The organism is Pseudomonas sp. IT-P253 (assembly GCF_949768125.1).
Classification (GTDB): Bacteria; Pseudomonadota; Gammaproteobacteria; order Pseudomonadales; family Pseudomonadaceae; genus Aquipseudomonas.
On the sequence record NZ_CATKPT010000083.1, the window covers coordinates 111,948 to 168,348 of the forward strand.

A 56,401-nucleotide genomic window follows, 5' to 3' on the forward strand; every position below is an offset into this window, starting at 1 on the left:
ATTACAAGGACGACGGCAAACTCACCGGATTCGAAGTCGAACTGGGCCAACTGCTGGCCGACGAACTGGATGTGCGGGCTGACTTTGTCGTCACCGACGCCAGCGATTTGTTGCCCGGCGTTGAAACCGGCAAGTACGACATCGCGATCAACCACATAACAATGACCTCGGCGCTCAAGGATCGTTTCGACTTCAGCGAACCTTACAGTTACACCCATGCGCAATTGATCGCGCAGAAAGAAGAGCCGCAATCGATACTGCTGGTGCAGTCGCTGACGCAAGAGAAGCCGAAGGCGAACCCGATGGTGAGCCTGGCGATTCCGTTCCAGAAGGGGAACCCGGCATTTCACGCCAGCCTGGAAAACGCGCTGCAGCGGATCAAGGCGGATGGCCGGTTGGAGGCGTTGTCGCAGAAGTGGTTGGGTGCGGACACGAGCGTGGCGCCCAAACCCTGATTTCAGGTTGGTGAATACCCCTGTGGGAGCGAGCCTGCTCGCGAATGCGGGATGACAGTCGACAGAGATGTTGAATGTGACTCCCCTTCGCGAGCAGGCTCGCTCCCACTGGTGCTCGGTGTCAGGCGAGATGGACTAGTGCTGCCGCGGCTTCAGCTAACTCCAGCTCACTGAAGACGTGCACGCCATGGCGTTTGAGCAACGCAGCAGTGACACCTTCGCCGCTGATCTTCACACCGCTGAACGTCCCGTCATACGTCAGCAAATTCCCGCAGGACGGGCTGTTAGCCTTCAGTACCGCGATCCGGATGCCGTGTTGTTGCACCAGCTCCAGCGCCTGGCAAGCGCCCGACAAAAACTGCGCACTGACATCCTCACCCTCGGTGGTGATCACCGAGGCATGGCCGTCCAGCACGTCACCACCCTGCCCGCCCGGGATTTCCGCTGCGGCCCTGGGCGTCGGCAACCCGCCAGCCACCTCAGGACACAGCGGCACGACCCGACCTTCGTCGACCCACAGTTGCAGCTGATCGAATGGCCCACTGGCCCCGCCGTCGTAACGTACGCGATGCCCCAGCAGGCAGCGGCTTACCAGAATTTTTTGCATGATCAGAACGGCTCGTTGCCGCGACGCCGGAACCAACCGGTCAACGACAGGCGATCTCGGGTCGCGGGCAGGACTTCGTGGGGGACTTCGCCCGACAGGAACACCACCAGACATCCGCCGGTAGGCACCACATCGTGCTCAACGCCCTCTTTCAGGTACATGCGCAGTTGGCCCCCGTGCTCAGGCAGCCAGCCGTCATTGAGGTAGACCACCGCCGATACCATGCGCCGGTCATCGTCACGGAACCGGTCGAGATGCTTGAGGTAAAAAGCGCCAGGCGGGTACATCGCGAAATGGCTTTCGAAGTCTTCCAGGCCCAGGTACAAACCGCGATTCATTGCTTCGCGCAGGCTGTCCATCAACTGCAGATAGCTGTCGCAAGCCAACGCCTGACCGGGCTCGATCCACTGGATGTGGTCGCCACGAATCCCCTCGCGAATCTCCGATAACGGCCCGCGCCCTACGGCGGCCGGGGCCAACTCGCCCTCGGTGGCACGTTTACGGCACTCGGCCGCCAGCTCCTCGGTCAGAGCCTGGGGCAGGAAAATATTCTGCTGCGACCAGCCGTGTGCAGCGAGGTCGTCGACGATACGTAACAGCAGCGGGTGATCAGAGGATATTTGCATAGGCCGCATAGTATTCCTGTGCCTGAAAATCCGACAGAGCCACGCGGCGGCTTGATACGAATTCTCGACAAGTCCGTATGCCGCACGGAGAATAGTCGGCTGCCGACAGGAGTCCCTATGCGCCGTTTGCTTTTTTCACTGTTGATGCTCTGTGCTTTGCCCGCCTGGGCAGACAGCCACGACCAGTTGTACAAGGTCGCCGGTTGGCCAGATCAACGCGCGCATTTCAACGATGCCCTTTCGGCCGCCCAGCAGCGTTATCAGAGCAGCCTGCCACCGGCGGTGTTCCAGGCCTTGGTCGACAACAGTAATCAGCGTTTCGCCCCTCAGGCTGTAGACCAGCGCGCCGAAGCGCAGCTGCGCAAGAACCTCGCCGATCCAAAACCGGCCCTGGCGTTTTTTCAGTCACCGCTGGGCAAAAAAGTCGTTGCCGCCGAACTGCTGGCAACCCGTCGCGACCAACTGGCGAAAAATGCCCAGGGCTTGCCCAAGATGCAGGCCAGCGACAGCCGCTTGCTGATCATCGGCCACTTGGCCCAGTCCCTGCCCGCTCGCGAGGCCGGCGCTGAAGTCAGTCTGGCGATTGCCGGCGTCGCAGCCGACAGCCTGAGTTCGATGATCCCCGGCCTGCTCGGGGGCGGTCAGGCGCAAGGCCTGTTGAATAGTCAGCGTCAGCGCTTGATGGACCAGATCGGCAGTGACCTGAACAACACGCTGCTGTATGTCTACCGCGACCTGTCGGACAACGAACTGGAAGAATTCGCCACCTTTGCCGAGTCGGCTGAGGGCCAGGCTTACTATCAGGCGGCGCTGGCGGCGATTCGGGCAGGGTTGGCGGTGGGGCAAAACACTGCGAACCTTAGCCAGTGATCTTCGGTGCCTTAAAGGCCCCCTTCGCGAGCAGGCTCGCTCCCACATTGAACTGTGCCTGCCTGGAAAATTCGGGCCACTGTGGGAGCGAGCCTGCTCGCGAAGAGGCCCTGACAGTCACTAAAAGTTTCGGCCCTTGATTCGCTTGGTCAAAAACCCGAAATACTCCCGCCGCAACGCCAGCGTCTCATTCGCCAGATGATGCCGCGCCTCTGGCAACATCAACACCTGCGGCCGATCAAACTTGGTCTTCAACACCTCAAGGTTGTACTCCCAGTCGACCGTCATGTCTGCCTGCCCCTGCACAATCAATGGTCGCCGGATGCTATACGGTGCGGCTTCGATGTGTTTGATCCAGCGCGCCAGTGCACCGACCCAGGCCGTCGGCAACCGTAGCGGCTGCAACGGATCGGCTTGCAGGAACGGCAAAAAATCGGGGTCGTTGGAGTTCTCGCTGAAGCGTCGGGCAATGGCGTTGACGAAAGGCTTGAGCAGGTAATAACTGAGTTGCGACCAGCCCCAGGCCCGCGGCCTTATGAGCGGCGCCAGCAGAATCACCTGGCCCTGGGCCGGACTGCCGATGCCCGCGTTGAGCACGTGATCGATCACAATCGCGCCGCCGGTACTCTGCCCGCACAGGTGCCACGGCTGTGGCAGATCCAGGGACGCGGCCTCAACGAACAAGCCTTGCAGCGTGTCCTGATACTCGGCGAAATCCTTGATGCTGGCCCGCTCGCCGCTAGACAGTCCATGCCCCGGTAAATCGCAGGCAATCACCGCAAAACCTTGATCCAGCGCCCACTCAATCACATGCCGATAAAGTCCGGTGTGATCGTAAAAGCCGTGAAACAACAACAACGTCGCCTTCGCCTTCTCGGGCCACCAGACCTGGCTGACCACGTCATAACCATCGACCTCAAACCGCCCAAGGCCCCTGCGAAAGTGATGCCCCGGAAAATCCAGCCCGTAGAACCGCTGATAAGCCAGCGCCTCGACCGACAGTGGTTGCCCATCAGCCAATGGCCGCAGGCTCGCACGCAGATGATCGGGGTCGAAAGTGGCAGACATGAGCAATTCCAGAACGCGAAACGGACTTTATAGGTCTGCGATATTCATCTGTCGCGGCAAGCATGGCAAGCTGGGCGACCTTCGAGGATCGAAACCCATGCGTGCGTCCTACCGCGCCACCCTGCTTGCCAGCCTGCTCGCCCTCGTGTGTGCCGGCGTGTTGTGGGCGGCTTACGATTGGTTCCAGAGTCGCTACCTGCGGGCGTTCAGCTCACACGCCGCCGTATTCTCCGGTGACCCATTGCGCCTGCCCGATGACCTCGCCGGACCTGGCGCCATCCGTTTGGTGCATTTCTGGGACCCGGCGTGCCCGTGCAACGTCGGCAATCAACAACACCTGACCGAACTGGTAGAGCGTTATGCGCCGCAGGGCGTGGAATTTTATGCCTTGCAGAAGCCCGGCAGCCACGGCCAATTGCCAAGCACCTTGAGCAGCCTGAAAGCCATCACCGTGTTGCCAGGGTCGGAGCAGATCCCCGCCAGCCCTGCCGTGGCGATCTGGGATCGCAGCGGCAAACTGGCGTATTTCGGCCCGTACAGCGAAGGCCTGACCTGCAATTCGAGCAACAGCTTCATCGAACCGATCTTGCAAGCGCTGAACGAGGGCCGTGCGGTGAATGCCACGCACACACTGGCGGTTGGGTGTTACTGCCCGTGGCCCATCGACATAAAGAAGTAAGGCCCACAGGAAACGCGAATCCCTCCTAAGTGCGATGGGCCAATTCGCCGTGCCGTGTTAAACAATGGCGCCAGGGACCGTTGTCACTTATTACAACAAGGAATCTCCATGAAACGTAGCCTGACCGTTCTCGTCCTGCTGATTCTCGCGCTCACCGCAGGCGCCGGCTGGTACGTCTACAGCAAACAGCCGACACGCCAGGGCATGGTTGAGCTGCAGCACCTGCAAGGGTCCGTTACCGTGCGCTACGACGAGCGCGGTGTCCCGCATATCCGCGCCGAAAACGAAACCGACCTGTACCGCGCCCTTGGGTACGTCCACGCCCAGGATCGACTGTTTCAGATGGAAGTGCTGCGCCGTCTCGCCCGCGGCGAGCTGGCCGAGGTGCTAGGCCCGAAACTGCTCGACACCGACAAACTGATGCGCAGCCTGCGTATTCGCGAACGCGCCGAATCCTACTTCGCGTCTATGGACAAACAGTCGCCCGCCTGGACCGCGATGCAAGCCTATCTGGACGGCATCAATCAGTATCAGGACAGCCATCCAAAACCCGCCGAGTTTGATGTACTGGGCATTCCAAAACGCCCTTTCACTGCTCAGGACACCATCAGCATTGCCGGTTACATGGCCTACAGCTTTGCGGCGGCGTTTCGTACCGAGCCGTTGCTGACCTTCGTGCGCGATCAGTTGGGCGCCGAGTATCTGAACGTCTTCGATCTCGACTGGCAGTCCAAAGGCATGCTGGCGAAACATCGCCGCAACGCCACAGCGCCCCTCGCCAGCGCCGACTGGAAAGACCTCAACGCCCTGGCCCGCCTGAGCGAACAGGCACTGGCGGACAATGGCTTGCCGCAGTTCGAAGGCAGCAACGCCTGGGTGATCTCCGGCAGTCGCACCAAAAGTGGCAAGCCGCTGTTGGCCGGAGATCCGCATATCCGCTTTTCGACGCCGTCGGTGTGGTACGAAGCGCAGCTCTCGGCGCCGGGCTTCGAACTCTACGGCCACTACCAGGCATTGATGCCGTTCGCTTCCTTGGGCATGAACAGCGATTTCGGCTGGAGCATCACCATGTTCCAGAACGACGACCTCGACCTGATCGCCGAGAAGGTCAACCCGGACAACCCCAATCAGGTCTGGTACCACGGCAAATGGGTCGACATGGTGACCAGCGAACAGCACATTGCGGTCAAGGGCCAGGCGCCGGTCACACTGGTGCTGCGCCAGTCACCCCACGGCCCGATCGTCAACGACGCGCTGGGCAACGGCGTCGGCAAAACGCCGATCGCCATGTGGTGGGGCTTCCTCGAAAGCCAGAACCCGATCCTTGAAGGCTTCTACCAGCTCAACCGCGCCGACACCCTGGCCAAGGCCCGCAATGCCGCGGCCAAGATCCAGGCGCCAGGCCTGAACATCGTTTGGGCCAATGCCAAGGGCGACATCGGCTGGTGGGCCGCGGCGCAATTGCCAAAACGCCCGGCAGGCGTACGCCCGTGGTTCATCCTCGACGGCAGCACGGCCGAGGCGGACAAGGACGGCTTCTACCCATTCAGCGCCAACCCGCAGGAGGAGAACCCGGAGCGGGGTTACATCGTCTCCGCCAACTTCCAGCCGGTTTCGCCAACCGGCATGGAGATACCCGGCTACTACAACCTGGCTGATAGGGGCCAGCAGCTCGACCGCCAGCTGAGCGACAAAAACATCAAGTGGGACCTGGATGCCAGCCAGCAACTGCAATTGGGCACAACCACTGCCTACGGCCCACGAGTGCTGGCGCCACTGTTGCCGGTACTGCGTGAAGTGGTGAGTGATCCCGCCGAACTCAAACTGGTGGAGCAACTGGCGCAGTGGAAAGGTGATTACCCGCTGGACTCCACCAGCGCCACGGTGTTCAACCAGTTCCTGTTCAACCTGGCCGACGTGACAATGCACGACGAACTGGGGAATGACTTCTTCGAAACGTTGCTCTCGACCCGTGTCATCGACGCTGCGCTGCCACGCCTGGCCGCTAATCCCGATTCGCCGTGGTGGGACAACCGCAACACGCCCGGTAAGGAAACCCGCGCCGATACGGTGAAGGTGGCGTGGCAGGCGAGCATCGCTCATCTCAAGACCACACTGGGTGCGGACTTCTCGCAATGGCAGTGGGGCAAGGCGCACACGCTGACCCATGGCCATCCACTGGGGCAGCAGAAGCCCTTGGACCACATCTTCAATGTGGGGCCGTTCCCGGCGCCCGGCAGCCATGAAGTACCAAACAACCTCTCGGCCAAGATGGGTCCGGCGCCATGGCCAGTGACTTACGGCCCGTCGACCCGGCGCCTGATCGATTTCGCCGACCCGACTCACAGCCTGACCGTCAACCCGGTCGGCCAGAGCGGCGTGCCCTTCGACGACCACTATGACGACCAGGCCGAGGCGTACCTCGAAGGAATTTATTTCCAGGCGCATCTCAACGATGAAGAAGTGACGGCCAATACGCGGAGCACGTTGAAGCTGTTGCCGGCGCGGGTTGCGCAGTAGATTTTTGTTGGCCGGGCTGATGCCTTCGCGGGCAAGCCTCGCTCCTACAGGGATATGCGTATCCATTGTAGGAGCGAGGCTTGCCCGCGAAGGGGCCCTCAAATGTATCGCTCAAATCATCGCCGAAAAGTTCAGCCTGAACTGCTGCGGCGTCACGCCCAGCCGGCGGTTGAATACGCTACGCATGTGCTGGGCATCACGAAATCCGCACTGGTACGCCACCGTCTTGAGCGGCGCGCTGGTGCTTTCCAGCAGCACTCTGGCCGCGTCCACCCGCGCCCGCTCGACGAACTCCGCCGGGGTGATTTTCGCTTCTTTGGCAAACACCCGGGAAAAGTTGCGGGCACTCATGTTGGCGGCGTTGGCCAGGTCAGCGATCGTCAGGTCGCCGGTGAGGTTGGCCAGCACGTAGAGCTGGACCAACGCCACGGCAGAATCGGGCTCGGCGTGTGGCGTGAGGAACGGACTGAACTGTGATTGCCCACCCGATCGCTGAGTGAACACCACCAGCCGCTTGGCCACGCTGAGCGCCACGTCCGGACCGTAATCGCGCGCGAGCAGGTACAACGACAAATCAATCCCCGCCGTGACCCCCGCCGAGGTGTAGAGCTCGCCGTCCTGCACATACAAGCGATCGGCCTCGACCTGAGTCGACGGGCACAACCGAGCCAGCGCCGCAGCGTCATCCCAATGGGTCGTCACCGTTCTCCCGTCGAGCAATCCGGCCCGGGCCAGCATGAAGGCGCCATTGCAGATTGAGCCAAACCGTTGAGCCCGCACGCAGGCATCGCGCAGCCACGCATCGAATGCGGCGCCGAAATCCATGAATGGTAACTGCGGCCCTCCGGCCACCAGCAGCAAGTCATACGCCTCCAGCGCTTCACTGAAATGCTTGTGGGCGTTGAGTGACAACCCGTTGGAACACGGCATCACCCCACGCCCCACGCCAATGACCTCCAGCCGATAGTGATCTTCCGGCTCAAGGAAACGATTGGCTTCGCAAAACACATCCATGGGACCGGTAACGTCCAGTGACTGAACGCCGGCGAACACCACGATGGCAACGGTTTTACTCATGGCAGGATTGGCCTTTTATGGCATTGAATTGCAATGCTGACCTGTAGGAGCGAGCTTGCTCGCGATGAACGTGAGGGCGCCGCGTTCATACAGGCAGATCCCGTCATCGTTGACGTCCATCGCGAGCAAGCTCGCTCCTACAAGGTCTATGCAACCCTAGTCAATCTGTGCGCAACAAGCGAGGTTGGCGCGATATGCATGCTCATTGGCAAGGATCGCAGCCATGCATCGATTGTCCGGTTTTGGCTGCGGGAACAGACTTGCTCCATCAGCGCCGCCACGGCGTTCCCCATAAGGAAAGCACCATGAGCAGCACCATCGCCGGCATTAAAATCCCCGACAGCGTGTTGGCCAGGGCCACCACCGAATACATCCGCGACGTCGAATCCGACCTGCTTTACCACCACTCGCGCCGGGTCTTTCTATTCGGTGCGTTGAGTGGTGAACGCAAGCAGCTGGCCTACAATCCCGAGCTTCTTTACGTCGGCGCCATGTTCCATGATCTGGGCCTGGTGGAGGGTCATCGCACGGACGATCAGCGCTTCGAAGTCGACAGCGCCAATGCCGCCAAAGCGTTCCTCAAGCCTTACGGACTGAGCGACGACGATCTCGAGCAAGTGTGGTTGTCGATTGCCTTGCACACCACACCGGGCGTGCCGCAACACCTGCGTCCTGACGTGGCGCTGGTCACCGCCGGGGTTGAGATGGATGTGCTGGGGATCGATTACGCCGCGTTTCCCACCGCACAGCGTGAGGCGGTGGTGCATGCGCATCCACGGGGTGAAGGGTTCAAGGAGTGCATCTTGTGTGCGTTCGCCAACGGCTTCAAACACAAGCCGGATACCACGTTTGGCACGGTGAATGCGGACGTGCTGGTGGACAGCGAGCCAGGCTTCAAGCCGATGAACTTCGTCGAGATCATCCGTAATTCGCCTTGGATTGCCTAAAGCAACTGTGGGAGCGAGCCTGCTCGCGAAAGCGGTCTATCAATCAACAATCATCGTTGAATGTTAAACCGCCTTCGCGAGCAGGCTCGCTCCCACATTGGAACTGGGTTGGCCACCTATTGGTGGCCAACCTTCAAGCCGCTTCCGGTGCTTGTGCGCGACGCACGTCCGGTTGCTTCCACGAATCAGCGGCACCTTCCTCAATCGCCTGCTGAATCGCACGTTTGCGACTTTCTTCCGCACGGCGGCTGAAGAACCAGACCATGAACGTCACAATCGACACGGCCAGCAGAATCAGGCTGGCCACGGCGTTGATCTCAGGCTTCACGCCCAGACGCACGGCCGAGAACACTTCCATCGGCAGGGTCGTCGAACCCGGCCCGGAAACGAAGCTCGCCAACACCAGGTCGTCCAGCGACAAGGCGAAGGACATCATGCCGCCAGCCGCCAACGACGGCGCGATCATCGGGATAGTGATCAGGAAGAACACCTTCCACGGCCGGGCACCGAGGTCCATGGCCGCTTCTTCGATGGACAGGTCCAGCTCACGCAAGCGCGCCGACACCACCACCGCCACATACGCCGCACAGAACGTGGTGTGGGCGATCCAGATGGTGACGATGCCCCGCTCCTGTGGCCAACCGATCATCTGCGCCATCGCCACGAACAGCAGCAACAGCGACAGACCGGTGATCACTTCCGGCATGACCAACGGCGCGGTGACCAGGCCACCAAACAGCGTGCGGCCTTTGAAGTGGGTAATACGGGTCAGGACGAACGCGGCCAATGTACCCAGCGCCACAGCTGCCACCGCCGTGTAGCAGGCGATTTCCAGCGAGCGCACCACCGAGCCCATCAGCTGGGTGTTGTCCATCAAACCGACGTACCACTTGATCGACCAGCCGCCCCATACCGTCACCAGTTTGGAGGCGTTGAACGAATAGATCACCAGGATCAGCATCGGTGCGTAGATAAACAGCAGACCCGCTACCAGCATGAAACTTGAAAAACGGAAGCGCTTCATTCTTTGCCCTCCATTTCTTTGGCCTGGCTACGGTTGAACAAGATGATCGGCACAATCAGGATCGCCAGCATGACGACTGCAAGCGCGGACGCCACTGGCCAGTCACGGTTGTTGAAGAACTCTTGCCACAGCACCTTACCGATCATCAGGGTTTCCGGACCGCCCAGCAGTTCCGGGATCACGAACTCACCCACCACTGGAATGAACACCAGCATGCAACCGGCGATGATGCCGTTTTTCGACAGCGGAATGGTGATCTTCCAGAAGCTGTTGAACGTGCTCGACCCCAGGTCGGAGGCGGCTTCCAGCAGGCTGTGGTCGTGTTTTACCAGGTTGGCGTAAAGCGGCAGGATCATGAACGGCAGGTACGAATAGACCACGCCGATATACACCGCCATGTTGGTGTTGAGGATCTGCAGCGGTTCGTTGATCCAGCCCATGCTCATCAGAAACCCGTTGAGCAGGCCGTTGTTGCTCAGGATGCCCATCCACGCGTAAACGCGGATCAGGATCGCGGTCCAGGTCGGCATCATGATCAACAGCACCAGCACCGTTTGCACTTCCTTGCGGGCGCTGGCGATGCCGTAGGCCATCGGGTACCCGATCAGCAGGCAGAGAATGGTGCTGAACAGCGCCATCTTCAACGAGCCGAGGTAAGCGGCGATGTACAACTCGTCGTCGCCGAGCATCGCGTAGTTGCCGAGGTTGAGCAGCACCTGCAGCTTCTGGTCGACGAAGCTGTAGATTTCGGTGTACGGCGGAATGGCCACGTCGGCTTCGGCGAAGCTGATCTTCAATACGATGAAGAACGGCAACATGAAGAACATGAACAGCCAAATGAATGGAACCCCGATGACCATCTGACGGCCACCGGGAATTATTCGGTTGAAGCTGCGTTTGAGTTTGCGCATGTTCATGAGCGAAGTACCACGCCGCTGTCGTCTTCCCAGTACACGTAAACCTGATCACCCCAGGTTGGGCGCTGGCCACGGCGCTCGGCGTTGGCGACGAAAGACTGGACGATCTTGCCGCTCGGCAGTTCAACGTAGAACACCGAGTGACCACCGAGGTAGGCGATGTCGTGGACCTTGCCGCTGGACCAGTTGTATTCGCAGGTCGGCATGGTCGGCGTCACCAGCAGTTTTTCCGGACGGATCGCGTAGGTGACGGATTTGTCCTGCACCGACGTGCTGATGCCGTGGCCCACGTAGATCTGGCGATCCAGGTCCTTGCAGGTGATGGTCGCGTGGCCTTCGGCATCGTCGATCACTTCACCGTCGAAGATGTTGACGTTGCCGATGAACTCGCAGACCAGGCGGCTGGTCGGGGTTTCGTAGATGTCGATCGGGCTGCCGATCTGGGCGATCCAGCCCAGGTGCATGATCGCAATACGCTCGGCCATGGTCATGGCCTCTTCCTGGTCGTGGGTCACCATGACGCAGGTTACGCCAACGCGCTCGATGATCTCGACCAGTTCAAGCTGCATTTGCGAGCGCAGCTTCTTGTCCAGAGCGCCCATCGGTTCGTCGAGCAGCAACAGCTTCGGTCGCTTGGCCAACGAACGCGCCAGGGCCACACGCTGACGCTGGCCACCGGACAACTGATGCGGTTTGCGCTTGGCATATTGGCTCATCTGCACCAGCTTGAGCATGTCGGCCACGCGCGCATCGACTTCAGCGGAGGGCAGCTTGTCCTGCTTGAGGCCGAAGGCAATGTTCTGCGCCACGGTCATGTGCGGGAACAAGGCATAGGACTGGAACATCATGTTGATCGGCCGCTCGTACGGCGGCATGTCAGTGATGTCTACGCCATCGAGGAAAATGCGCCCCTCCGTAGGCCGCTCGAAACCTGCGAGCATGCGTAGCAAGGTGGATTTGCCCGATCCCGAACCGCCGAGGAGGGCGAAAATTTCGCCTTTCCTGATTTCCAGGGACACATCGTCCACGGCAATCGTCTCGTCGAACTTCTTCGTGACCCGGTCGATTTTGACCAACACCTGTTTAGGTAATTGGTCGCCCTCGAGGGCTTTCTTATAGGCGCCGGAGGCAACTGCCATTTACGAAACTCCCAACAAAATTTTCAGTTCGCCCGAGGCGAGCGAACCTTGGATAGTTTGAGCCTTGAAGCTATTTACCCGACTTGACCTTGGTCCAGCTGCGGGTCATCAAACGTTGAATATTCGGTGGTAACTCGATGGACACGTAGGTCTTGTCGAGGACTGCTTGCGGTGGATAAACCGCTTTGTCGGTGCGAATGGACTGTTCCATCAGTGTGTCCGACCCCGGGTTAGGGTTGGCGTAGCCGACGTAATCACTGACCTGGGCTATCACCTCAGGTTTCAGCAAATAGTTGATGAAGGCGTGGGCGTCCCTGGCATTGGCCGCATCCTTGGGGATAGCCAGCATGTCGAACCAGAGCGCACCGCCCTCTTTCGGAATCGCGTAGGCGATGTTCATGCCTTTCCCGGCTTCAGCGGCTCGAGCCTTGGCCTGGAAGATGTCGCCAGAGAAACCGATCGCCACGCAGATGTCGCCGTTGGCCAGGTCTGCGATGTACTTGGACGAGTGGAAGTACGTCACGTACGGCCGCACCGCGAGCAACTTGGCTTGCGCCTTCTTGTAGTCTTCGGGGTTGGTGCTGTTGGCGTTCAGGCCCATGTAATTGAGGACCGTCGGCATCATTTCGTCGGCGGAGTCGAGGAACGCTACCCCACAACTGTGCAGTTTCTTGATGTTTTCCGGCTCGAACACCACATCCCAGGAATCGATCTTGTCGAGTCCGAGCACAGCCTTGACCTTGTCGACGTTGTAACCAATGCCGTTGGTGCCCCACAGATAGGGCACGGCATATTGATTACCCGGATCGTTCTGCTCCAGGCGCTTGAGCAGCACCGGGTCGAGGTTCGAATAATTCGGCAGCTTCGATTTATCGAGCTTCTGGAAAGCGCCTGCCTTGATTTGCTTGCCCAGGAAGTGGTTGGACGGCACCACGACGTCGTAGCCGGTACGCCCGGCCAGCAACTTGCCTTCCAGGGTTTCGTTGGAATCGAAGACGTCATACACCGGTTTGATACCGGTCTCTTTCTGGAAATCTGCCAGGGTGGTCTGACCGATGTAGTCCGACCAATTATAAATATGCACAGTCCCGGCGGCCTGGACACTGACGGCAAGCGTCAGCCCGGCACCGACCAGCAGCGCATTGCGTAACAAAGAAAAAACAGGCAAGTGGAGGTCCTCTAAAATTAGTTGGGCCCAAGTTGCCCCGCGCTACATGACAGTCATGGCTGCCCGGCAACAAATCCGGCGCGCAACTTACCCTCGAAAAACCGTTCCAGCAAACTTTGTGAAGATCTGTAGCAGCTGCCGCAGGCTGCGTTCAACGGCGGAGCCGTTGTGCTGTCGAAAAAGCGGAGGTCCTTCGGACCTCAACGCAGCCTTCGGCAGCTGCTACAGGTTTACTGCTTATTTACCCGATTTGATCTTGGTCCAGCTGCGGGTCAGGTCACGCTGAGTAGCGGCTGGCAAATCAGCGATCGCATACAGCTTGGCCTGCACGTCGGCTGACGGGTAGATGCCCGGGTCCGAGGTGATTTCCTTGTTCACGTACTGAGTTGCTTCGGCGTTGCCGTTAGGGAAACGCACAGCGTTGGTGATGTCGGCCATCACTTTCGGCTGCAACAAGAAGTTCATGAACTTGTAGGCACCCTCGACGTTTTCCGCATCCTTAGGGATCGCGACCATGTCGTAGAAGCTGCCAGCGCCTTCTTTTGGAATGGCGTAGCTGACTTTTACCTTGTCACCGGCTTCGGCGGCACGGGACTTGGCTTGCTGAACGTCACCCGAATAGCCGACCGCTACGCAGATGTTGCCGTTGGCCAGGTCCGAGATGTACTTGGAGGAGTGGAAGTACGTGACCGACGGACGAATCTTCAGGAACAGGTCTTCGGCTTTCTTGATGTCTTCTTTCTTCTGGCTGTCGGTTGGCAGTCCCAGGTAATGCAGGGCGACCGGTAGCATTTCGGTAGGCGAATCGAGGAAGCTCACGCCGCAGCCCTTGAGCTTGGCAATGTTCTCAGGCTTGAACACGATGTCCCAGGAGTCGATGGTATCGACGCCCAGCGCAGCCTTGACCTTCTCCGGGTTGTAACCGATACCGATCGAGCCCCACATGTAAGGGAAGGCGTGTTTGTTGTCCGGGTCGCTGATGGAAACTGCCTTGAGCAGCGACTTGTTCAGGTTGCCGTAGTTGGACAACTTGGACTTGTCCAGCTCCTGGTAAACGCCCGCCTTGATTTGCTTGGCCAGGAAGTTGTTCGACGGTACGACGATGTCGTAGCCGGACTTGCCCGCCAGCAACTTGGCTTCCAGGGTTTCGTTGCTGTCAAAAACGTCGTACACCACCTTGATCCCGGACTCTTTCTCGAAGTTCGCGATGGTGTCCGGTGCGATGTAATCGGACCAGTTATAGACGTGCAACACCTTATCGTCCGCCTGAACAGCACCCGCCATCACGCCCAGCAGGGACATGGCGAGAAGGGTTTTACCAGCTACTTTCATACCTAATGCCTTCATGGGTAATGCTCCAATTTTTCTTTTTAACCACCTGCTCAGCGGCCTTTTACTGGGCATCCGAACAACCGGTAGTCTGGCAACTTCCGAGGCGGGCTTTCAAGGAAAGACCCATCCTTTATTTACTCTGGGCGAAATGCAAACCGCGCACCCCGCCCAGAGCCTAGCACTTAGCCCTGCAACGCACTCAGGGTCAGGTCCAGACACTTGCGTGCCTTGGTCACCAGCTCATCGATTTCAGCCTTGGTAATCACCAGCGGCGGAGCGATGATCATGGTGTCGCCGACGGCGCGCATGATCAGGCCGTTGTCGAAGCAGAACTGACGGCAGATCATGCCGACGCCCTTGCCTACGTAACGTTTGCGAGTAGCCTTGTCCTGAACCAGTTCGATGGCCCCCAACAGACCCACCCCGCGCACCTCCCCCACCAACGGGTGATCGCTCAGCTCCCTTAGACGCTTTTGCAAATAGGGTGCCGTTTCTGCATGAACGCGCTCGATAATTTTTTCTTCGCGCAGGATACGGATGTTTTCCAGTGCCACCGCCGCAGCCACCGGGTGCCCGGAATAGGTGAAGCCGTGGTTGAAATCGCCACCTTCATTGAGCACCTCGACCACGGTGTCACGAACGATCAGGCCACCCATCGGGATGTAACCGGAGGTCAGGCCTTTGGCGATGGTCATCATGTCGGGCTTGAGGTCGTAGTAATCGGAACCAAACCACTCACCGGTGCGGCCGAAACCACAAATCACTTCGTCCGCCACGAACAGGATGTCGTATTTGGCGAGGATTTCCTTGATGCGCGGCCAGTAGGTGTCTGGCGGAATGATCACGCCGCCGGCGCCCTGGATCGGCTCGGCAATAAAGGCACCGACGTTGTCCACGCCGACTTCCAGAATCTTCTCTTCCAGCTGATTGGCCGCCCACACACCGAACTCTTGCGGTGTCATGTCGCCGCCTTCGGCGAACCAGTACGGCTGGGCGATGTGGACGATGCCCGGAATCGGCAAGTCGCCTTGTTCATGCATGTACGTCATACCACCCAGGCTCGCGCCGGCCACGGTGGAACCGTGATAACCGTTTTTGCGGCTGATGATGACCTTCTTCTTCGGCTGGCCCTTGATTGCCCAGTAGTGACGAACCATACGCAGCATGGTGTCGTTACCTTCCGAGCCGGAACCGGTGAAGAACACGTGGTTCATACCCTCTGGCGCGATGTCGGCGATGGCCTTGGCCAGTTCCAGCACCGGTGGGTGAGCGGTCTGGAAGAACAGATTGTAGTAAGGCAGTTCGCGCATTTGTTTGCTGGCGGCATCGGCCAGTTCATCGCGACCGTAGCCGATTGCTACGCACCACAGACCGGCCATGCCGTCGAGGATCTTGTTGCCTTCACTGTCCCAGAGGTAAACACCCTTGGCGCTGGTGATGATGCGCGGGCCTTTCTCTTTCAGCTGCTTGAAGTCACTGAACGGGGCCAAGTGATGATCGTTGCTCAGGGCCTGCCATTCACGGGTTTGCGGATTGTTGCTGGTCATGCGAATTCTCCTAAGGTTGCAGTGAAAGGCGCGGAAATTTCCACCCGCGCCCGGCGCATCAGACGGCAAAGAGCAGGAATTCCCGCTCCCATGAACTGATCACGCGCTTGAAGTTTTCATGCTCGGCCCGCTTGACCGCGACGTAGCCTGTGATGAATTTCTTGCCCAGGTATTTCTCGATAGTCGCGCTGTGTTCCATACGATCCAGCGCGTCTTCGATGGTCAGTGGCAGGCGCAGGTTGCGGCGTTCATAGCCACGACCCACCACCGGCGCACTCGGGTTAATGCCTTCAACCATGCCGATGTAACCGCAGAGCAAGCTCGCGGCAATCGCCAGGTAAGGGTTGGCGTCGGCCCCCGGCAGGCGGTTTTCCACCCGACGGTTTTGCGGCCCGGCATCCGGAACCCGCAGGCCCACGGTGCGGTTCTCTTCGCCCCATTCCACGTTAACCGGTGCCGATGTGTCCGGCAGGAAGCGACGGAACGAGTTGACGTTGGGGGCGAACAGCGGCAGCAATTCCGGAATGAATTTCTGCAAGCCGCCAATGTGGTTCAGGAACAGTTGGCTCATGGTCCCGTCTTCATTGGAGAAGACGTTCTTGCCGGTTTCGATGTCGATGATGCTCTGGTGCAAGTGCATCGCGCTGCCCGGCTCGCCGGTCATGGGCTTGGCCATGAACGTGGCCGCCACGTCGTGCTTGAGCGCGGCCTCGCGCATGGTGCGTTTGAACACCAGAATCTGGTCAGCAAGAGACAGGGCATCGCCGTGACGGAAGTTGATTTCCATCTGCGCCGTGCCGTCTTCGTGGATCAGCGTATCGAGGTCCAGCTCCTGCAGTTCGCACCAGTCGTAGACGTCTTCGAACAGCGGATCGAATTCGTTCGCCGCTTCAATGGAGAACGATTGACGGCCCGTTTCCGGGCGGCCGGAGCGGCCGACAGGCGGTTGCAGCGGGTAGTCCGGATCGTCACTGCGCTTGGTCAGGTAGAACTCCATTTCCGGCGCCACGATGGGCTGCCAGCCCCTGTCGGAGTAGAGTTTCAGTACCTTTTTGAGCACGTTGCGCGGCGACAGCTCGATCGGGTTGCCTTGCTTATCGTAAGTGTCGTGAATCACCTGGGCGGTTGGCTCTATGGCCCAAGGCACCAGGAACACTGCGTTGTGGTCGGGACGACAGATCATGTCGATGTCGGCCGGGTCGAGCAGTTCGTAATAGATGTCGTCTTCGACATAGTCGCCGGTCACGGTCTGCAACAGAACACTCTCTGGCAGGCGCATGCCTTTTTCGGCGATGAACTTGTTGGTCGGCGAAATCTTGCCCCGGGTGATCCCGGTCAAGTCGGCGATCATGCATTCGACTTCTGTGATCTTGTGGTCTTTCAACCAATCGGTGAGCTGGTCGAGGTTGTTACTCATAAATGCCTCTAGGCTTTGAGTTTCCTGATGCTTGCAAGCGTCAGGCGACAGTTGACGCATCCGCGTCGCGTTGAAATGCGTGTCTGCGGCAGGCTATTGTGTTTTTTCCGGACCGAGCGGCAACTGCCGGGTGTGCAGAATCGCGAGCAAAGCCCTGCGAGATAGCTGAGCCGCTATAGTGAATCGGTTCTATATTGAATGGAGTAACCCTAATGGGGGTGCCCTCGCGACCGTCCAGAATATCGGACGGAGACGGTCGATCCGCCAGGGACGCAAGAATGACTGACAGGCCCGGAGCCGCTGAGGCCACGGCGCGGACAGAAATGTCGCCACTGATGTGATGAGCATGCAGACCGATCTGCCTGGAGCAGATGGTGACGCCGATTAACGGCAGGCGATACATGAAGCACCCCGGTATTATTGCTGTTATGGGTTTGAATCGAGCTTAGCCTTGTTCATTTTTTTACACAACACCCCCGTAAAAAATACAACACGGCCCGCTCAAACCCGCGGACGCCAAAGCTTCCAAAGGCATAAAAACGCCCCAAAGTGCCTCAAAAAAGCCCCACAGGTGCTTTTTTAGGGCAAAAAAGGCCTCGCTTGACTTCGGCATGCCGTTCGGGTTGACTGGAATCCGAAGAGATCAATGATTGATATTTTTAACAACAAAGGTGTTGCATCATGTCGGTACCCCCGCGTGCCGTTCAGCTTAACGAAGCGAACGCGTTCCTTAAGGAACATCCTGAGGTTCTGTACGTTGACCTTCTGATTGCGGATATGAATGGTGTGGTGCGCGGCAAGCGCATTGAACGCACCAGCCTCCACAAGGTTTACGAGAAAGGCATCAACCTGCCGGCCTCTCTATTTGCTCTGGATATCAATGGCTCGACGGTGGAAAGCACCGGCCTGGGTCTGGACATCGGCGATGCTGACCGAATCTGTTATCCAATCCCTGACACCCTGTGCAATGAGCCTTGGCAGAAGCGCCCTACCGCGCAACTGTTGATGACCATGCACGAACTCGAAGGTGCCCCGTTCTTCGCCGACCCTCGCGAAGTCCTGCGTCAAGTTGTCACCAAGTTCGACGAGATGGGTTTGACCATCTGCGCCGCGTTCGAACTGGAGTTCTACCTGATCGACCAGGAGAACGTGAACGGTCGCCCACAACCTCCGCGCTCGCCGATCTCCGGCAAACGCCCGCATTCGACTCAGGTTTACCTGATCGACGACCTCGACGAATACGTCGACTGCCTCCAGGACATTCTGGAAGGTGCGAAAGAGCAAGGCATCCCTGCCGATGCAATCGTCAAGGAAAGTGCCCCGGCGCAGTTCGAAGTGAACCTGCACCACGTGGCAGACCCGATCAAGGCCTGCGACTATGCGGTCCTGCTCAAGCGTCTGATCAAAAACATCGCCTACGACCATGAAATGGACACCACCTTCATGGCCAAGCCTTATCCAGGCCAGGCGGGCAACGGTTTACACGTCCACATTTCGATTCTCGACAAAGAAGGCAAAAACATTTTTGCCAGTGAGGATCCCGAGCAGAACGCCGCACTGCGTCACGCGATCGGCGGTGTGCTCGAGACCCTACCGGCGCAGATGGCCTTCCTCTGCCCGAACGTCAACTCCTACCGTCGTTTCGGCGCACAGTTCTACGTGCCGAACTCGCCGTGCTGGGGCCTGGACAACCGCACCGTAGCGATCCGCGTACCGACCGGTTCCTCCGATGCCGTGCGTATCGAGCATCGTGTAGCCGGCGCCGACGCCAACCCGTATCTGTTGATGGCTTCGGTTCTGGCCGGTATTCACCACGGCCTGACTAACCAGATCGAGCCGGGCGCACCCGTAGAAGGCAACTCCTACGAGCAGAACGAGCAAAGCTTGCCGAACAACCTGCGCGATGCACTGCGCGAGCTGGACGACAGCGAAGTCATGGCCAAGTACATCGATCCGAAATACATCGATATCTTCGTGGCCTGTAAGGAAAGTGAGCTGGAGGAGTTTGAACACTCCATCTCTGACCTTGAATACAACTGGTACCTGCATACCGTGTAAGCGGTTGCAGTAAAAAACAAACGCCGTTGGCTGATGAAGCTGACGGCGTTTTTTTATGGCCGCCTGCGGCGGTTCGCGGGCAAGCCTCGCTCCTACAAGTCACATGTATCACCCTGTAGGAGCGAGGCTTGCCCGCGAAGGCGTCCGGCAAGACAACACACAACCCGCCTCGTACAATGCCCGCTGCCCCGCAGGAGACTCCAATGACCCGACTCGCCACCCCACGCAAACCCCGCGCCCGCAGCCAGGCCCGGATCGATTCGATACTCGACGCTGCCCGCACGCTGCTGGCCGCCGAGGGCGTGGCCAGTCTGTCGATCTACAGCGTCGCCGAGCGCGCGGAGATTCCGCCCTCCTCGGTCTACCACTTTTTCGCCAGCGTCCCGGCCCTGCTCGAAGCCCTGACCGCCGACGTCCACGCCGCGTTCCGTGCCTGCCTGCAAGCGCCCATCGACCACGGCGCCCTGCGCGACTGGCGCGACCTCTCGCGACTGGTTGAACAACGCATGCTGGAAATCTACGACGAGGACGCCGCCGCCCGCCAACTGATCCTCGCCCAGCACGGCCTGACCGAAGTCACCCAGGCCGACCGCCAACACGACATCGAACTGGGCGACCTGATGCACAAGCTTTTCGACCACCACTTCGAGTTACCGAAGCTGCCGAATGATGTCGATGTGTTTGCGTTGGCGATGGAGTTGGGCGACCGCGTCTATGCGCGCTCGGTGCAACAACACGGCCAGATTACGCCGCGCATGGCTGAGGAAGGGATGCGGGTGTTTGATGCGTATCTGGGGCTGTATCTGCCGCCGTATTTACCCAAGCGAACTATGGCGGTCTGATTTCCTGGTTGGCCGTGCGGGCCTCTTCGCGAGCAGGCTCGCTCCCACATTGGATCTCCAACACACAGTTCCCTGTGGGAGCGAGCCTGCTCGCGAAGGCTGCACCGCAAAACTCACTGATACAAGCGCAGCGCACACGCCTTACAACTTGGCGATCGACACCTCGGTGGATTTCACAAACGCGATCACTTCGCTGCCGACCACCAGTTCCAGCTCTTTCACTGAGCGGGTGGTGATCACCGATGTCACGATGCCGGAAGCGGTCTGCACGTCGATTTCTGAAAGGACGTCGCCGAGCACGATTTCCTTGATGGAGCCCTTGAATTGGTTGCGAACGTTGATGGCTTTGATCGTCATGATGTTAATTCCTGTCGTTGAGATGAGGCTTGCGTTATTGAGCCCAGCGCAATTGCGCAGGCAAGGGTGAAACAGGTTCCGGTTGCGGTGGTTCGCCGGGCAGCGCGAGGACGCGGTTGAGGACTTCGGTTTCCAGCGCCGCCAGCCGATGGGAACCACGAACCCTCGGGCGCGGCAGCTCCACGAGCAGGTCGAGGCCGACTTCGCCCTCTTCAATCAGGATCACCCGATCGGCAATCGCCACCGCTTCACTGACGTCGTGGGTCACCAGCAATACGGTGAAACCGTGTTGCTGCCAGAGCCGCTCGATCAGTTGCTGCATTTCAATACGTGTCAGGGCATCCAGCGCGCCCAGCGGTTCGTCGAGCAATAGCAAACGCGGTTGATGGATCAGCGCGCGGGCCAGGGCAACACGTTGCTTCTGCCCCCCGGACAGGGCCGCCGGCCATTCGTTGGCACGATCCGCCAGGCCGACCGATTCCAGCGCTTGCAGCGCGTGTGGACGCCAGTTGCCCTTGAGCCCGAGGCCGACGTTGTCGATGACTTTTTTCCACGGCAGCAATCGCGCTTCCTGAAACATCAGTCGTGTGTCTTCCCGCGCATCGCCGAGCGCTGCCGAGCCGGCCAGCAACTCACCGCCCGTGGGTTTGTCGAGACCGGCGAGCAAGCGCAGCAGAGTACTTTTGCCGCAACCACTGCGCCCCACCACGGCGACGAACTGACCGGCAGGAATGTGCAGGTCGATCTCGCGCAATACCTGCCGCGAGCCAAAGTTTTTTTGCAGCTTGCGCACTGCCAGCGGAATACCGCGCAGCAGGCGTGGAGGTTGTTGAGCCGTCATGCGGCACCGCCTTTGGTCACCTGATACGCCGGATGCCAACGCAACCACACACGCTCAAGACCACGGGCCGCGAGATCGGCCAGTTTTCCGAGCACCGCGTACAACAGAATCGCCAGCACCACCACGTCGGTCTGCAAGAACTCCCGGGCATTCATCGCCAGGTAGCCGATGCCTGAGCTGGCGGAGATGGTTTCCGCCACGATCAGTGTCAGCCACATGAAGCCGAGGGCGAAACGCACGCCCACCAGAATCGAAGGCAACGCACCGGGCAAGATCACCTGGCGGAACAGGCTGAAACCGGACAGACCGTAACTGCGAGACATTTCCACCAACGCCGGATCAACGTTGCGGATGCCGTGGTAGGTGTTGAGGTAGATCGGGAACAACGTGCCAAGCGCCACCAGGAAAATCTTCGCCGACTCGTCGATACCAAACCACAGGATCACCAGTGGAATCAGCGCCAGGTGCGGTACGTTGCGGATCATCTGCACTGAACTGTCGAGCAGGCGTTCGCCCCATTTCGACAGGCCGGTGATGAAGCCCAATGCCAGACCGATACCGCCGCCAATGATGAAGCCCAGCGCCGCACGCCAGCCGCTGATCGCCAGGTGAGTCCAGATTTCGCCGCTGCGTACCAGGCTCACGCCGGCCTCAATGACGGCGATGGGCGCCGGCAGAATCCGTGTCGACAACCAGCCCGCCGACACCGACAACTGCCACACGGCCATCAGCACGATCGGCAACGCCCAAGGGGCCAGGTTGTGGATGAGTTTCTTCATGGCGGCGTCTCAACTCTGGGACGCAGCTTTGGGAAGGATGTCGTTGGCCACCATCTCGCCGAACGGGCTGACGTAACCGCTGCTTTTCGGCAGCTCGGGACGCTCGATATCCAGATGCGGGAACAGCAATTCGGCGACGCGATAGGACTCTTCCAGGTGTGGATAACCGGAGAAGATGAACGTGTCGATGCCCAGGTCCGCGTATTCCTTCACCCGTGCGGCCACGGTCGGACCGTCGCCCACCAGCGCGGTCCCGGCACCGCCACGCACCAAGCCGACGCCAGCCCAAAGGTTGGGGCTGACTTCCAGGTTATCGCGGCTACCGCCATGCAGCGCGGCCATGCGTTGTTGGCCAACGGAATCGAAGCGCGCCAGCGAGGCTTGGGCTCGCGCAATGGTGTCGTCGTCCAGGTGCGAGATCAGTCGATCCGCCGCTTGCCAGGCTTCGGCGTTGGTTTCGCGAACGATCACGTGCAAGCGAATGCCGAAGCGCACGGTGCGCCCGAGCTTCGCCGCTTTGGCGCGCACTTGTTCGATCTTTTCCGCAACAGCGGCCGGTGGTTCGCCCCAGGTCAGGACCATTTCAACCTGCTCAGCCGCCAGGTCTTGCGCCGCTTCCGACGAACCACCGAAGTACAGTGGCGGACGCGGTTGCTGGATCGGTGGATAGAGCAGCTTCGCGCCCTTCACACTGATGTGCTGACCGTCGTAATCAACGGTTTCGCCTTCCAGTACTCGACGCCAGATGCGGGTGAATTCCACCGAGGCTTGATAGCGCTCTTCGTGGCTGAGGAACAAACCGTCGCCGGCCAACTCCTCCGGATCACCCCCGGTCACCAGATTGAACAGCGCACGCCCTCCGGACAAGCGATCCAGCGTGGCGGCCTGACGCGCCGCGACCGTCGGGGAAATGATCCCGGGGCGCAGGGCGACGAGGAATTTCAAACGCTGGGTCACCGGGATCAACGACGCCGCCACCAGCCACGAGTCTTCGCAGGAGCGACCGGTGGGGATCAGCACCCCGCCGAAGCCCAGGCGATCCGCCGCTTGCGCGACTTGTTGCAGGTAACCGTGGTCGACGGCGCGAGCGCCTTCGGCGGTGCCCAGGTAATGGCCGTCGCCGTGGGTAGGCAGGAACCAAAAGATACTGAGGCTCATGGAGTAGTCTCCTTGGGAAGTCGAATTACTGTGCGTTGGCAACGGTCGCCGGCGGCGTCCAGATCACGTCTTTGATGCTCAATGGCTTCGGAATCAGCTTGAGCTGGTAGAAGGTGTCGGCGATTTTCTGTTGGGCGGCGACGACTTCAGGCGTGAGGAACAGCGCGCCATAACCCTGGCGTTTCATTGAGGTCAGGGTGATGTCCGCCGGCAGGCCGATCAGTGGCGAAACCTGTTGGGTCACCTCGACGGGGTTGGCCTTGGACCACTCGCCGACCGCGCGAACTTCTTCCACCAGGATCTTGATCACCTCAGGATTTTTTTGCGCGTAAGGCCTGGTCGCGAGGTAGAACTGATGGTTGTCGACGATGCCTTGGCCATCACGCAAGGTGCGTACTTGCAGTTGCTGTTCGGCGGCAGCCTGGTACGGGTCCCAGATCACCCAGGCATCGACACTGCCACGCTCGAACGCGGCGCGGGCATCGGCGGGCGGCAGGAATACGGTCTGGATATCGGTGTATTTGAGGCCGGCGTCTTCCAGGGCGCGGACCAGCAGGTAGTGGACGTTGGAGCCTTTATTGAGGACGACTTTCTTGCCTTTGAGGTCCTGCACCGATTTGATCGCCGAGTCCTTCGGCACCAGGATCGCTTCGCTGTGGGGTGCTGGCGGTTCGTAGGCGACGTAGAGCAAATCAGCGCCTGCCGCTTGGGCGAAAACGGGAGGCGTTTCGCCAGTGACGCCGAAATCGATGGAGCCGACGTTCAGGCCTTCAAGCAACTGCGGGCCACCGGGAAATTCAGTCCATTGCACATCCACGCCTTGGGCGGCGAGGCGTTTTTCCAGCGTGCCTTTGGCTTTGAGCAGCACCAGCGTGCCGTACTTTTGATAACCGATTCGTAACGTCTCGGCCTGAGCTTGAGAAATAACGCCGAAGGACACAGCCGCAGCAAACAGAGCGACCAGACCACGACGCAAAATGACAGTGCGCATAGCGCTCTCCTTTTTGCAGTTGGGTTTTGGCTGCACCTGCTTGACCGTTAGCGGCTGAGTAAGGTGAGTACTTCAAATTCAGATGTGGCTTAAGTGCTGGCTTAAATGCTCCAGCGAGCACTCAACAAACGTTCATTCAACAGGTTCGGATCGAGCGGCTTGGGCCGTCGGGCCATGGCGCTGAAAAACAATTCCAGCGATTCGTTCAGTCGTTGTTCCAGTTCCGGCGCCAATTGCGCCTGGGCGCTGCCTTCGCCGTAAGCGATCTGGCTGTCTACGGCGAAAATCCCGTGGAGCATTTCCTGGGCTTTCAGCGCTGACAGCACCGGTTTGAGCGCGTAGTCCACCGCCAGCATGTGGGCGATGCTGCCACCGGTTGCCATGGGCAGCACCACTTTGTGGGCCAGCGCCCGTTCGGGCAGCAAATCCAATACGGTTTTCAGTGCACCGGAGAACGATGCCTTGTAGACCGGTGTGGCGATCAGCAGCCCATCGGCGTTTTCGATCTGTTGCAGCAAGTCGATCACCTTCGGGCTGTCGAAGCGTGCATGCAGTAAGTCTTCAGCCGGGAAGTCCCGCACCTGATAACTCACCACTTCCACACCTTGCTCTTGTAACCAGCGTTGGGAGCGTTGCAGCAAGACTCCGGAACGGGAGCGCGGGCTGGGACTGCCACCGAGTGAGACGACCAGCATTCAGACGATTCCTTGAACGGTGCGGGCGATTCGCGGTTTGCGATCTCGCTTCGATGGAATGACCTTAACAGGTGATTTATATATCCATAAATCATATTTATTCATTTGGTTATTCTTTATAGATCTATGTGAATCACCGTTCTTCAGGCAAAAAAACAGGCCGTCTTCGCGAGCAGGCTCGCTCCCACATTGGATCGCGTATTCCTGTGGGAGCGAGCCTGCTCGCGAATGCAATTTCAGCCGCACCGCAGATATGAGGGTTACCCGTTGGGCTGCGGCGTCAGGCGCAGGTACGGTTTTATCGCACGATCACTACTTTCAGTTGCTTATGAATTAAAAGGAATAAATATCGACTAATATAGACCGTAAAAGAATATTAAAGATCTGTTCACTGGACCTTCACCCGCCTCGAGACGAACATCGCCCGCAAGGTTCGAGAAGGCCTGAGTTGCTGCAAAAGAGGGAATTTCGAGGAGGGTTTACGGGGGTGAGCCTGACTTGAAACGCAAAAGCCCCGCCCGGCGTGATGCCGGGCGGGGCTTTTTTACGTCAGTGATGCGAGCGCTGTTACAACAGCGGGATCGAGTAGCTGAGGATCACGCGGTTTTCGTCCTGGGAGCGAGTGTTCGGCAGGTCGGTACGCCAGGTAGCGTTTTTCCACATCAGGCCGAGGTTTTTCAACGCGCCGGACTGAACAACGTAACCCACGGTCAGGTCGCGTTCCCACTCGGAAGCGCCATTCGCCGCCTCGGCACCGCGAGCGTTAACGGTGTCGATATTGTCGCCATGCAGGTAAACCATACCTGCCGTCAGGCCAGGAACGCCGACCGCGGTGAAGTCATACGAATAGCGTGCTTGCCAGGTGCGCTCGCCGGCACGGCCAAACTTTTGGATTTGCGAGTCGGTGATGGTGTAGTTCGATGAACCGTCGCCCTGGTTCAGCCAAGGGAAGTCGCTGCTGCCGTTGCTGACCTGGTAACCGCCACCGAAGGTGTGACCGGCAACGGAGTACAGGAACAGACCGCTGTACAGATTGTTGTCGACCGGGCCTTTTCCGTTAGCCGCGCCGCTGTAGTCGCCGGTGCTGTAGTAAAGCGGATCATGACCGTTAGCTCCGTCGTCAGAGCTGTTGAAGTAGCGCAAGTCCGACTTCAACACTCCCGGGCCGATTGCCCAGTTGTGAACCAGCCCCAGAAAGTGTTGCTTGTAGAAGTCTTCCAGGTTGCCGTAGTAGTACTGGGCAGTCAGGTCTTTGGTGATTTTATAGTCACCGCCGGCATAGATGAACTTGTTGCTGTCGCGAGCAGTTGCGCTTCGGCCGTTGGCGCCCGAAATCGACAGCGATTGGTTGTTGCTTGAGTTACGTCCCTTGGCCTGCTCAATCTGACCACCGATCAGGGTCAGATCCTTGATGTCGTTCGAGCTGATCTGGCCGCCCTGCCAGGTTTGCGGCAACAGACGACCGTCGTTGGTCACAATGACCGGCAGTTTTGGCTGCAGGGTGCCCAATTTCAGTTCGGTCTTAGAGACCTTGGCTTTGGCAGTCAGGCCCAGGCTGGAGAAGTCATCAACCGCTTCGCCGTTGGACTTGCTTGGGAAAACAGTGCCGCCGTAGGAAGTCGCGGTAGCGCCGTTAGTGCCGCCACCCGAATCCAGCTTGACGCCCAGCAAGCCGATCGCATCAACACCAAAGCCAACGGTGCCTTGGGTGTAACCGGAGATGAAACGCAGATCGAAGCCTTGGCCCCATTCTTCGTTTTTGTTCGGACCGGTGCCGTCACGGTAATCGGTGTTGATGTAGAAGTTACGCAGCCCCAATGTTGCCTTGCTGTCTTCGATGAAACCTGCGGCGCTTGCCTGCTGCGCCAAAACCCCAACGGCCACAGCCATGGCCAAGGTGGATTTGTTCATTGTTTCGCTCCTATTGTTTCTAATTCTGTGTGTCTGGTCCTGGATCGTTCGCCCGGGATCCTCAACGCGCAATTCGCGACAGACCGTCTAGCCCGGTCATTTGGCCGCGGCCGAGACTAATGGTGAGTACCGGACGGGCTCACTTTAGGGGCCTGGTGAAAAAACTAAAAAGAATAAAAAAGAAATAGAACCTTTGTTTGTGGAATATAAAACTCGACACGAAAAAAAACCCCGCCAGCAGGCGGGGCTTTTTCTTTGCTGCTATTACATGAAGCTGTAGGTGTAGTTGAAGATCAGACGGGTCTGGTCTTGATCAAGGGTACTGGTGTTGCCGCGATAGGTACCGTGACGCAGAGTCGTACCAAACCCTTTCAGCATGCCCGTTTGAATAACGTAATCCACACGCGCGTCAGTCTCGTGCTCGCTCAGGTCTTTACCAACACCGTTGGTAGCCTTGATGTCTTGGCCATTCAAGTAAGCAATCGAAGCTTTCAAGCCTGGCACGCCCAGGGAGGCGAAGTCATAGGAGTACTGACCGAACGTGGTGTTTTCACCGGCACGGATAAAGCTGCCAACCGTGGCGTCGGTAAACGAGTAGAAGCTGGAGCCGCCAGCACCTTCAGGATTACCGTTGTCATTGACAAGGTTGCCTTGGTTCAAGAAAACGAAGCCGCCGTCATCGCTGACACGCTGATGCCCGATCAGGAACGCGCTACCACCCAGGGTATAGGTGAACATGGCGCTCCAGGTCGTGTTATCGACAACGCCCTTTTCCTTGGCGAAGCCATTGTTGTTGTTGAATTGGTAGCCGGCTTCGCCGTTCTTGCCGTCGGAACTGCTATCGAAATAACGAAGATCGGTCTTGAACGACTGGTTGTCAGCGATCTTGTAGACGTGCACCAGGCCGAGGAAGTTCTGCTTGTAGTAGTCTTTCAGGTTCGCATAGTAGTACTGCAGCATGAGGTCTTTGGTGACCTTCCAGTCTGCACCGCCGTAACGGAACTGGTTGCTGTCCTGAGTACCGCCAGCCACCGCCATACCGGTGTCGTTGGAAGAGGCGCGACCCGACGCGTGCTCCAGTTGACCCAGGTTGAAGGTCACGTCGTCGATTTCCTTCGAGGTGATGGTGCCACCTTCAAAGGTCTGCGGCAGCAAACGGCTGTCGTTCGCTAGCAGGATCGGCAACTGGGGTGCCAGACCCCCACCCAGGTGGGCTTCGGTCTTCGAGAAGCGCGCCTTGACGTTGCCATCCAAACGGCTCCACTCGTCGGCCGCCCCATTGCCATCGCTAGGGAAGAATGAGTTGCTGTTACCGGTCGGGTGATGCCCCGGGCCGCCATCCAGGTGGATACCGACCAGTGCCTGGGCGTCGATACCAAAACCAACGGTACCCTGGGTGAAACCGGACAGGTAATCGAACTTGAGACCTTCAGCGGTTTCTCGCTGTCTGTTCGCAGGAGTGCTCGCACCTTCACGCATATCGGCATCGTAATACATGGTGCGGGAACTGACGGAAGCCTTGCTGTCTTCCAGGAAACCGGCGGCGCCTGCCTGCTGCGCCAAAACCCCAACAGCCACGGCCAAGGCCAAGGTCGACTTGTTCATTGTTTCGCTCCTCTCGTTTCTAATTCTTCTGGTCCTGGTTCGGGGTCAAATGCCTCGAATCCTAAGATGCGCGATTAGCGCCAGACCGTGACCCACAAGTCAATCGTAACCATGCGTGTCTACGACCATAGTCTAATCCCCCGATTATTTGGTCCTTGCAGGGTTCATGATTTTGTCATAAACCCAAAAAGAAATTTATTATCCCTTTTTTTCATACCTTTTAGGAATAACGCTCACCCCAGCGTCGGCCCGCAATAGAGCGGCCGACTCATAAGCCAATTCCTAAACGGTATTTATTTAGCTGCTTTTTTGATCGTTTGGCTTTGACGCAATTCGGTAACATTTCCCCTACCCGAGAAGCGCTGCCATGACGACCAAACGCGCACTATCCGGTCCAATTGTTACAGTTTATGTATCGCTTGTAATTTCGTTCTTCGCTCATGCGGTGAACCTCACCGCTGGCTGTTAAACCGGCATTGATCCGAACAAAGTCCCCCTTGTTAGCGTTCTGCGGGCTGCAGGATTACTCGCCGTATGTCAGCGCGAAATACGTACAGGAGTAACGCAAGTTACCTGTAGAAGCTGACGCCGGCTCCTACAGGAGATCGAGGTTATAGGGTTTTTTCGAAGATCTTCGAATTGCGCTGATAGTTGTACAGCGACGCCCGCGCCGACGGCAGCCGGTCCACGCTGCTCGGCACAAACCCACGCTCACGGAACCAGTGGGCGGTCCGGGTGGTGAGCACGAACAAGGTTTTCAACCCTTGAGCCCGTGCACGGGATTCGATCCGTTCCAGCAGTTCATCCCCGCGACCGCCATGACGGTATTCCGGGTTCACGGCCAGACACGCCAACTCCCCGGCATCCGAATCGGCGATCTGATACAGCGCCGCGCAAGCGATGATCATGCCTTCGCGTTCGACCACGCTGAACTGTTCGATCTCCCGCTCGAGCACCTCGCGGGAGCGACGCACCAGAATCCCCTGCTCTTCCAGCGGGCTGATCAGGTCCAGCAAACCGCCGACGTCTTCGATCGCTGCTTCGCGCACGACCTCGAATTGCTCTTGCGCCACCAGCGTACCGCCGCCGTCGCGGGTGAACAGCTCGGTCAGCAGCGCGCCGTTTTCGACATAGCTGACGATATGGCTGCGAGCCACGCCGCCACGACAGGCTTCAGCGGCGGCATCCAGCAGTTCAGCCTGATAGTTGCTGCCCAGGCGCAGCAGATGCGCTGGCACTTGCTGGGGACGCAGCTCGCGAACCAGACGACCGTTTTCGTCGATCAAGCCCAAGTCGGCACCGAACAGCAGGAGTTTGTCCGCGCCCAGATCAATGGCGGCGCGCGTGGCAACGTCTTCGCAAGCAAGATTGAAAATCTCACCGGTCGGCGAGTAACCCAACGGCGACAGCAGCACGATGGAGCGCTCGTCCAGCAGGCGATTGATGCCCTTGCGGTCGACCCGGCGTACTTCGCCAGTGTGGTGATAGTCGACGCCTTCGAGCACGCCGATTGGCCGTGCGGTCACCAGGTTGCCACTGGCCACCCGCAGACGCGAGCCCTGCATCGGCGACGAGGCCATGTCCATCGACAGCCGCGCTTCGATGGCGATGCGCAATTGGCCAACCGCATCAATCACGCATTCCAGCGTCGCCGCATCGGTGATGCGCATGCCATGGTGGTAATGCGGGGTCAGGCCACGCGCGGCCAGGCGGGTTTCAATTTGCGGACGGGAACCGTGAACCAGCACCAGACGCACGCCAAGGCTGTGCAACAGCACCAGGTCGTGGACGATATTGCCAAAGTTGGGGTGCTCCACGCCGTCGCCGGGCAGCATGACGACAAAGGTGCAATCGCGGTGGGCATTGATGTAAGGCGAAGCGTGACGAAGCCAATTGACGTATTCGGGCATGAACCTGGGCCTGTAATAAATAGCAGCCGAAAAAAGGGCGAAACTGAAAACGCACAGCGGGCTGATGGTTATCGTCGGAACAGGCTTGGCGACACGCGCGCTCTCCTTATGAATACGGGTTGGGACAACAGCAATTTAAACGCGGAACCCTGTAGGAGCGAGCTTGCTCGCGAAAAACGTGAGAGCGCTACGTTTATCCAGGCAGACCTCGTCATCGTTAACGTCCATCGCGAGCAAGCTCGCTCCTACAGTGGATTGTTAGCCGGTGTCAGGCAGTAATGTTCAATCAACTGACGTAATAGATGCACCGTAGGCTGCAAACGTGACATTTCGAGGAATTCCCCCGGTTGATGGGCACAGGCGATGTCGCCAGGGCCAAGCACCAGTGTTTCACAGCCAAGACGCTGAAGATAAGGCGCTTCGGTGGCGAACGCCACTGCTTCGGCGCGATGACCGGTGAGCTTTTCCGCGAGCCGCACCAATTCTGCGTCCTCGGCCTGCTCGAAGGGCGGCACTTCGGGGAACAGCGGCGCGTAATCGATTTTCACTTGATGCCGTTCGGCAATCGGATTGAGCTTTTGCAAAATCGCTGCGCGCAGGGCTTTTGGGTCCATGCCAGGCAACGGCCGCAAATCGAATTCCAGCGAACACTGGCCGCAAATGCGGTTGGGGTTGTCGCCGCCATGAATGCAGCCAAAATTCAGGGTCGGATGGGGCACGCTGAACTGCGGGTTGCGGAATTCGCGCTGCCAACGCAAGCGCAAACCGCGCAATTCGCCGATGGCATCGTGCATGGCTTCAAGGGCGCTGTGGCCCAGGCGCGGGTCCGAGGAGTGACCGCTTTGGCCGAGGATGTCGATGCGCTCCATCATGATGCCTTTATGCATGCGGATCGGCTTGAGCCCGGTCGGCTCGCCAATCACCGCCGCACGGCCCAGCGGGCGCCCCGCTTGCGCCAACGCGCGGGCACCGGACATTGAGCTTTCTTCATCGCAGGTGGCAAGAATCAGCAGCGGTTGCTTGAACGGTTGATCGAGCAAGGGTTTGACGGCTTCGATGGCCAGGGCGAAAAAGCCCTTCATGTCGCAACTGCCCAAACCGACCCAGCGGCCGTCGACTTCGGTGAGTTTCAGGGGGTCGGTCTGCCACAGCGCGCCATCGAACGGCACGGTGTCACTGTGACCCGCCAGCACCAGGCCTCCGGGGCCGGAACCGAAACTGGCCAGCAGGTTGTACTTGCCGGGCATGACCTGTTGAATGTCGCAGGCAAAGCCCAGGTCACCGAGCCAGGTCGCGAGCAAATCAATCACTGGACGATTGGTTTGATCGAGGCTGGGCTGGGTACAACTGACGGACGGCGCAGCGATCAGCGCAGCGAACTGATCTTTCATGGATGGCAAAGGCATCGCTGACTCCCAACTCCAGGTTTGAGTCCATCATAGAACCATCCGGTGACAGGAATAAACTGTCGCGGTCGTCACCAAGCGTCAACAGACCCTATCTCGAATGAGTCCTGTACACTGCATGACCTTGGCAGCCACACATTCCCCCGGCTGCGCTCCCGATCCTGGATTTTCCGGCCATGCAGAAAGAAACCGAAATCAAACTCCGCGTCAGCCGCGAAACCCTCGCCGCTCTGCGCGAGCACCCGCTCCTGAAAAAACGCAACAAAAGTGGCTGGGAACGCCGTGAGTTGATGAATCAATACTTCGACACGCCTGAGCGCGACCTGGCCCGCGCCAAGGTTGCCCTGCGCCTGCGCCGCGATGGCGAAGAAGTGATTCAGACCCTCAAGACGCGTGGCCAGAGCGTCGCCGGCCTGTCCGAACGTCACGAATACGACTGGAACCTGCCAAAAGCCAAGCTCGACGTGAAGAAACTCGACGGCGAATGCTGGCCCGAAGAGTTGGCCGAGCTGGACAAGAAAACCCTGAAGCCGATCTTCACCACCGATTTCGTCCGCGAGCGCGCCGAGCTCGCGTGGGGCCGAGGCAAGACCAAAGTCGTCATCGAAGCCGCTCTGGACCTGGGCCACGTGGTGGTCGGCAAGCAGAAGGAAGAAATCTGCGAGCTGGAACTGGAACTGCGTGAAGGCGATCCGGCCGCGCTTTTGGAACTGGCCGCCGAACTGGCCGCGACCCTGCCCCTGATGCCATGTGACATCAGCAAGGCCGAGCGCGGTTATCGCCTGTACGACGCCAACAGCTACTCACTGAGTTTGCCGGCGCCGCAGATCACCGCCGAAACCCCGCTGGACGACGCCTTCGCCGCCCTGAGCTGGCACTTGCTGGGCAGCAGCCAGCGCCTGGCCGAGCAATATCGCTTCAACGGCCACTGGCGCCTGTTGCAGGACTGGGTCGAAAACCTGGCTGAATTGCGCGCACTGCTGAGCAGCCTCGGCCAAGCGGCACCGCGTCAGTCGACTCACGACTTGCGCGTCGCGCTGGATGCGTTGCTGGAAGACTGGCGCCCGCTGGTTCTGGCCGGTCTGGACGATGAAGACGTGCGCAAAGCCGCGCCTGAGCAGTTCCTTGAAGAACTCGAAGACCCGCGCTGGGGCCTGTTTTCCCTGACCACTTCGCGCTGGTTGATGGCCCGCACCTGGGCTACCGATCGTAACGTGCGCGGCAATCGCCAGGGCGCGGCGCAACTGGGCAGCTGGTTGCCACGCCTGCTGGGCGAGGAAGCCACTTCACTGCAATTGCAGCGTTACCAGCAACAACCGGAAGACCTGGCCGAGCAACTGCCGCGTATCGAACGCATCCAGGCCTGGCTGCACCACGCCCGCAGCGTGCTGGACATCCCGGAAATGGATCGCCTGTATGGCGAGCTGAAACAGCTTGCTCTGCTGGCTAACGAGCCGATTACCGATGAATCCCTGGATGCGCGCAAGCAGCAGGCGATTGCTGTTTATCAGAATCGTGCCTGGAAGATGCTGCTGCGCATGTAAGACCGCCTTCGCGGGCAAGCCTCGCTCCTACATCCACCGTAGGAGCGAGGCTTGCCCGCGAAGAGGCCAGCCCGGTCACCGCAAATCTTCAGACCGGCAAACTCGTCGTGGACTTTATTTCCGATAAAGCCACAATCGAGTTCACCTCCTGTATCCCCGGCACCATCGACAGCTTTTCGAAGAAAAACCGCTCATACGCCTCAATGTCCGCCGTCACAATCCGCAGCAAGAAATCCACCGACCCCATCAACACATAACACTCCAGCACTTCGGGAAAGCCGCGAATCGCCTCGGTAAACTCAGTGAAGTTCGAACGCCCGTGCGCGTTGAGTTTGATCTCCGCAAAGATCTGCGTGTTAAGCCCGATTTTCTTCCGGTCAAGCAGCGTCACCTGACCGCGAATGATCCCCTCCTCCTTCATCCGCTGAATGCGCCGCCAACAGGGCGACTGCGAGAGCCCTACCTGTTCGGCGATCTGCGCGCTGGAGAGGGAAGCGTCTTCTTGCAGCAACGCGAGAATCTTTCGGTCGTAGCTATCCAGCTCGCTGTGCATAAAAAAACCTTCAAACAGGGACTTATTGAATGGTGCAATTCGATAAACCGCTAATATGGCCCATCATAGATAAGAAATGCCCCCTCCCGAATGTAAAAATTCCTCCAATGATTTTGGAGGCCAACCATGCCGCATTTAGAAGCCGTCAACACCCTGCCCACCCGCGCCGATGTCTGGAACGTCAGCAACGCTCACTGCCGCGCTCACTACCAACTGCTCGCCGAGGCTGAGCCCGATCTGTTGTGTCGGGCGCTCAACTTGTTTGCCTTGCAATGTCTGACGCCGCAGCAAGTCAACGTGCAGCGGATGGACGACCTGATGTCGATCGACATCATCATGGACGGCCTGAGCTGGCACCGCGCCCAGCTCATCGCGGACAAATTACGTAACCTGATCAGCGTCTGTTCGGTGGCTCTGCAACCCGCCGATACGACGTGGGATGAGCCGGCTCAAGCGGCAGGCTGAAAAAGCCCGACACGGCTTTGTCAGGTAGTGGCCCAGCGGTCTGCGGGTCCGCGGCTATCCTTTGCGAACTGTTGTTCATGAGGAGCCCGCATGTCCGTTCAACTTGCCATTCAGGACCGCTGGCTGGATCTCAATGATTTGCTGCGTGAGCTGGTCGCCCAGGGTTTTATCAGCCAGGACTCGGCCGAACACGCGCTCAATGCCCGTCGCCGTCACGCCGCCAATGGCCAGATGCACCCGCTGGAATTTATCGCCAGCCAGCACCTGGACGACCTCAGCCGTCCGGGCAAACACCTCGATCTGGAAAGCCTGACGCTGTGGCTGTCGCAGCAAGCCGGCCAGCCTTACTTGCGCATCGACCCGCTGAAAATCAACGTCGCGGCCATCACCCCGCTGATGTCCTACGCCTTCGCCCAACGCCACAAGATTCTCGCGGTGTCCATCGACCGCGAGGCGGTCACCGTGGCCAGCGCCCAGCCTTACGTCAACGGTTGGGAAGCCGACCTGACCCACGTGCTGAAGCTGCCGATCAAGCGTGTGGTGGCCAACCCCGTGGACATCCAGCGCTTCAGCGTGGAGTTCTTCCGCCTGGCCAAATCGGTCACCGGCGCGAACAACAACGATCAACAGATGAATACGCTGGGCAACTTTGAACAGTTGCTCAACCTCGGTGCCAGCGACCAGGAACCGGACGCCAACGACGCGCACATCGTCAACATCGTCGACTGGCTGTTCCAGTACGCGTTCCAGCAGCGCGCCAGCGATATCCACATCGAACCCCGGCGCGAGCAAGGCACGGTGCGCTTTCGCATCGACGGCGTGCTGCACAACGTTTATCAATTCCCGCCGCAGGTCACCATGGCGATTGTCAGTCGCCTGAAAAGCCTGGGGCGGATGAACGTCGCGGAAAAACGCAAACCCCAGGACGGCCGGGTGAAGACCAAAACCCCGGACGGTGGCGAAGTCGAGCTGCGCCTGTCGACATTACCCACCGCATTTGGGGAAAAAATGGTCATGCGGATCTTTGACCCGGAGGTACTGCTCAAGGATTTCGATCAGCTTGGGTTTTCGGTCGAGGACCTGCGCCGCTGGCAGGACATGACGAGCCAACCCAACGGCATCATCCTCGTGACCGGCCCTACGGGTTCCGGCAAAACCACCACGCTCTACACCACGCTGAAGAAGCTGGCGACACCACAGGTCAACCTCTGCACCATCGAAGACCCGATCGAAATGGTCGAGCCGGCGTTCAACCAGATGCAGGTCCAGCACAACATCGACCTGACGTTCGCCGCGGGCGTGCGGGCGCTGATGCGGCAGGATCCGGACATCATAATGATCGGCGAAATCCGCGACCTCGAAACCGCAGAAGTGGCCATCCAGGCCGCGCTCACCGGCCACCTGGTGCTGTCGACGCTGCACACCAACGATGCACCCAGCGCGATCAGCCGCCTGCTGGAACTGGGCGTCCCGCATTACCTGATCAAAGCCACGGTGCTCGGGGTCATGGCCCAACGCCTGGTCCGCACCTTGTGCCCGCACTGCAAGGCGCCGCTGACGCCGGGCGAAGAGGACTGGCAAACCCTGACCAAACCCTGGCAAGCACCGCTACCGACCCACGCCCAGCGCGCCATCGGCTGCCTGGAATGCCGCGACACCGGCTACCGAGGCCGCGCCGGGGTTTACGAAATCATGCAGCTGACCGATGGCATCAAGACGCTGATCAACCCGGATACCGATTTGCAGGCGATCCGGCGCCAGGCCTTCAAGGAAGGTATGCGCAGTCTGCGGTTATCGGGTGCACAGAAAGTGGCGGCCGGGCTGACCACCCTCGAGGAGGTGTTGCGGGTGACGCCGCAGAGCGAGCAGAAATGAATCCTTTTGTGTCTCTTGATGATGCAAGGGCTGACTAATAGTTCTTATCCCCGACCCGCGCCGCTACACTCCTGCGATCGCAACTTCATTGATCAACAGGGAATCGTTATGCAGATCGGTAGCGTGCTTTTACTGTTTGTCGGCCTCGTGGTCGCCATTCTGTTCATGGGCTTCAAGGTTGTGCCTCAGGGTTACCAGTGGACGGTCGAGCGTTTTGGCCGTTATACCAACACTCTGAAGCCTGGCCTGAACATCATCATTCCGGTCATGGACCGCATCGGCCGCAAGATCAACGTGATGGAAAGCGTGCTGGACATTCCGCCCCAGGAAGTCATCACCGCCGACAACGCCACCGTGCAGATCGACGCCGTATGCTTCTTCCAGGTGGTCAACACCGCACAGGCCGCCTACGAGGTGAACAACCTCGAACATGCCATCCGCAACCTGCTGCAAACCAACATCCGTACCGTGCTCGGTTCGATGGAACTGGACGCGATGCTCAGCCAGCGCGACGGGATCAACGAAAAACTGCTGCGCACTGTCGACGAAGCCACGGCACCGTGGGGCATCAAGATCACCCGGATCGAGATCAAGGACATCAGCCCTCCGGCTGACTTGATGGCCGCGATGTCGGGGCAAATGAAAGCCGAACGGATCAAGCGCGCGCAAATCCTTGAAGCCGAGGGCCTGCGAGCCGCCGCGATCCTGACCGCCGAAGGCAAGAAGCAAGCACAGATTCTGGAGGCCGAAGGGGGTCGTCAGGCGGCGTTCCTCGAAGCTGAAGCCCGTGAACGGCAAGCCGAAGCCGAAGCCCAGGCGACCAAAGTGGTGTCCGAAGCCATCGCTGGCGGTAACGTGCAAGCGGTCAACTATTTCGTCGCGCAGAAGTACATCGATGCGCTGGGCAAACTGGCCTCGGCCAACAACAGTAAAGTGATTCTGATGCCGCTCGAGGCCAGCTCGATGATCGGCGCGGTCGGCGGCATCGGCGAAATCGTCAAGGCCACCTTCGATAACAAGAAAGCCTGAGGCACGTTATGTGGGCATTCCTGCAGCATTTATCGTTCTGGGACTGGCTGGCGCTGGGCACCATGCTGCTGATTCTCGAAGTGTTCGGCGCAGGTGGCTATCTGTTGTGGATCGGCATGGCCGCCGCCACCGTTGGCGTCCTGACCTTTGTCGTGCCGGACATGTCCTGGGAATTGCAGATTCTGTTATTTGGCCTGCTCTCGATCGCTACGGCCCTGTATTGGTGGAGACGCCAGCGCAGCGCCGTGCGCCAGAGTGACGAGCCCAATCTCAATTTGCGGGGTCAGGAATTGATCGGCAAAACCTTCGTGGTGCATGAAGCGATTGTCGACGGTCGCGGCAAGATCAAGGTCGCTGACGGTGTGTGGATGGCCCGAGGTCCAGACGCAGCACTGGGTAGCCGCGTCCGGGTGATCGGGCAGCAAGGAGCCATTTTGCTGGTTGAGCCGGCGCAGTGAACGGTGATGGAACCGGATAGGGGATTGGCAATCAAACGGCGTAGTTAACCCTGTGGAGTCACCCATTATGCGTTTCAAACTTGCTATCGCTACCCTCGCCCTGTTGTCCCTTCCAGTCGGTTCGGCGATGGCCGATAGCTTTTGGCGTAACGTTTTATCCTCCGGTGCGACCACCGGCTCGACCTACCTGACCTCCAGGGATCATAAGCTGATCGTCGCTGCCCAGGACGATGCCGGCAGCTTTGTCGCCACCGATGGCGGCATCCGCGGTCCTTACCTGGAAGCTGCGATGCAGAAAGTTCGCGCCGATAATCCAGGCCTGCAGGCCACGGACATGGAACTGGCGAACGCCATCCTGGCGAAGAATGCCGTTGCCTCCGAATAAGCTTCTTGGCTGAACGAAAATGCCGCTCAACATGAGCGGCATTTTTTTGCCCAACATCGCCCCTGTAGGAGCGAGGCTTGCCCGCGAAAACGGTGTATCAGTCGACATCATGGCTGAAAGTAAACCGCCTTCGCGGGCAAGCCTCGCTCCTACACGGGCCAGGCTAATTAGCGGTAATCATCTACTGGAACACACGCACAAAACAGATTCCGGTCACCGTAAACATTGTCCACCCGATTCACCACCGGCCAGTATTTGTGAGCCTTGGTGTGTGCATCCGGCGTAACCGCCTGCTCGATGCTATAAGGCCGGTCCCATACGCCGGTGATGTCGGCAAGGGTGTGCGGCGAACGCTTGAGCGGGTTGTCTTCGGCTGGCCAGTTACCATTTTGCACCTCGGTGATTTCCGCGCGGATGCTCAGCATCGCCCCGATAAACCGGTCCAGTTCCGCCTTCGATTCACTCTCGGTCGGCTCGACCATCAAGGTGCCCGGTACCGGAAACGACATGGTCGGCGCATGGAAGCCGTAGTCCATCAACCGCTTGGCGACGTCTTCTTCGCTGATCCCGGTCAGTGCCTTCAGTGGCCGCAGATCCAGGATGCATTCATGTGCTACCCGCTCATTTCGCCCGGTGTAGAGGACCGGGAACGCACCGGACAAATGCTGCGCCAGGTAATTGGCCGCGAGAATCGCCACCTCGCTGGCGTCGGCCAGTTGCGGCCCCATCATGGCGATGTACATCCAGCTGATCGGCAGAATGCTTGCGCTGCCCCACGGTGCCGCACTGACGGCGCCGTTTTGCGCCAGTGGCCCGTCGATCGACACCACTGGGTGATTGGCCACGAAAGGGGCCAGATGTGCCCGCACGCCAATCGGTCCCATCCCCGGCCCGCCTCCGCCATGGGGAATGCAGAAAGTCTTGTGCAAGTTCATATGGGACACGTCGGCACCAATGTCAGCCGGCCGCGCCAGCCCGACTTGAGCGTTAAGATTGGCGCCGTCCATGTAAACCTGGCCGCCATGGCTGTGGATAACTTCACAGATTTCGCTGATGCCTTCCTCATAGACGCCATGGGTCGAAGGATAAGTCGCCATCAGGCAGGCGAGTTTTTCCCCAGCCGCAGCGGCTTTTTCTTTCAGGTCATGCAGATCGACGTTGCCCGCCTCGTCGCACTCGACGATCACCACCCGCATCCCCGCCATTTGCGCCGAAGCCGGGTTGGTACCGTGGGCCGAGGACGGAATCAGGCAGACATCCCGAGCGCCCTGATGGCGGCTCTCATGATATCTGCGGATCGCCAGCAACCCGGCGTATTCACCCTGGGCACCGGAATTGGGTTGCATGCAGATCGCATCGAAACCGGTGATCGCGCAGAGCCAGCGCTCCAGCTCTTCGATCATCAGCGAATAACCGACCGCCTGCTCTTTCGGCACAAACGGGTGCAGATTGGCGAACTGCGGCCAGGTGATCGGGATCATCTCGCTGGTGGCATTGAGTTTCATGGTGCAGGAGCCCAGCGGGATCATCGACTGGTTGAGCGCCAGATCCTTGTTCTCCAGTTGCTTGAGGTAGCGCAGCATCTCGGTTTCGCTGTGATGAGCGCTGAACACCGGATGACGCAAGTAAGGCGTGCTTCGAAGCAATCCGTCGGGAATGCCGGAAGGTAAGGTTTCAGCGTCCAGTTCGTCGACATTGAGGCCATGATCGGCCCCCAGCAAAACATCGAACAGCTTCGCCACGGTGGCTTCGTCGCAGGTTTCGTCCAGACTCAGGGCCAATTGCCCGCGCCCTAGAATGCGCAAGTTGATCTGCGCCCTCTGGGCGCTTTCGATGACCGCGGTCTGGGAGCCGCCGACCTCCAGCGTCAGCGTGTCGAAAAAGTGTTTATTGAGACGGGTGATGCCGTGGCGCGCAAGGCCCTCGGCGAGAATGCAGGTGAGCCGGTGCACGCGCTGGGCAATCCGTTTGAGCCCTTCGGGGCCGTGGTAGACCGCATAGAAACTGGCGATATTGGCCAGCAGCACTTGAGCGGTGCAGATGTTCGAGTTGGCCTTCTCCCGGCGGATATGTTGCTCGCGGGTTTGCAGGGCCATGCGCAACGCAGTGTTGCCGCGAGCGTCTTTCGAGACGCCGATGATCCGTCCCGGAATCGCTCGCTTGTACTCATCCCGACTGGCGAAAAACGCCGCGTGAGGCCCACCGTAACCCATTGGCACGCCGAACCGCTGGGATGAGCCGAACACCACGTCCGCCCCCAACTCCCCCGGCGGGGTCAGCAACAGCAGACTCAGCAGGTCGGTCGCAACACAGGCCAGGGCTTGCTGGGCATGCAGGTGATCGATCAATGGGCGAAGGTTGTGGATCTCACCATGGGTATCGGGATATTGCAGCAGAGCGCCGAATACCTGGTGCTGTTTCAAGTTATCCACAGCGTCGACGATCAGCTCGAAACCGAATCCCTCGGCCCGGGTCTGCACCACGGATATAGTCTGGGGATGACAGCGTTCGTCGACGAAGAACAAATTGCTTTTGGACTTGGCGACTCGCTTGGCCAGGGCCATCGCTTCCGCGGCTGCAGTGGCTTCATCCAGCAGTGACGCGTTGGCCAGTTCCAGGCCTGTGAGGTCGATGGTCAACTGCTGGAAGTTCAGCAGGGCTTCGAGCCGACCTTGGGCGATTTCCGGTTGGTACGGCGTGTAGGCGGTGTACCAACCGGGATTTTCCAGCACATTACGCAGAATAACGGCCGGCGTCAGGGTGCCGTAGTAACCCATACCGATCAGGCTCGTCCAGACCTGGTTTTGCTCGGCGTAGCCCCGAAGTTTGGCCAGTGCGGCTTCCTCGTCGAGGGCGGGCGGCAGGTCGAGCGCCCGGTTCAGGCGGATTCCCGGCGGCACCGTCTGCTCGATCAGCTCTACCCTGCTGCCGAGGCCGAGGCTGTCGAGCATCGCTTGCTGCTCGGCGGCATCGGGGCCGAGGTGGCGGCGAAGAAAGACATTGGGATCGCGTAACTGGCTCAAAGACGGCAACTGGGACATGACGGGCTCTCTCTTGACTGGCGCTCAGCGTCGATGCAACTCGGTCAAAGCAGCATAGCAGTCGATACTCGAACGGATGGCGTAGCGCCGTGGATCAATCCAGATCATCATGTTCGTCTCATGCCTAATATCCGCTGATCGGGGTTTCTGAATTCATGAATCAACTGCCTTTCCTGCCATTTTCCAAACCCACCATCGACGAAGCCACGATTGCCGCTGTCGGTGACGTATTGCGCTCGGGCTGGATAACCAGCGGCCCAAAGGTCCAGGCCTTTGAAGCGCAGCTCTCGGAGTATTTTGGCGGGCGGCCGGTGCGCACCTTCAACTCCGGCACCTGCACCATGGAAATCGCCTTGCGCATTGCCGGTATCGGGCCGGGCGATGAAGTGATCACCACCCCGATTTCCTGGGTCGCCACTGCCAACGTCATTCTGGAGGTCGGCGCCACGCCAGTGTTTGCCGACATCGACCCGATTACCCGCAACATCGACCTCGCACAAGTCGAAGCGGCCATTACCCCGCGCACCAAGGCCATCATCCCGGTGTACCTCGCCGGGCTGCCAGTGGACATGACGCACCTGTATGCACTGGCGAATAAGCACGACCTGCGGGTGGTGGAAGATGCGGCCCAAGCGCTGGGCTCAAGCTGGAACGGCCAGCGCATCGGCTCGACCGGCGATTTCGTGTCCTTCAGTTTCCAGGCGAACAAAAACGTCACCTCGTCAGAGGGCGGTTGCCTGGTATTGAACAATGACGAGGAAGTGCGGCTGGCGGAGAAATACCGTCTACAGGGCGTCACCCGTAGCGGCTTCGATGGACTGGACGTTGATGTGCTGGGCGGTAAATTCAACATGACGGATGTGGCAGCGGCCATTGGGCTGGGGCAGTTTGCGCACATCGAATCGATCACCGCTCATCGCCGTGAGCTGGCCAAGCATTACTTCGCCTGTTTTGGTGCGGATTTCGAAGCGCAATACGGTGCGCAGCTGCCACCGGCGGACTTCGAGAACAGCAACTGGCACTTGTTCCAACTGGTACTGCCAGAGCGTAAGGATGGCCAACCGGCACGGGCCACATTCATGGAGAAGATGCAGGCATTGGGTGTGGGCATCGGCTATCACTACCCGCCGATTCACTTGCTGAGTCTTTATCGCGAACGCGGTTTCAAGGAAGGCATGTTCCCGGTGGCGGAACGGGTGGGTCGTTTGATTGTTTCGTTGCCGATGTTTACGGCCATGAGTAAAGCGGACGTCGAGCGTTCGGTGGCTGCGGTGAAGGCGGTACTGAAGCCTTAAAACCTGTGGGAGCGAGCCTGCTCGCGAAGTGGGAGTGTCAGTTGGCAAAAATGTTTGCTGACACACCGCTTTCGCGAGCAGGCTCGCTCCCACATGGATTACTCGCCGATCGCGGCTTTGTAGCCTGCCGCGTCGAGCAGTTTTTCCAGGTCAGCCGCGTTGCTTGGCTTGAGCTTGAAGATCCAGGCGCCGTACGGGTCGGTGTTGAGCAATTCCGGATTAGCGCTCAATTCTTCGTTGACCGCAATCACTTCACCAGCAATCGGGGAGTAGATGTCGGAAGCCGCTTTAACCGACTCCACTACACCGGCCTGATCTTCGGCAGCAAACACATTGCCCACTTCAGTCAGCTCAACGAACACCACGTCGCCCAAGGCTTCCTGAGCGTGATCGCTGATGCCCACGGTGACGGTGCCATCGGCTTCCAGACGGGCCCATTCGTGACTTTCGGCAAACCGCAGGTCGGCAGGGATATCGCTCATATTCTGTGTCCTCAAGAAAAATGTCAGCGGTCGTTGCCCGCCAGAAAAGGTTAGATCAAGGTTTTGCCATGGCGAACGAAGGTCGGTTTGACCACTCGGACCGGGTACCACTTGCCACGGATTTCCACTTCAGCGCGGTCGGCAGTTGCCATTGGCACGCGCGCCAGTGCTATCGACTTGCTAAGCGTAGGAGAGAAACTACCACTGGTGATCTCCCCTTCGCCAACATTGGCGATGCGGACCACTTGATGAGCGCGTAAAACCCCACGCTCCTCAAGGACCAGACCCACCAGTTTGTGCTGTATGCCGTTGGCCCTTTCGGCCTCAAGAGCGCTGCGCCCAATGAACTGACGAGTGGTCGGTTCCCAGGCAATGCTCCAGGTCATGTTGGAGGTCAGCGGTGAAACGTCTTGATGAATGTCCTGACCGTAGAGGTTCATGCCGGCTTCGACACGCAGGGTGTCTCGAGCACCAAGACCGATTGGGGAAATGCCTGCCCCCACCAGATCGTTGAAAAAACCCGGCGCCTGATTGGCCGGCAGAATGATTTCCAGGCCATCTTCGCCGGTGTAACCGGTACGCGCGATGAACCAGTCACCGTCGGGCTGGCCTTCAAAAGGCTTGAGCAGCTGGATCAGGTTGCCACGGGACTGGGTGACGAGCTCGCAGATTTTGTGCCGGGCCTGAGGCCCTTGAATGGCCAACATCGCCAGTTCGGAGCGTTCATGCAGCTGCACATCGAAACCATCGAGGTGGGCCTGCGTCCACGCCAGGTCCTGATCGCGGGTCGAGGCGTTGACCACCAGGCGATAGCCGTCGTCGAGACGATAGACAATCATGTCGTCGACGATGCCGCCGCGCTCATTGAGCATGGCGCTGTACAAGGCACGGCCTGGGCTGTGCAGGCGCTCGACGTCATTGGCCAGCAAATGCTGAAGCCAGGCCTTGGCCTGGGGGCCGCTAACATCGATCACGGTCATGTGGGATACATCGAAAACCCCGCAATCACGGCGCACCTGATGGTGCTCCTCGACCTGCGAGCCGTAATGCAGAGGCATATCCCAACCGCCAAAATCGACCATCTTCGCGCCGAGGGCGAGATGAAGGTCATACAGAGGCGTACGCTGTCCCATGGGTTTCTCCTTCCGGGCGTGGCGAAGGTGCGGGCAGGTGCTTCACGGGGTGAACGCCTTGAAATTCAAGGCTTTCAGCCGATTTCAGCTACCGGGTCTGTCAGACGGACCGCACCGAATGCCGCGCATTGTAGCCTCAAGGTGTAGGACTGGCACCTAGGTGTTTTGATGCGCTGAACGTCGAATCAATCCGATGACCGGTAAAAGCCCGACCAACACGAGGCTCAGGGCTGGCAATGACGCCCGTGCCCACTCGCCTTCGCTGGTCATTTCAAAGATCCGCACAGCCAGCGTGTCCCAGCCAAACGGGCGCATCAGCAGGGTCGCGGGCATTTCCTTGAGCACGTCGACGAACACCAGCAGCGCGGCACTCAACGTGCCAGGCAGCAAAAGCGGCAGATACACTTTGAAAAACAGTCGTGGCCCACTGACGCCGAGACTACGTGCTGCTTCGGGCAAAGAGGGCCGTATTCGCGCCAGACTGCTTTCCAGCGGCCCATACGCAACCGCGATAAAACGCACCAGATAAGCCAGCAGCAACGCTGAAAGGCTGCCCAGTAGTAACGGTTTGCCAGCACCACCGAGCCAACCCGACACGGGGATGACCAGTTCGCGGTCCAGGTAACTGAATGCCAGCATGATTGATACCGCCAGCACCGAGCCCGGCAGGGCGTAACCGAGGTTGGCCAGACTGACACCGGAACGGATCGCCCGGGTCGGCGCCAGACGTCGGGCAAACGCCAGCACCAGGGCGACACTCACGGTGATCAGCGCTGCCATGCCGCCCAGGTATAGGGTGTGGATGATCAGTCCGCTGTAACGCTCATCCAGGTCGAAGCGCCCCCGCTGCCAGAACCACACCACCAATTGCAGCATCGGTATGACGAAGGCGCAGGCGAACACCAGACCGCACCAACTCATGGCTGCCAGCGCTTTGAATCCCCGCAAGTGGTACAGCGCCTTGATCCGTGGTCGTTCGTTGCTTGCGCGGCTGGCGCCCCGAGCGCGGCGCTCGCCGTACAGCACGAGCATGACCACCAGCAGCAGCAAACTGGCCAGTTGAGCGGCGGATGAAAGGCTGAAAAAGCCGTACCAGGTTTTGTAGATAGCGGTCGTGAACGTGTCGAAATTGAACACCGACACCGCGCCGAAATCCGCGAGGGTTTCCATCAATGCCAACGCCACGCCCGCGCCGATGGCCGGGCGCGCCATGGGCAATGCGACTCGCCAGAACGCCTGCCATGGGGATTGCCCCAAGACACGCGCCGCTTCCATCAGGCCTTTGCCTTGCGCGAGGAACGCGGTGCGCGCCAACAGGTAAACGTAGGGATAAAAGACCAGCACCAACACGACAATGACGCCACCGGTAGACCGCACTCGCGGCCACCGCAGGCCGGCGCCGAACCATTCGCGCATCAGGGTTTGCACGGGACCTGCGAAATCCAGCAGTCCGACGAAGACAAAGGCCAGCACGTAGGCTGGTATCGCGAAGGGCAGCATCAGCGCCCAGTCCAGCCAGCGTCGACCGGGGAATTCACAGAGGCTGGTGAGCCAGGCCAGGCTGACACCCAGGAGCGTTACGCCGACACCGACACCGAGCACCAGCGTCAGGGTGTTGCCCAGCAGGCGTGGCATCTGGGTGTCCCAGAGGTGGGACCAGATTTGAGAGTCGATGGTTTGCCAGGAGAGCAGCAGCACGCTAAGTGGCAGCAGGACCAGCGCAGCGATGGCGAAGACCAGCGGATACCAGCGACGTTGGGCGGGGTGGGCCAAGGAAAACTCTCTAAGGAAAATCGGCGAAATCCACGTCAAACACAAAAGATCGTCCGAGCGCAGGTTCGGTGACGCGTTCGGACGATCTTTTGATTTTTAGTTCCAGCCCGCCCGATCCATCATCCGAATCGCTTCAGCCTGACGCTTGCCGGCAATTTCCACAGGTAACGTATCGGCAACAAACTTGCCCCAACTCGCCACTTCAGCGGAGGGTTGAACAGCAGGGTTGGCGGGAAACTCCTGGTTCACGTCAGCGAAGATCTTCTGCGCTTCAGGGGTGGTCATCCACTCAACCAGCGCCTTGGCTGCTTCCGGGTGCGGCGCGTGCCGGGTCAGGCCGATGCCCGACAGGTTGACGTGCACGCCACGGTCGCCCTGGTTCGGCCAGAACAGCTTCACGCCCAGATCAGGCTTCTGCTTGTGCAGACGACCGTAGTAGTACGTGTTGACGATGCCAACGTCACACTGACCCGCGTTGATCGCTTCCAGCACTGCGATGTCGTCGGAGAATACGTCGGTGGACAGATTTCTCACCCAACCCTTGAGAATTTGCTCGGTTTTGTCGGCGCCATGCACTTCGATCATGGTGGCCGTCAGGGACTGGTTGTAGACCTTCTTCGCGGTGCGCAGGCACAAGCGGCCTTCCCAGTTCTTGTCGGCCAGCCCTTCATAAGTGCTCAGCTCGCCCGGCTTCACCCGATCAGTGGAGTAAGCGATAGTCCGCGCCCGCAGGCTCAGACCGGTCCAGGCATGGGACGCAGCGCGGTATTGCGACGGAATGTTGGCATCGATGGTTTTTGAGGTGAACGGTTGCAGGATGCCCATTTGCTCGGCCTGCCAGAGGTTGCCGGCATCGACGGTCAGCAACAAATCGGCGGTGGCGTTTTCGCCCTCGGCCTTGATGCGCTGCATCAACGGCGCTTCCTTGTCAGTGATGAACTTGACCTGCACACCGGTTTTCGCGGTGTAGGCATCGAAGACCGGCTTGATCAGCTCGTCGATACGCGAAGAGTAAACCACCACCTCGTCGGCGGCCTGGGCGGCGGTAATGCCAGTCAGGGTCAGGGCGAGTGCAGTCAGTAGACGCTTCGGTGCCAGCATGGGAGCGGTCTCTCGATTGAAAAAGTGAGGCCAAATGATAAGGACTCACATTTAGCTTCTCAATCGAACAGTTCGCGGAGGAGTTACCAGATGTTGCATCGCTGGAAGTTTGCGGTGGATGTTCCGGCCTCATCGCGAGCAAGCTCGCTCCCACATGGGTTATGTGAACGGCACAAATCGCTGTGGGAGCGAGCTTGCTCGCGATGAGGCCGTCAGCCGCAGCGAAGATGTCAGGCCTTGGCCAGCGCCGGCAAATCCCCGGTCAGCCCCAGCGCTTCACGCACAAACAACGCCTTGGCCTCGGGCAGTTGATCAACCATCTTCAACCCGGCATTTCGCAACCAGCGCACCGGCAATGGGTCCGCCTGGAACAAGCGCTCGAAGCCTTCCATCGCAGCCATCAACGCGAGGTTATGCGGCATGCGCCGACGCTCGTAACGGCTGAGCACTTTCACATCCGCCAGCCGCTCCCCACGCGCCGACGCTTGCAGCAGCACTTCGGCCAACACGGCCGCATCGAGGAAGCCGAGGTTCACGCCCTGCCCGGCCAACGGGTGAATGGTGTGCGCCGCATCGCCGATCAACGCCAGCCCCTGCGCCACATAACGCTTGGCATGACGCTGACGTAGCGGCACGCACAGACGCGGGTCGGCGTTGAGCACCCTGCCGAGCCGGCCTTCGAAAGCCCGCTCCAGTGCGTGACAGAAGCCTTCGTCATCCAGCGCCATCAAGTGCTCGGCTTCGCTCGGTGTGGTCGACCAGACGATCGAACACCAATCCTGTCGGCCGTCGCGCTCCAGCGGCAGAAACGCCAATGGGCCGTTGTCGGTGAAGCGCTGCCACGCGGTCATTTGATGAGGTTTGGCGCTGCGCACACTGGTAACGATGGCGTGGTGCAGATAATCCCACTCGCGCGTCGCAACACCGGTCAGGCGCCGTACTGCCGAGTTGGCGCCGTCCGCCGCGATCACCAACGGCGCCCGCAAGGTACGGCCATCCGCCAGGGTCAGCAGCCAGTCGTCACCCGAGCGACGCATCTGTTCCAGGCGCGCATTGGCCAGCATTCCAATGTCGCAGTCGTGCAAACGGTCGAGCAGGGCGTCCTGAACCACGCGGTTCTCGACAATATGCCCCAGCACTTCAGCGTGCACGCTGGCCGCCGAGAAATGGATTTGCCCGGTGCCGCTGCCATCCCAGACCTGCATGTCGGTGTAAGGGCTACTGCGCCGATGGGTAATGCCATCCCAAACGCCCAGACGTTCCAGAATCCGCTGACTGGCCGCCGACAGGGCGCTCACCCGCGGCTCGAACGTGGCCTGAGTATCGAAGGGTTTGACGCTCAGGGGGCTGCCGTCCAGCAGCAGGACTTCCATCCCGCTGTCCTGCAATGCCAGCGCCAAGGCGCTGCCAACCATTCCGGCCCCGACAATCAGCAGATCTGCGCGCATTTCCATGCTTTAAGCCTGTCTCGCTTGCGGCTTGAGCCGCACGTAAAGGGTTTTCCCGACCCGCGCCACCCGATGGCCAGCGCCGAGGTAGGGCGGGTAAAAGGTCATGAACCAACGCGTCAATCGAGCTTTGCAAAACGTGCTCGTCAGCCACTCAAGCATCCGGGCGCGTCCCCAACCCCATGGCCTGCCGAGCGAACCAGCGTTTGGCCGGCGGCAGTAAATCGAGGCCGAGCAGGCCGATGTTACGGCCCAGCGAGACCAGCGGCTGAGTGCTGCCGAACAAGCGGGTGACCTGATCCGAGAAGCCTACGGTGAGGTTTTGATCCAGACGCTGGCGCTCGCGGTAGGCCTGCAAGGTTGCGAAATCGCCGGGCGCCGTTTCGCTGGCCAGCAGTGCATCGGCCAAGGCCTGAGCATCACGCAGGGACAGGTTGAAACCCTGGCCGGCAATCGGATGCAGACTGTGAGCGGCATTGCCAAGAATCGCCAGATGCGAACGCACCTGTTCTTCAGCCTCGATCAACGTCAGCGGGTAAAGATTGCGTGCGCCGACCTGTTTGAGTGTGCCAAGGCGATAACCAAACACGCCCTGCAACTCGCTGAGGAAGCTACGGTCATCGAGAGCGGCCAGCCGTTGTGCGTCCATACCCAGGCGAGTCCAGACCAGCGCGCAGCGGTTGTCCGGCAATGGCAGCAAGGCCATCGGACCATCATCGGTAAAACGCTCGAAGGCCATCCCGTTGTGCGCCTCACTCGGGGTGATGTTGGCGATCAGCGCACTCTGGTTGTACGGACGCTTTTTGATGCCGATCCCGAGTTGCTCGCGCAGGCCTGAACGGCCACCGTCAGCGAGCACTGCGAGGTCACATTCCAACGTGATTTCATCGTTGAGTGTCAGGCAATAGCCATCGGTCAGCGGTTCCATGCGCGTGACTTCCGCCGGGCAACGCCAGCTGATCACGTCCTTGTCCAGACCTTGCCAGAGGCATTGGCCAAGCCAGGCGTTTTCCACCACGTAACCCAGCGCCGGAACACCCTCCTCCATTGCCGACAGTCGCGCCGTGGAAAAACGTCCACGATCAGAGACATGAATCTGCTTGATCGGCTCGGCGCGGCGGGAGATCGCTTGCCACACGCCCAGCCGTTGATAAATCTGTTTGGCACCGTAGGACAACGCCGAAGAGCGTGCGTCGTAGCTCGGTTGATAGGTGTCACCGGGGGCGAACGGTTCGATCAGCACGATCTTCCAGCCGCGCGCCTTGGCCCCGGCCTGCAACGCCAACGCCAGGCTGGCGCCGACCAGGCCACCACCGATGATTGCCAGATTGACTCGACTCATGCCGCCTGTGTCCTTGCAGCTGCCATCAAGGCCTCGATCTCGGCGACCGTTTTCGGCACGCCTTTAGTCAGGATTTCACAACCGGTTTTGGTCACTACCACGTCGTCCTCGATGCGCACGCCTATGCCGCGCCATTTCTTCGCAACACTCTGGTTGTCCGCCGCGATATAGATGCCCGGCTCCACCGTCAGCGCCATGCCGACTTCCAGCACGCGCCATTCGCCGCCGACCTTGTACTCGCCGACGTCATGCACATCCATGCCCAGCCAGTGGCCGGCGCGGTGCATGTAAAACGCTTTATAAGCTTCGCTGGCGATCAACTCGCCGACGTCGCCCTGCAACAGCCCCAACTTCACCAGACCGGCGGTGATTACCCGGACGGTGGCTTCGTGCGCCTGATTCCAGTGTTTGTTCGGAGCGATCTCGGCAAACGCGGCTTCTTGCGCTGCCAGCACCAACTCGTAGATGGCTTTCTGTTCCACCGAATACTTGCCGTTGACCGGCCAGGTGCGGGTGATGTCACTCGCGTAGCAGTCAATTTCGCAACCGGCGTCGATCAGTACCAGGTCGCCATCCTTGAGCACCGCGTCATTCTGCTGGTAGTGCAGGATGCAGCCGTTGCGGCCCGCCGCGACGATCGAGCCGTAAGCCGGCATTTTCGCCCCGCCCTTGCGGAACTCGTAATCAAGTTCGGCTTCGAGGCTGAACTCATGCAGCCCGACCCTGCTGGCCTGCATGGCGCGGACGTGTGCCTGAGCAGAAATCCGCGCGGCTTCACGCATGACCTTCACTTCTGCCGCTGATTTATACAGGCGCATGTCGTGCAGTAAATGATCCAGGGCAACGAATTCGTTCGGCGGCTGGGCGCCAAGGTGCGCTTTAGAGCGGATCACGTTGATCCAGTCCATCAGGTGCCGGTCAAATTCAGGGTTGCTGCCCATGGCCGAATACACCCGGTCACGCCCTTCGATCAGGCCCGGCAGGATGTCGTCGATGTCGGTGATGGGGAACGCGTCGTCGGCGCCGAAGTCGCGGATCGCGCCTTCCTGGCCGGCGCGCAGACCGTCCCACAACTCTCGCTCGGCGCTACGCTCACGGCAGAACAGAATGTATTCGCCGTGTGAACGCCCCGGCATTAGCACGAGCACGGCCTGAGGCTCGGGAAAACCGCTGAGGTACTGGAAGTCGCTGTCCTGACGGTAGACGTGCTCGACGTCGCGGTTGCGGATAGCCACCGCGGCGGCGGGCAGTATGGCGATACTGTTGGGTTCCATCTGCGCCATCAAGGCCTTGCGGCGACGGCTGTATTCCGATTTCGGGATATGAATCATGGGCAGATGGCTTTTCCTGGCTCGCGATTAATGCAACGACGGTTTGGCAGCAGCCGGCGCGTCCGGCTTCTTGGTTTCTGAGAACAGCAGCAGCGGCGCGACGCGCAGGTACTCCATCACTTCCATGTAATCGCTTTCGCCGTCGTCGGACTCTTCCAGTGCGTCTTGCACCTGGGCGATGGCCGCCAAGTCCTGCAGCACTTCGGTGGCCTCGGCGCTCAGCATGCTGCTGTCACGGCAGTTCAGGCCGAAACCGCTGAGGAAACCCTGGCACCATTGGCCCAGTGCGGCGGCGCGGTCAGCCAGCGGCTCGTCATCGGTCGGCAGCAGCAGAACGACGGTCACGTCGTCTCCAGTGAGCTCGCCTTTGACCATCTCTTGCAAACCGATCAAGGCATTGCGAACGTTGTCTTGCGGCTCGCCTTCGAGCAGTTCGGCGGCATCAATTAGCCAGCCTTCAGCATCGAAACCGGCGCCGGCGCAACTGCGGCCGAGCAGCAGGCCATGCAGTTCGGCAGGCGAGACGTTATGACCGCTGGAAGTCAGCAGGGTGGCGAAGGCTTTGTACGGGGAATTCTGAATGGGCATGGGCAGCTAGGCGCCAGACGGCGCTATGTCTAGAATGAAGGCCTTGTATCCTACATCGACTACCCCTGTAGGAGCGAGCTTGCTCGCGATGGTCGCCAACGATAACGCTGGGTACCTGACACCCCGCGGCGTTCTCGGGTTCATCGCGAGCAAGCTCGCGCCTACAGTCCAACATCCATCAGACAGTGAAGACAATGGAAGACACCGACCTGCAAGCGCTGATGGCCAGACTCGAGCTACTAATTAGCCGAGTCGAGCAACTTAAGAGTCAAAATGGACTCCTATTAGCTCAGGAAAAGACCTGGCGCGAGGAACGCGCGCACCTCATTGAAAAAAATGAAATCGCACGGCGTAAGGTCGAATCGATGATTTCGCGCCTCAAGGCCCTGGAGCAAGACTCATGAGTTCAAGCAATAGCGTTACCGTGCAGATCCTCGACAAAGAATATTCGATCATCTGCCCCCAGGAAGAGCGCAGCAACCTGATCAGCGCCGCCCGCTACCTCGACGGCAAGATGCGCGAAATCCGCAGCAGCGGCAAAGTCATCGGTGCCGATCGCATCGCCGTGATGGCCGCGCTGAACATCACGCACGATCTTCTGCACAAGGAACAGCGCCCGGATGTGCAAGCCAGTGGCTCGACCCGCGAGCAGGTTCGCGACCTGCTGGATCGCGTCGATCTGGTGCTCGCCACCGATCCGGACGTCACCAAGGGCTGAAACACGGAACCGCTTGGGGTATACTCGCATCACTCCCTGGGGTGCTTGCCAGTTGACCACGTCCCTGAGCCGATTCGCACTACCCTGGAGGCTGCACGTTGGGCTGGTGTGCATGTCCGCTAGACGGAAAGCCTTAAAGCCTACTGCATCTTCCACCTTGAACTTTCGGGTTCAAGGGCTAAGTCAGCAGCGGTACATCCGGGGAGCCTGATTCCAGTCCGATGCCGGTTTAAATACCGGCATCGGCTTTTTTACGGGTACGCTTTACGTACCTGCCCTGCCGAAGCCTGACTCCATGACCGAACCTGCGCTGCTGCCCCGCCCGCAACTTCGACGCATGCTGCGCAAGGCCCGCCGCGCACTGACACCCAGTCAGCAGCGCCAGGCGGCCCGCGGGCTGTACAAGCAATTGGCTCAGCAACCGCTGTTTCTCCGCGCAAAACATATTTCTCTCTATTTGCCCACCGACGGTGAAATCGATCCGCGTCTGCTGCTGCGTGCAGCTCAACGCCGGGGCAAAGCCACTTATCTGCCGGTGCTCAGCGCCTGGCCGCGAACCAAAATGGTGTTCCAGCGGATTCGTCCTGGCGAAAAACTGAAACCCAACCGTTTCCGCATTCTCGAACCACGGGCCAATATCGCCCGGCAACGCAGGATCTGGGCGCTGGATCTGGTGCTATTGCCGCTGGTGGGGTTTGACGATGTCGGCGGACGCCTGGGCATGGGCGGTGGCTTCTATGACCGCAGCCTGGCGTACCTGGCGCGACGCAAAACCTGGCGCAAGCCGACGCTGTTGGGACTGGCCCATGAATGTCAGAAGGTCGGACGATTGGCTCAAGCGAGCTGGGATGTACCGTTGCAAGGCACGGTGACAGACAAGGCGTGGTATTTCACAGGCTAGACGCCACTGGAATCAGCGGCGTCCAAAAGACAGGTTCAGCGCTTGAAGGCCGACGGCTGATGTTTCTGTTGCTGCTGCTGTGCGATTTCGATCGGAGCATCGGAATTGTTATTCCACAGGCTTTGGGCGTAGCCGGTGGTCACGACGCCGAGGCCAAACAAAATGACCAATATCCATAGTAAATCCGGTTTGCGTTTCATCGATTGCCCCCCAAAGGCACATCAATACGATGACAGCAGCGGTTTCCGTTGTAGGCCGTGCAGCAGCGTCAAGCTAAGAAGGCCGGCATTTTGCGACAACGTGAACCCACACGCAAACGCTGGCGTCAACCGACCGTCGGTTTGTCATAAAATCGCCTGACTCACCTCGCAAGGAGCAAAAACCATGGCCTATTGGCTGATGAAATCCGAGCCCGACGAGCTCTCGATCAAAGACCTCGCAAAGCTTGGCAAAGCGCGCTGGGATGGGGTTCGCAACTATCAGGCGCGCAACTTCTTGCGCGCGATGGCGGTTGGCGACGAGTTCTTCTTCTATCATTCCAGCTGCCCGGAGCCCGGGATTGCCGGGATCGGCAAGATTATCGAAGCAGCCTATCCGGACCCGACGGCGCTGGAGCCTGAAAGCCATTACTACGATCCGAAGGCAACCCAGGAGAAAAACGCCTGGAGCGCCATCGATGTCGCCCACATCGAAACGTTCGCAAAAATCTTGAAGCTCGATTACCTGAAACAGCAAACCGCGCTGGCCGAAATGCCGCTGGTGCAGAAAGGCTCGCGACTGTCAGTGATGCCAGTGACTGCTGAACAATGGGCGGCGGTACTCGATTTACGCTAAATAAAGCAGAACCGCCCAGTCATCCTCTTTTGCCCGCCCAATAGGGTTAGGCTTGCTCTTCATTTGATTGGCATCAAGGCGCCCCGGCGCTCGATCAGCCAGACTAGGACGCAACAGCCGCAGGATGCCCGCATGTCTACGCACAGTCGCTCTTCGATTTTGTTCGCCAGCTCTCTGATGATTTTGCTGCTGGCCGCCGGTGGTTTCGGTTACTGGAAGTCGATGCATGACCGTCTGCCCGAAGGCTTGTATGTCGGCAACGGACGCCTCGAAGCCACCGAAGTGCAGATCGCCAGCAAAACACCCGGGCGACTGGCCGAGGTGCTCGTCAATGAAGGCGACAAGGTCAGCAAGGGCCAACTGCTGGCCCGCATGGACACCCGCACCCTCGAAGCCCAGCGCAATCAAGCTGAAGCCGAGGTGCTGCGCGCCCGGGAAAACCTTTCTGCCGCCCAGGCCAACGTGCAACTGCGCCAGAGCGAACAACTGCTCGCCCAACAGGAACTCAAACGCTCCCAGGAACTGTTCAAGCACGGTTTCGTGAGTGGCCAGATCATCGATCAACAGCAAGCGCGCCTGGACACCGGCAGTGCTGCGGTCGCCGCTGCCCGGGCCCAGGAATCGGCGGTCGGCGCGGCGATTGGTGCGGCGCAGGCCCAGGTCGCAATGTTGACCAGCGAAATTGACGACAGCAGCCTGCGCGCGCCCATCGACGGCGTGATCCAGTTGCGCATGGCCGAACCCGGCGAAGTGCTTGGCGCGGGCGGACGGGTCCTGTTGCTGATCGACCCCAACGACCAATACATGAACCTCTACCTCCCGGCCTCCGTGACCGGGCGCCTGGCGGTTGGTGATGAAGCGCGGATCCTGCTCGACGCCCTGCCGGACCACCCGCAACCGGCTAAAATCAGCTTCGTCGCGGCCAAGTCGCAGTTCACCCCCAAAGAAGTCGAGACTCGCGATGAGCGGCAGAAACTGGTGTTCCGCGTCAAATTGCGCCTGACCGACCCAAGTGCCCTGCCCCAGGCCAAACCGGGCATGCCCGGTGCCGGTTATGTGCGCACCGCCCCGATTGGCTGGCCGGCCAACCTGCAATGACTGATCTGGCGCTGCAAGCGACCGGCATCAATCACCGCTACGGTAAACAGCAGGCGCTGACCGATATCACGTTCAGCCTGCCTGCCGGTACGCGCTGCGGGCTGATCGGCCCGGATGGCGCCGGCAAGTCAAGTTTACTGGGATTGATCGCTGGCGTGAAAACCCTGCAACAAGGTCAACTGGAAGTACTGGGCGGCTCCATTCAGGATCGCCGCCATCGCAACAGCCTCTACGCGCGCATCGCCTTCATGCCTCAGGGCCTGGGCGGCAACCTTTATCCCGAACTGTCGATCAGCGAGAACATCCACTTTTTCGCCACCTTGTTCGACCTGTCGAAAGCCGAATGCAATCAGCGCATGCACAGCCTGCTGCTGGCCACTGACTTGCTGCGCTTCGCCGACCGCCCGGCCGGAAAGCTCTCGGGCGGGATGAAGCAGAAGCTCGGGCTCTGTTGCGCGCTGATCCACGAGCCGGACCTGCTGATCCTCGACGAACCGACCACCGGCGTCGACCCCTTGTCCCGACGGCGCTTCTGGGAGTTGGTGGACGATGTGCGGCGTCAACGCCCGCAGCTGACGCTGCTGGTCGCCACCGCCTACATGGAAGAAGCCGAGCAATTCGAACATTGCCTGATGCTCGACGGCGGCAAGCTGATCGCGACGGGCCTGAGCAGCGAACTGGCCGCCTCGACCCCCAGCGGCAAACTCGACGTAGCGTTCACCCACTTTCAGGGCGACAGCGGCCACGACAACCAGCCACTGGTGATTCCACCCCAGACCCGCGCCAACACGGATATCGCCATCGAAGCCCACGACCTGACCTTGCGCTTTGGCGATTTCACCGCCGTGGACAAGGTCAGCTTCGCCATCGGTCGTGGCGAGATTTTCGGTTTTCTGGGTTCCAACGGCTGCGGCAAAACCACCACCATGAAAGTCCTCACCGGGCTGATGCCTGCCAGCGAAGGCCGCGCCATGCTGCTGGGCAACCCGGTGAACGCCAAGGACCTGGCCACCCGCAAACGGGTCGGTTTCATGTCCCAGAGCTTTTCGCTGTATGGCGAA

Annotated in this window: 52 protein-coding genes, 1 other RNA gene and 2 pseudogenes (2 of these 55 only partly in view); 21 read left to right on the top strand and 34 right to left on the bottom strand. The window is 59.6% G+C overall.

Translation table 11 applies throughout. From position 1 onward, the window contains the following. Positions 1-455: the 3' portion of a transporter substrate-binding domain-containing protein gene (locus tag ACM6IR_RS26710; RefSeq protein ID WP_414910465.1), read on the top strand. It extends 130 nt beyond the left edge of the window; the window shows 455 of its 585 coding nt (coding positions 131-585); its start codon lies beyond the left edge, outside the window; the stop codon is at positions 453-455. Positions 456-576: 121 nt separating this feature from the next. On the opposite strand, the gene ACM6IR_RS26715 is transcribed toward ACM6IR_RS26710, so the two are convergent. Further along, complete coding sequence (locus ACM6IR_RS26715; protein WP_414910466.1) at positions 577-1,062, bottom strand: DUF523 domain-containing protein; 486 nt, start codon at positions 1,060-1,062, stop codon at positions 577-579. 2 nt (positions 1,063-1,064) lie between these two features. Continuing rightward, positions 1,065-1,697 (bottom strand): 2OG-Fe(II) oxygenase, encoded by a 633-nt coding sequence (locus tag ACM6IR_RS26720; RefSeq protein ID WP_414910467.1) that lies wholly within the window; start codon positions 1,695-1,697, stop codon positions 1,065-1,067. A gap of 108 nt (positions 1,698-1,805) precedes the next feature. Here ACM6IR_RS26720 and ACM6IR_RS26725 point away from each other — a divergent pair, with 108 nt between their 5' ends. Continuing rightward, positions 1,806-2,558 carry a DUF2059 domain-containing protein gene (locus tag ACM6IR_RS26725; protein ID WP_414910468.1) on the top strand — a complete coding sequence of 251 codons (753 nt, stop codon included), beginning with the start codon at positions 1,806-1,808 and terminating at the stop codon, positions 2,556-2,558. 120 nt (positions 2,559-2,678) lie between these two features. On the opposite strand, the gene ACM6IR_RS26730 is transcribed toward ACM6IR_RS26725, so the two are convergent. Further along, a complete protein-coding gene (locus ACM6IR_RS26730; RefSeq protein ID WP_414910469.1) occupies positions 2,679-3,626 on the bottom strand; it encodes an alpha/beta hydrolase in 948 nt (315 codons plus the stop codon). Between the two features lie 97 nt (positions 3,627-3,723). Between ACM6IR_RS26730 and ACM6IR_RS26735 the strand changes: the two genes are divergently transcribed. Both ACM6IR_RS26735 and ACM6IR_RS26740 read left to right on the top strand, forming a co-directional pair. Continuing rightward, positions 3,724-4,305: a DUF6436 domain-containing protein gene (locus tag ACM6IR_RS26735; protein WP_414910470.1), complete on the top strand. Its 582-nt coding sequence runs from the start codon at positions 3,724-3,726 to the stop codon at positions 4,303-4,305. Between the two features lie 108 nt (positions 4,306-4,413). Then, complete coding sequence (locus ACM6IR_RS26740; RefSeq protein ID WP_414910471.1) at positions 4,414-6,825, top strand: penicillin acylase family protein; 2,412 nt, start codon at positions 4,414-4,416, stop codon at positions 6,823-6,825. A gap of 111 nt (positions 6,826-6,936) precedes the next feature. On the opposite strand, the gene ACM6IR_RS26745 is transcribed toward ACM6IR_RS26740, so the two are convergent. Then, positions 6,937-7,902: a GlxA family transcriptional regulator gene (locus tag ACM6IR_RS26745; protein WP_414910472.1), complete on the bottom strand. Its 966-nt coding sequence runs from the start codon at positions 7,900-7,902 to the stop codon at positions 6,937-6,939. Positions 7,903-8,207: 305 nt separating this feature from the next. Between ACM6IR_RS26745 and ACM6IR_RS26750 the strand changes: the two genes are divergently transcribed. After that, positions 8,208-8,849, top strand: a complete 642-nt coding sequence (locus ACM6IR_RS26750; protein WP_414910473.1) for an HD domain-containing protein — start codon at positions 8,208-8,210, stop codon at positions 8,847-8,849. A gap of 133 nt (positions 8,850-8,982) precedes the next feature. On the opposite strand, the gene ACM6IR_RS26755 is transcribed toward ACM6IR_RS26750, so the two are convergent. The 8 genes and pseudogenes from ACM6IR_RS26755 to ACM6IR_RS26790 form a co-directional block, all read right to left on the bottom strand. After that, the gene (locus ACM6IR_RS26755) at positions 8,983-9,873 is read right to left on the bottom strand and encodes an ABC transporter permease subunit (RefSeq protein ID WP_201115787.1); all 891 of its coding nucleotides are present in this window, start codon (positions 9,871-9,873) and stop codon (positions 8,983-8,985) included. Continuing rightward, the gene (locus tag ACM6IR_RS26760) at positions 9,870-10,751 is read right to left on the bottom strand and encodes an ABC transporter permease subunit (protein WP_414910531.1); all 882 of its coding nucleotides are present in this window, start codon (positions 10,749-10,751) and stop codon (positions 9,870-9,872) included. Before ACM6IR_RS26760 ends, ACM6IR_RS26755 begins: the two co-directional genes overlap by 4 nt. Before the next feature lie 35 nt (positions 10,752-10,786). Next, positions 10,787-11,929, bottom strand: coding sequence for an ABC transporter ATP-binding protein (locus ACM6IR_RS26765; RefSeq protein ID WP_414910474.1), 1,143 nt, complete (start codon positions 11,927-11,929; stop codon positions 10,787-10,789). Positions 11,930-11,999: 70 nt separating this feature from the next. Continuing rightward, a complete protein-coding gene (locus ACM6IR_RS26770) occupies positions 12,000-13,097 on the bottom strand; it encodes a polyamine ABC transporter substrate-binding protein (protein WP_414910475.1) in 1,098 nt (365 codons plus the stop codon). Positions 13,098-13,334: 237 nt separating this feature from the next. Beyond that, positions 13,335-14,429, bottom strand: a complete 1,095-nt coding sequence (locus ACM6IR_RS26775) for a polyamine ABC transporter substrate-binding protein (protein WP_414910532.1) — start codon at positions 14,427-14,429, stop codon at positions 13,335-13,337. A 182-nt stretch (positions 14,430-14,611) separates the two neighbouring features. Then, positions 14,612-15,976 (bottom strand): aspartate aminotransferase family protein, encoded by a 1,365-nt coding sequence (locus ACM6IR_RS26780; RefSeq protein ID WP_414910476.1) that lies wholly within the window; start codon positions 15,974-15,976, stop codon positions 14,612-14,614. Positions 15,977-16,034: 58 nt separating this feature from the next. Continuing rightward, the gene (locus ACM6IR_RS26785) at positions 16,035-17,393 is read right to left on the bottom strand and encodes a glutamine synthetase family protein (protein ID WP_414910477.1); all 1,359 of its coding nucleotides are present in this window, start codon (positions 17,391-17,393) and stop codon (positions 16,035-16,037) included. Positions 17,394-17,517: 124 nt separating this feature from the next. Then, positions 17,518-17,796: pseudogene (locus ACM6IR_RS26790) on the bottom strand (gamma-glutamyl-gamma-aminobutyrate hydrolase family protein); the annotation flags it as partial. Between the two features lie 278 nt (positions 17,797-18,074). On the opposite strand from ACM6IR_RS26790, the gene ACM6IR_RS26795 reads away from it, so the two are divergent. Both ACM6IR_RS26795 and ACM6IR_RS26800 read left to right on the top strand, forming a co-directional pair. After that, entirely contained in the window at positions 18,075-19,451 is a 1,377-nt protein-coding gene (locus ACM6IR_RS26795) for a glutamine synthetase family protein (RefSeq protein WP_414910478.1), read from the top strand. A gap of 203 nt (positions 19,452-19,654) precedes the next feature. Then, complete coding sequence (locus tag ACM6IR_RS26800) at positions 19,655-20,293, top strand: TetR/AcrR family transcriptional regulator (protein WP_414910479.1); 639 nt, start codon at positions 19,655-19,657, stop codon at positions 20,291-20,293. 141 nt (positions 20,294-20,434) lie between these two features. Here the strand turns inward: ACM6IR_RS26800 and ACM6IR_RS26805 are convergent, their stop codons facing one another. The 10 genes from ACM6IR_RS26805 to argE all read right to left on the bottom strand — a co-directional run bounded on the left by ACM6IR_RS26805 (position 20,435) and on the right by argE (position 31,946). After that, entirely contained in the window at positions 20,435-20,650 is a 216-nt protein-coding gene (locus ACM6IR_RS26805) for a TOBE domain-containing protein (protein WP_003229256.1), read from the bottom strand. A 34-nt stretch (positions 20,651-20,684) separates the two neighbouring features. Then, a complete protein-coding gene (gene ssuB / locus ACM6IR_RS26810) occupies positions 20,685-21,491 on the bottom strand; it encodes an aliphatic sulfonates ABC transporter ATP-binding protein (protein ID WP_414910480.1) in 807 nt (268 codons plus the stop codon). Next, positions 21,488-22,270 (bottom strand): aliphatic sulfonate ABC transporter permease SsuC, encoded by a 783-nt coding sequence (gene ssuC, locus ACM6IR_RS26815; RefSeq protein ID WP_414910481.1) that lies wholly within the window; start codon positions 22,268-22,270, stop codon positions 21,488-21,490. The genes ssuB and ssuC overlap by 4 nt, the downstream gene beginning before the upstream one ends. 9 nt (positions 22,271-22,279) lie before the next feature. Beyond that, entirely contained in the window at positions 22,280-23,428 is a 1,149-nt protein-coding gene (ssuD, locus tag ACM6IR_RS26820) for an FMNH2-dependent alkanesulfonate monooxygenase (protein ID WP_414910482.1), read from the bottom strand. 25 nt (positions 23,429-23,453) lie between these two features. Next, entirely contained in the window at positions 23,454-24,419 is a 966-nt protein-coding gene (locus ACM6IR_RS26825) for a sulfonate ABC transporter substrate-binding protein (protein ID WP_414910483.1), read from the bottom strand. A gap of 101 nt (positions 24,420-24,520) precedes the next feature. Further along, positions 24,521-25,114, bottom strand: a complete 594-nt coding sequence (ssuE, locus tag ACM6IR_RS26830) for an NADPH-dependent FMN reductase (RefSeq protein WP_414910484.1) — start codon at positions 25,112-25,114, stop codon at positions 24,521-24,523. Between the two features lie 567 nt (positions 25,115-25,681). After that, positions 25,682-27,025 (bottom strand): OprD family porin, encoded by a 1,344-nt coding sequence (locus ACM6IR_RS26835; protein WP_414910485.1) that lies wholly within the window; start codon positions 27,023-27,025, stop codon positions 25,682-25,684. A 264-nt stretch (positions 27,026-27,289) separates the two neighbouring features. Next, complete coding sequence (locus ACM6IR_RS26840; protein WP_414910486.1) at positions 27,290-28,630, bottom strand: OprD family outer membrane porin; 1,341 nt, start codon at positions 28,628-28,630, stop codon at positions 27,290-27,292. 611 nt (positions 28,631-29,241) lie between these two features. After that, positions 29,242-30,540, bottom strand: a complete 1,299-nt coding sequence (gene argA / locus ACM6IR_RS26845; RefSeq protein WP_414910487.1) for an amino-acid N-acetyltransferase — start codon at positions 30,538-30,540, stop codon at positions 29,242-29,244. Positions 30,541-30,785: 245 nt separating this feature from the next. Continuing rightward, complete coding sequence (argE, locus tag ACM6IR_RS26850; RefSeq protein WP_414910488.1) at positions 30,786-31,946, bottom strand: acetylornithine deacetylase; 1,161 nt, start codon at positions 31,944-31,946, stop codon at positions 30,786-30,788. A 176-nt stretch (positions 31,947-32,122) separates the two neighbouring features. Here argE and ACM6IR_RS26855 point away from each other — a divergent pair, with 176 nt between their 5' ends. Then, positions 32,123-33,490: an inorganic triphosphatase gene (locus ACM6IR_RS26855; protein WP_414910489.1), complete on the top strand. Its 1,368-nt coding sequence runs from the start codon at positions 32,123-32,125 to the stop codon at positions 33,488-33,490. Between the two features lie 88 nt (positions 33,491-33,578). On the opposite strand, the gene ACM6IR_RS26860 is transcribed toward ACM6IR_RS26855, so the two are convergent. Further along, positions 33,579-34,043 (bottom strand): Lrp/AsnC family transcriptional regulator, encoded by a 465-nt coding sequence (locus ACM6IR_RS26860; protein WP_109635733.1) that lies wholly within the window; start codon positions 34,041-34,043, stop codon positions 33,579-33,581. A 126-nt stretch (positions 34,044-34,169) separates the two neighbouring features. Here ACM6IR_RS26860 and ACM6IR_RS26865 point away from each other — a divergent pair, with 126 nt between their 5' ends. From ACM6IR_RS26865 to ACM6IR_RS26885, 5 genes are all read left to right on the top strand, one after another. Next, positions 34,170-34,508 (top strand): hypothetical protein, encoded by a 339-nt coding sequence (locus ACM6IR_RS26865; protein ID WP_414910490.1) that lies wholly within the window; start codon positions 34,170-34,172, stop codon positions 34,506-34,508. 90 nt (positions 34,509-34,598) lie between these two features. Continuing rightward, on the top strand, positions 34,599-36,383 hold the full coding sequence (locus ACM6IR_RS26870) for a GspE/PulE family protein (RefSeq protein ID WP_414910491.1): 1,785 nt from the start codon (positions 34,599-34,601) through the stop codon (positions 36,381-36,383). 108 nt (positions 36,384-36,491) lie between these two features. After that, positions 36,492-37,412, top strand: a complete 921-nt coding sequence (locus ACM6IR_RS26875) for an SPFH domain-containing protein (RefSeq protein ID WP_008150402.1) — start codon at positions 36,492-36,494, stop codon at positions 37,410-37,412. Positions 37,413-37,420: 8 nt separating this feature from the next. Beyond that, complete coding sequence (locus ACM6IR_RS26880) at positions 37,421-37,870, top strand: NfeD family protein (RefSeq protein WP_414910492.1); 450 nt, start codon at positions 37,421-37,423, stop codon at positions 37,868-37,870. A 64-nt stretch (positions 37,871-37,934) separates the two neighbouring features. Then, positions 37,935-38,255: a DUF2388 domain-containing protein gene (locus ACM6IR_RS26885; protein WP_414910533.1), complete on the top strand. Its 321-nt coding sequence runs from the start codon at positions 37,935-37,937 to the stop codon at positions 38,253-38,255. A gap of 167 nt (positions 38,256-38,422) precedes the next feature. Here the strand turns inward: ACM6IR_RS26885 and gcvP are convergent, their stop codons facing one another. Further along, on the bottom strand, positions 38,423-41,296 hold the full coding sequence (gcvP, locus tag ACM6IR_RS26890; protein WP_414910493.1) for an aminomethyl-transferring glycine dehydrogenase: 2,874 nt from the start codon (positions 41,294-41,296) through the stop codon (positions 38,423-38,425). A 155-nt stretch (positions 41,297-41,451) separates the two neighbouring features. On the opposite strand from gcvP, the gene ACM6IR_RS26895 reads away from it, so the two are divergent. Continuing rightward, positions 41,452-42,591, top strand: a complete 1,140-nt coding sequence (locus tag ACM6IR_RS26895; protein ID WP_414910494.1) for a DegT/DnrJ/EryC1/StrS family aminotransferase — start codon at positions 41,452-41,454, stop codon at positions 42,589-42,591. A 98-nt stretch (positions 42,592-42,689) separates the two neighbouring features. Here ACM6IR_RS26895 and gcvH read toward each other — a convergent pair whose 3' ends face one another. The 9 genes and pseudogenes from gcvH to ACM6IR_RS26940 all read right to left on the bottom strand — a co-directional run bounded on the left by gcvH (position 42,690) and on the right by ACM6IR_RS26940 (position 51,789). After that, a complete protein-coding gene (gcvH, locus tag ACM6IR_RS26900; protein ID WP_414910495.1) occupies positions 42,690-43,073 on the bottom strand; it encodes a glycine cleavage system protein GcvH in 384 nt (127 codons plus the stop codon). A 50-nt stretch (positions 43,074-43,123) separates the two neighbouring features. Then, a complete protein-coding gene (gene gcvT, locus ACM6IR_RS26905; RefSeq protein ID WP_414910496.1) occupies positions 43,124-44,206 on the bottom strand; it encodes a glycine cleavage system aminomethyltransferase GcvT in 1,083 nt (360 codons plus the stop codon). 156 nt (positions 44,207-44,362) lie between these two features. Continuing rightward, the gene (locus ACM6IR_RS26910; RefSeq protein WP_414910497.1) at positions 44,363-45,979 is read right to left on the bottom strand and encodes an ABC transporter permease; all 1,617 of its coding nucleotides are present in this window, start codon (positions 45,977-45,979) and stop codon (positions 44,363-44,365) included. Between the two features lie 96 nt (positions 45,980-46,075). Beyond that, on the bottom strand, positions 46,076-47,080 hold the full coding sequence (locus ACM6IR_RS26915; protein ID WP_414910498.1) for an extracellular solute-binding protein: 1,005 nt from the start codon (positions 47,078-47,080) through the stop codon (positions 46,076-46,078). 230 nt (positions 47,081-47,310) lie between these two features. Next, complete coding sequence (locus ACM6IR_RS26920; RefSeq protein WP_414910534.1) at positions 47,311-48,528, bottom strand: 2-octaprenyl-3-methyl-6-methoxy-1,4-benzoquinol hydroxylase; 1,218 nt, start codon at positions 48,526-48,528, stop codon at positions 47,311-47,313. 9 nt (positions 48,529-48,537) lie between these two features. Then, positions 48,538-48,612, bottom strand: a pseudogene (locus ACM6IR_RS26925) (tetrameric acyl-CoA thioesterase); the annotation flags it as partial. Positions 48,613-48,682: 70 nt separating this feature from the next. Further along, a complete protein-coding gene (gene ubiH, locus ACM6IR_RS26930) occupies positions 48,683-49,870 on the bottom strand; it encodes a 2-octaprenyl-6-methoxyphenyl hydroxylase (protein WP_414910499.1) in 1,188 nt (395 codons plus the stop codon). Then, positions 49,867-51,201 carry a Xaa-Pro aminopeptidase gene (gene pepP / locus ACM6IR_RS26935; protein ID WP_414910500.1) on the bottom strand — a complete coding sequence of 445 codons (1,335 nt, stop codon included), beginning with the start codon at positions 51,199-51,201 and terminating at the stop codon, positions 49,867-49,869. The genes ubiH and pepP overlap by 4 nt, the downstream gene beginning before the upstream one ends. A 27-nt stretch (positions 51,202-51,228) precedes the next feature. Beyond that, entirely contained in the window at positions 51,229-51,789 is a 561-nt protein-coding gene (locus tag ACM6IR_RS26940) for a YecA family protein (RefSeq protein ID WP_414910501.1), read from the bottom strand. Positions 51,790-51,983: 194 nt separating this feature from the next. Between ACM6IR_RS26940 and ACM6IR_RS26945 the strand changes: the two genes are divergently transcribed. The 4 genes from ACM6IR_RS26945 (at position 51,984) to ACM6IR_RS26960 (ending at position 53,408) form a co-directional block, all read left to right on the top strand. Beyond that, a complete protein-coding gene (locus tag ACM6IR_RS26945; protein WP_007942437.1) occupies positions 51,984-52,193 on the top strand; it encodes a TIGR02449 family protein in 210 nt (69 codons plus the stop codon). Continuing rightward, complete coding sequence (locus ACM6IR_RS26950) at positions 52,190-52,507, top strand: cell division protein ZapA (RefSeq protein WP_414910502.1); 318 nt, start codon at positions 52,190-52,192, stop codon at positions 52,505-52,507. Before ACM6IR_RS26945 ends, ACM6IR_RS26950 begins: the two co-directional genes overlap by 4 nt. 30 nt (positions 52,508-52,537) lie before the next feature. Then, positions 52,538-52,716: non-coding RNA, 6S RNA (ssrS, locus tag ACM6IR_RS26955), on the top strand. Between the two features lie 86 nt (positions 52,717-52,802). Beyond that, positions 52,803-53,408 (top strand): 5-formyltetrahydrofolate cyclo-ligase, encoded by a 606-nt coding sequence (locus ACM6IR_RS26960; protein ID WP_414910503.1) that lies wholly within the window; start codon positions 52,803-52,805, stop codon positions 53,406-53,408. A 35-nt stretch (positions 53,409-53,443) separates the two neighbouring features. On the opposite strand, the gene ACM6IR_RS26965 is transcribed toward ACM6IR_RS26960, so the two are convergent. Further along, positions 53,444-53,608, bottom strand: coding sequence for a hypothetical protein (locus tag ACM6IR_RS26965; RefSeq protein WP_414910504.1), 165 nt, complete (start codon positions 53,606-53,608; stop codon positions 53,444-53,446). Positions 53,609-53,792: 184 nt separating this feature from the next. Between ACM6IR_RS26965 and ACM6IR_RS26970 the strand changes: the two genes are divergently transcribed. From ACM6IR_RS26970 to rbbA, 3 genes are all read left to right on the top strand, one after another. Beyond that, a complete protein-coding gene (locus ACM6IR_RS26970; RefSeq protein WP_414910505.1) occupies positions 53,793-54,242 on the top strand; it encodes an EVE domain-containing protein in 450 nt (149 codons plus the stop codon). Positions 54,243-54,374: 132 nt separating this feature from the next. After that, positions 54,375-55,340: an HlyD family secretion protein gene (locus tag ACM6IR_RS26975; RefSeq protein WP_414910506.1), complete on the top strand. Its 966-nt coding sequence runs from the start codon at positions 54,375-54,377 to the stop codon at positions 55,338-55,340. After that, positions 55,337-56,401: the start of a ribosome-associated ATPase/putative transporter RbbA gene (gene rbbA / locus ACM6IR_RS26980; RefSeq protein ID WP_414910507.1), read on the top strand. Its footprint extends 1,659 nt past the window's final position; only the first 1,065 of its 2,724 coding nucleotides appear in the window; it begins with the start codon at positions 55,337-55,339; its stop codon lies beyond the right edge, outside the window. Before ACM6IR_RS26975 ends, rbbA begins: the two co-directional genes overlap by 4 nt.

Excerpts from the sequence above, each read along its gene's own strand:
- ACM6IR_RS26825 (WP_414910483.1), bottom strand. The coding sequence starts at position 24,419 with ATGCGCACTGTCATTTTGCGTCGTGGTCTGGTCGCTCTGTTTGCTGCG.
- ACM6IR_RS26950 (WP_414910502.1), top strand. The coding sequence starts at position 52,190 with ATGAGTTCAAGCAATAGCGTTACCGTGCAGATCCTCGACAAAGAATAT.
- ACM6IR_RS26805 (WP_003229256.1), bottom strand. The coding sequence starts at position 20,650 with ATGACGATCAAAGCCATCAACGTTCGCAACCAATTCAAGGGCTCCATC.
- ACM6IR_RS26780 (WP_414910476.1), bottom strand. The coding sequence starts at position 15,976 with ATGACCAGCAACAATCCGCAAACCCGTGAATGGCAGGCCCTGAGCAAC.
- ACM6IR_RS26765 (WP_414910474.1), bottom strand. The coding sequence starts at position 11,929 with ATGGCAGTTGCCTCCGGCGCCTATAAGAAAGCCCTCGAGGGCGACCAA.
- ACM6IR_RS26735 (WP_414910470.1), top strand. The coding sequence starts at position 3,724 with ATGCGTGCGTCCTACCGCGCCACCCTGCTTGCCAGCCTGCTCGCCCTC.
- ACM6IR_RS26895 (WP_414910494.1), top strand. The coding sequence starts at position 41,452 with ATGAATCAACTGCCTTTCCTGCCATTTTCCAAACCCACCATCGACGAA.
- gcvT (WP_414910496.1), bottom strand. The coding sequence starts at position 44,206 with ATGGGACAGCGTACGCCTCTGTATGACCTTCATCTCGCCCTCGGCGCG.
- ACM6IR_RS26965 (WP_414910504.1), bottom strand. The coding sequence starts at position 53,608 with ATGAAACGCAAACCGGATTTACTATGGATATTGGTCATTTTGTTTGGC.
- ACM6IR_RS26740 (WP_414910471.1), top strand. The coding sequence starts at position 4,414 with ATGAAACGTAGCCTGACCGTTCTCGTCCTGCTGATTCTCGCGCTCACC.
- gcvH (WP_414910495.1), bottom strand. The coding sequence starts at position 43,073 with ATGAGCGATATCCCTGCCGACCTGCGGTTTGCCGAAAGTCACGAATGG.
- ACM6IR_RS26715 (WP_414910466.1), bottom strand. The coding sequence starts at position 1,062 with ATGCAAAAAATTCTGGTAAGCCGCTGCCTGCTGGGGCATCGCGTACGT.
- ACM6IR_RS26785 (WP_414910477.1), bottom strand. The coding sequence starts at position 17,393 with ATGAGTAACAACCTCGACCAGCTCACCGATTGGTTGAAAGACCACAAG.
- ACM6IR_RS26800 (WP_414910479.1), top strand. The coding sequence starts at position 19,655 with ATGACCCGACTCGCCACCCCACGCAAACCCCGCGCCCGCAGCCAGGCC.
- ACM6IR_RS26875 (WP_008150402.1), top strand. The coding sequence starts at position 36,492 with ATGCAGATCGGTAGCGTGCTTTTACTGTTTGTCGGCCTCGTGGTCGCC.
- ACM6IR_RS26945 (WP_007942437.1), top strand. The coding sequence starts at position 51,984 with ATGGAAGACACCGACCTGCAAGCGCTGATGGCCAGACTCGAGCTACTA.
- ubiH (WP_414910499.1), bottom strand. The coding sequence starts at position 49,870 with ATGAGTCGAGTCAATCTGGCAATCATCGGTGGTGGCCTGGTCGGCGCC.
- ACM6IR_RS26915 (WP_414910498.1), bottom strand. The coding sequence starts at position 47,080 with ATGCTGGCACCGAAGCGTCTACTGACTGCACTCGCCCTGACCCTGACT.
- ACM6IR_RS26745 (WP_414910472.1), bottom strand. The coding sequence starts at position 7,902 with ATGAGTAAAACCGTTGCCATCGTGGTGTTCGCCGGCGTTCAGTCACTG.
- ACM6IR_RS26755 (WP_201115787.1), bottom strand. The coding sequence starts at position 9,873 with ATGAAGCGCTTCCGTTTTTCAAGTTTCATGCTGGTAGCGGGTCTGCTG.
- ACM6IR_RS26920 (WP_414910534.1), bottom strand. The coding sequence starts at position 48,528 with ATGCGCGCAGATCTGCTGATTGTCGGGGCCGGAATGGTTGGCAGCGCC.
- ACM6IR_RS26840 (WP_414910486.1), bottom strand. The coding sequence starts at position 28,630 with ATGAACAAGTCGACCTTGGCCTTGGCCGTGGCTGTTGGGGTTTTGGCG.
- ACM6IR_RS26870 (WP_414910491.1), top strand. The coding sequence starts at position 34,599 with ATGTCCGTTCAACTTGCCATTCAGGACCGCTGGCTGGATCTCAATGAT.
- ssuD (WP_414910482.1), bottom strand. The coding sequence starts at position 23,428 with ATGAGCCTCAGTATCTTTTGGTTCCTGCCTACCCACGGCGACGGCCAT.
- ACM6IR_RS26940 (WP_414910501.1), bottom strand. The coding sequence starts at position 51,789 with ATGCCCATTCAGAATTCCCCGTACAAAGCCTTCGCCACCCTGCTGACT.
- ACM6IR_RS26725 (WP_414910468.1), top strand. The coding sequence starts at position 1,806 with ATGCGCCGTTTGCTTTTTTCACTGTTGATGCTCTGTGCTTTGCCCGCC.
- ACM6IR_RS26775 (WP_414910532.1), bottom strand. The coding sequence starts at position 14,429 with ATGAAAGTAGCTGGTAAAACCCTTCTCGCCATGTCCCTGCTGGGCGTG.
- ACM6IR_RS26730 (WP_414910469.1), bottom strand. The coding sequence starts at position 3,626 with ATGTCTGCCACTTTCGACCCCGATCATCTGCGTGCGAGCCTGCGGCCA.
- ACM6IR_RS26750 (WP_414910473.1), top strand. The coding sequence starts at position 8,208 with ATGAGCAGCACCATCGCCGGCATTAAAATCCCCGACAGCGTGTTGGCC.
- ACM6IR_RS26795 (WP_414910478.1), top strand. The coding sequence starts at position 18,075 with ATGTCGGTACCCCCGCGTGCCGTTCAGCTTAACGAAGCGAACGCGTTC.
- argA (WP_414910487.1), bottom strand. The coding sequence starts at position 30,540 with ATGCCCGAATACGTCAATTGGCTTCGTCACGCTTCGCCTTACATCAAT.
- ssuC (WP_414910481.1), bottom strand. The coding sequence starts at position 22,270 with ATGAAGAAACTCATCCACAACCTGGCCCCTTGGGCGTTGCCGATCGTG.
- ACM6IR_RS26720 (WP_414910467.1), bottom strand. The coding sequence starts at position 1,697 with ATGCGGCCTATGCAAATATCCTCTGATCACCCGCTGCTGTTACGTATC.
- ssuB (WP_414910480.1), bottom strand. The coding sequence starts at position 21,491 with ATGACGGCTCAACAACCTCCACGCCTGCTGCGCGGTATTCCGCTGGCA.
- ACM6IR_RS26835 (WP_414910485.1), bottom strand. The coding sequence starts at position 27,025 with ATGAACAAATCCACCTTGGCCATGGCTGTGGCCGTTGGGGTTTTGGCG.
- argE (WP_414910488.1), bottom strand. The coding sequence starts at position 31,946 with ATGCCTTTGCCATCCATGAAAGATCAGTTCGCTGCGCTGATCGCTGCG.
- ACM6IR_RS26860 (WP_109635733.1), bottom strand. The coding sequence starts at position 34,043 with ATGCACAGCGAGCTGGATAGCTACGACCGAAAGATTCTCGCGTTGCTG.
- ACM6IR_RS26975 (WP_414910506.1), top strand. The coding sequence starts at position 54,375 with ATGTCTACGCACAGTCGCTCTTCGATTTTGTTCGCCAGCTCTCTGATG.
- pepP (WP_414910500.1), bottom strand. The coding sequence starts at position 51,201 with ATGATTCATATCCCGAAATCGGAATACAGCCGTCGCCGCAAGGCCTTG.
- ACM6IR_RS26880 (WP_414910492.1), top strand. The coding sequence starts at position 37,421 with ATGTGGGCATTCCTGCAGCATTTATCGTTCTGGGACTGGCTGGCGCTG.
- ssuE (WP_414910484.1), bottom strand. The coding sequence starts at position 25,114 with ATGCTGGTCGTCTCACTCGGTGGCAGTCCCAGCCCGCGCTCCCGTTCC.
- ACM6IR_RS26855 (WP_414910489.1), top strand. The coding sequence starts at position 32,123 with ATGCAGAAAGAAACCGAAATCAAACTCCGCGTCAGCCGCGAAACCCTC.
- ACM6IR_RS26970 (WP_414910505.1), top strand. The coding sequence starts at position 53,793 with ATGGCCTATTGGCTGATGAAATCCGAGCCCGACGAGCTCTCGATCAAA.
- gcvP (WP_414910493.1), bottom strand. The coding sequence starts at position 41,296 with ATGTCCCAGTTGCCGTCTTTGAGCCAGTTACGCGATCCCAATGTCTTT.
- ACM6IR_RS26960 (WP_414910503.1), top strand. The coding sequence starts at position 52,803 with ATGACCGAACCTGCGCTGCTGCCCCGCCCGCAACTTCGACGCATGCTG.
- ACM6IR_RS26865 (WP_414910490.1), top strand. The coding sequence starts at position 34,170 with ATGCCGCATTTAGAAGCCGTCAACACCCTGCCCACCCGCGCCGATGTC.